This is a genomic window from Seonamhaeicola sp. NFXS20 (assembly GCF_049132085.1).
Taxonomy (GTDB): Bacteria; Bacteroidota; Bacteroidia; order Flavobacteriales; family Flavobacteriaceae; genus Seonamhaeicola.
Genome location: NZ_JAFMPU010000013.1, coordinates 1 through 57,671 on the forward strand (window position 1 = coordinate 1; position 57,671 = coordinate 57,671).

Consider the following 57,671-nt stretch of genomic DNA (forward strand, 5'->3'; position numbering starts at 1 on the left):
AGTTCAGCTAAGCATCTTACAAGAGGCAGAGAGGACTATTACGGATAATAGGTATTGCCTAGAGACCGTTAGAGTTCTCCTCTCTTCTCTTGTTAAATCTAATAATATCAAAGTAAAGGAGACCGTTAGGTAACATTTGAGGGAATGAACTTTCCTGAAATAGGTTGACTAAAAATTAAACCATTAATTATAGTCACTTATGAAACACGAAAAACAACACTGGCGAAAAAAATCCTATCAAAAAGTAAATTTAGAGACTAAACTTTTAGTCGTTGACCAAATCCTTACAGGACACATATCAAACAAACAAGCTTCAAAAAAATACGATGTCCCCAGAACAACTATTTCCTATTGGTTAAGAAAATACAGTACCTTAGTACAACAAAATACAGGTATGAGTAAAAACGATGAAATTAAAAAGTTAAAGGAAAAGATTGAAGAACTTGAGTTCCAAAAAGACTTCCAACAAGACATTATCGCTGATATGGAACTTATTACAGGTGTTGATATGTCAAAAAAGTCATTACCCAAAACATTAGCAAAAGAGATAGAGCAAAAGAAAAAACAGCGTATAAAAGAAAATGGCTCTATGGATGTTTTGGGATATCTAAACAAGCCTTTTACAAAAGACTCAAAACCCAACAAAAACAAGAAGTAGACCATCAGAAGCTAATGAAAATGGTTAAGGACTACCGTAAAAAAGTAGGCTCTAAAACTGGTGGAATTAAGCTACATAAAGAACTAAAACAGGACTTTATAAACGCTGATATTAAAATTGGTAGAGACAAGTTCTATCGCTTCCTTAGGCTAAATAATCTTTTGATTCCTAAAACTAAAAATTACATCACAACGACAAACTCAAACCATATGTACAAAAAATATAAGAACCTTGTAAAAGACCACGTTCCTACTCGACCAGAACAACTTTGGGTTAGCGATATTACTTATATTAAAACAGAAAATGGTCACAACTATCTAGCTTTAGTCACAGACGCCTATTCTAAGCAGATAATGGGATATAAACTCGATAACCATATGAGAACATCGCTTTGTAAAGATGCGCTTGCTATGGCTATTAAAAACAGAAAATATCCTAAGCAAAAGCTTATTCATCATTCCGTATTCTATGATTAAAACAAATTAAATTTAATATTTTTTCACGAAGCAAACTTCATTGTGTCCACGTATGGAGTTTGTCTTCTTATCACTGCAAAAATTCTAGCAATAAGTTTGTTTCGTATAATATTAATAGTACTCATTTTATTTTTGCCTAATTCTAATCGTTTTTCATAGTATATTTTCATTTCTGGATTATGCTGTATGGCATTTATTGCACACATATGTATTAATGCTTTGATTTTTTTATTAGCTAATTGAGAGACCTTACTCCGGCCTTTAATACTGGTCCCAGATTGATAAGGGAATGGTGCAATACCACAATAGGAAGCAAACTTTCTCCAGTTCTCAAACTTTTGAAAATTATCAGTTGCAATTATCATTGTAGTAGCCATTTGTAGACCTATACCTTTTATGGAGAGAGCTAATGTTAGATTATGTTTTAATTTATCATCTTGTTTAATAATTTCGAGAATTTCAGTCTCAATATTTTTTATTTGTTTAGTTATATAATGAATCATTTTTTCTTGTACACAAAAAATAGTTTTAAAATCTTTAATTTTATATATGCTTTTTTGTTCACGTAATGTAGCTTTATAAGAAGCGCGTTGTTTGATTAATTTAGTTTTTAAACTCATTAATGATTTGAGTTTTGTTATTGAATCATCTCTTTTTTTAGAGGGTTTAATTTCATCTTTTAAACGATGTCCATATAAAGCAATACGTTTAGCATCAATGACATCATCTTTACCTCTGGTAATACCCATAGATCGTTTTATATCTAATCCAGAAGCTATTAAGTAATGGCATTTTTTATCATTTAAAAATACAGTTAGTAAATGAGAGTACATACCAGTATGTTCAAATACAAATAAAATTGACATGTGATTGTCTACATTCTGCTTAACCCATTCAAAAAAGCGCACCAAACCTTTCTTCGTATTCTTAAACTGACTAAAAGATTGTGAGTTATGTATACATACATCAATTGTATTTTTACTAACATCAATACCAATAACATTTTTAAAACTCATGATTTTTTATTTAAAAGGTTAATAAACAGTTACTTTAACTAAGACCTTTAATAAGGACAAACTAAAATTCTATATGGTTCTAAGTAACTGAAAAAAAGGACGGAGACTAATACAGAATATAGTTCTAAAAGAACTAGACAGAGGTAAAGTTCACTCCGTTCTTTTTAAATTTAGTTATAAAACAACTATGATGACAATCTAAAGGATAGAGGAATACAGTATTGTAGCAATGTATACACACAAATATTAAAAAGAAAAAAGATAGATATCAGTATGACAGAAGAAAATCATTGTTACGAAAACGCCATGGCTGAACGTGTGAATGGCATCTTAAAAGATGAGTTTTATCTCGATCAAACCTTTGACAACGTGGCACACGCAAAACGAGCTGCAAAAAATGCAATTAATTTATACAACGAAATAAGATTACACTTATCTTTAGATTTCAAAACACCGAATATGGTATATAAATTATCAGCGTAAATTCAATTTTAACCTGTAGCCATATTTCAGGACGAGACATTAAAGAGCAACTTTATGAAAAAAACAAAAAAACTATTGATTTTACTTATTGGACTAATAATTATTTCTTGTTCAAGTGATGACAATAATGAAGATAATTCTAATGAAAGTAGAATTGATGTCACTATAAATGGAACTGATTATACCTTCAATAATATTACTGTTGTAAAGCACTTCGAAGGAACTGAAAATGATGATGAATTTCCTGATTGGTTTGAAGTTCAGGCTAAAATAAATAACGAATCTGATATAATAATTGATTTTGATGTTGAATTAGGTCATACAGGAGATTGGGATGCTGGAACTATTATTGGAGAATTTAATTTGAGAACCAATGATGGTGGAAATGTTTGCGACTATTATGGAGTAAATATTGAACACCCATTAATTAACGTGACTGTAAACAATGAGAATGAATTTATTGCTACTTTTTCTTTTACAAATAATTACGGAGGAAATTGCGGAAACAACTCTATTTTCGGAGATGAAGTGACATATACAAACGGTTCAATTTATATAGATTTATAATTAAAAACTGAATAAATAACGTTGTGTAACAATGGTAACCGTTGCACAAGCCCATAATGTATCCTGAAATTATAATTAGAAACCGTCTTTTAAAGGCGGTTCCTGTTTTTATAGACTTAAAAATTCTGGTGTTTTAAAAGGCTTTAAAAGCATGTTTATAACCTTGCAAAAGGTATTTTTGAGACTAAAATAAAGCGTCTGTGCCCCTGCTCCGCTTTTAGTACGTTTTTCTATGAATTTCATATATTTTTTAAGGTTGTAGGCTATGGCTGAAAGCTGCATGCATTTATTGGCCTGCTCAATTCCAATGGTATTTACTTTTCTTAGGCCCATAAATTGTGTAAGCGTACCAAATACAGGTTCTACGGTGCTCTGCTGCTTTCCTTTCATATAACGCCCTTGGCTGCTTTCTACCCGGGCTATGTTACGTTCATATTCCGAGCGGTAATAGGTAACTGAAAACTTCTTTTCCTTTGCTGTTTTTCCTAGGCATTGTAAGGCTAAGGGACAGCCTTTACATACTAAATACTTTTGTAAAGACGGATTCAAATACTGCTTCTGTATATAACTGACGGGTTCTACTTATAGTGCTATGCCATGGGAGGGGTTCATCGATGTCATAGCCCAAGAAATAGAGAATATCCAATCGCATGCTGCCATGTTGGATCAAATCCCTATCGCTGATCAGGTTCTCTAAATAACCAAGCACAGTTTAAAGAACACCACGAGGTCAATGCTTTTTTGTCCGCTATCCCCATAATATGGGCGCGTAAGTTTATATAGAAATTCTAGGTCTAGAACCTCTTTTAATCGTCTGTAGAAATTGTGCTCCGGTACGCGGTCGCTTAACCGAAACTGTGAGAACAGCTTTTCTTGAAATATTTTTGTGCCTTGCATTATTAAATATACGAAATTTCTGTATATTTAGCAAGACTTGTGCAACAGGTACAACAGCTAAAAAACATAGCTTTTTTTTGCGCTTTAACAAAGTTGATCTTTTATTTATTTTATTTAGTTTTAATCTGAAAATTAATCGGCTAGTTTAACGCTACGTTTCCTAGCTAAAACAGTTACCTGTAAATTGAAAAAAGCCAGCCATACATATAACACATTTGGTTTTTGCCGACACACAGGCCAACGCTCATAAAACCAAAAGAGCTGTTTTTGCCAACGCTCGACCGAAAAATGAGCAGAAAAAATGTAAATTGTCAACCGGAAAATGAATTAAAAATTAAACTAGTGAATGACTGCTAATAGTAACCAAAACCCTGAACAAATAGCTCGTGATAAAATAGATGAAATGCTGCGAGAAGCTGGATGGTTGGTTCAGTCTAAAAAGAAAGTGGATTTATCTGCTGGAAAAGGAGTCGCAGTACGGGAATACCAAACGAATGTTGGACCTGCCGACTATGTTTTGTTTGTTGACCGAAAACCTGTCGGAATTATAGAAGCAAAACGTGAGGACGAAGGACATAGATTGACTGTTGTTGAAGAACAATCGAAAAGTTATGCAGAAGCAAAATTAAAATACTTAAATAACGACCCTTTGCCTTTTGTGTATGAAAGCACAGGAACCATAACACGTTTTACAGATTATCGAGACCCTAAACCAAGAGGTAGAAACGTGTTCAGTTTTCATAAACCTGAAACCATTGCCGAATGGCTTAAAAAAGAGAAAAGTCTTCGGGAAAGATTGTTGTCAATTCCTGCTTTAGATGAAACAGGACTACGACCTGCTCAAATTGTAGCGATTAATAATTTAGAACTTTCTTTTAAAAAGAACAGACCAAAAGCCTTGATTCAAATGGCTACTGGTGCAGGTAAAACGTTTACAGCAGCTACATTCATTTATCGTTTATTAAAGTACGCAGATGCCAAACGTATTTTGTTTTTAGTGGATACCAAAAACCTGGGAGAACAGGCAGAACAGGAGTTTATGACCTTCCAACCCAATGACGATAACCGAAAATTTACAGAACTATACAATGTTCAGCGTTTAACATCCAGTTATATCGCTAACGATAGTCAAGTTTGCATTTCTACCATTCAACGCCTCTACTCTATTTTAAAAGGAGAAGAATTGGACGAAAGTGCTGAATTGGAAAATCCAGAGGAAAATACGTGGCTCAAAAATCAACTCAGCAAAAAGAAAGCAGTTCCTGTAGAATACACACCAAAAGTACCTATTGAACAATTTGACTTTATCGTTATTGACGAGTGCCATCGTTCCATTTACAACCTTTGGAAACAAGTTTTAGACTATTTTGATGCATTTTTGATTGGTTTAACGGCAACACCAGACAAAAGAACTTTTGGTTTTTTTAATGAAAATGTGGTGAGCCAATACACCTATGAAGAATCGGTTACAGATGGCGTAAACGTACCTTATGATGTGTATACCATTGAAACAGAAATCTCTAAAAAAGGTGCCGTTGTAGAATCGGGTTGGTTTATAGACAAACGAGACAAGTTAACCCGAAAAAAACGTTGGGAACAGCTGGATGAAGATGTGAATTATCAGCGTAACGACCTTGATAAAAAAGTTGTCAATCCAAGTCAAATTAGAAACATCATTCGCGAGTATAAACGGGCACTAAAAACGACCATTTATCCCAATCGTGTGGATGAATATGGCGAGTACGAAGTGCCTAAAACATTAGTCTTTGCAAAAACCGATAGTCACGCAGATGATATCATCAAAATTATTCGGGAAGAATTTGACGAAGGCAACGACTTTTGTAAAAAAGTAACCTACAAAATTGAAGAAGACCCAAAATCGGTTCTGAACCGTTTTAGAAATTCCTATTATCCTCGTATTGCGGTTACAGTAGATATGATTGCAACAGGAACAGACGTAAAACCTTTAGAGGTTTTATTGTTTATGCGAGATGTAAAAAGCATCAACTATTTTGAGCAAATGAAAGGTCGTGGAACAAGAACGATTAATAGTGATTCTTTACAACTCGTTACCAAAACAGCTAAGAGCAAAACCCATTTCGTTATTGTAGATGCAGTGGGTGCAACCAAATCTAAAAAAACAGACAGCCGACCTTTAGAGCGCAAACCCTCTGTGCCAATGAAAGATTTGTTAGGGGCAGTAACTATGGGCGTTGCAGACGAAGATTTGTTTTTGTCTTTGGCTAACCGACTCATTCGTTTAGAAAAACAAATCACAGAAAAGGAAAAAGAAAAGTTATTGGAGTATTCTGGCGGTAAAAACCTAAAGCAAATAACCAAAGAATTAATCACCGCCTACGACCAAGATGCGATTGATGAAAAAGCACAATTGGAAATGGATAAAATTCCTGTACAGGACCAAACACCTGCTTTAATTGAAGAAGCCAAACAAAAAGCTCAAGAACAACTGATTTTAGAAGCAAGCAAAACATTTAATGGAGAACTGAACGAATATTTGGAAAACGTACGCAAACAACACGAGCAAATTATTGATAGCATCAACATAGATACGGTTACCAAAAGCGAATGGGAAACTACTTCTATAGATAAAGCAACCGAGATTGTAAAAGATTTTACCGAATATTTAGAAGCCAACAAAGACGAAATTAAGGCTTTGAGTATCTTTTACAACCAACCGTACAACCGCAGAAACATCACCTTTAAAATGCTCAAAGAGGTGATGGAAAAACTGCAATTAGAAAAACCTTTATTAGCACCCCATTACGTTTGGGATGCCTATGTACAGACGCAGAATTCTGCGTCTCAAAGCATTCCAAAAAAGCCCAAAGATGAGCTTACGGCTTTGGTATCTTTAATTAGAAGAGCCTGCGGCATAGACAGCGAACTAAAAGCCTTTGACAAAACCATAGACGAAAACTTTAAAAACTGGATGTTTAAACAAAACGCTGGGCAACACAACCGTTTTACCAAAGAACAAGTAGAATGGTTACGAATGATAAAAGACCACGTAGTGAGCAGCTACCATATAGAAATAGACGATTTAGATTATACCCCTTTTGATGCCCAAGGTGGAAAAGGAAAAATGTACCAACTCTTTGGTAAGCAAATGAATGATATTATTAACGAACTCAATGAAGTGCTAGCAGCGTAGCCAATTTTTGAATTATGAATGAAGAATTACAAATGAGAGAAGATTGGGTTGAGTGTAAACTTGGCGATTTGTTAAAATTAAAAAACGGTTTTGCTTTTAAAAGCTCGAATTACAAAAGCGAAGGAATACCTGTTTTAAGAATTGGAGATATTCAAGATTGGAGTGTAGATGTTGAAAATGCTAAACGCGTTGACGAAAATGAAGAGTATGATTCTTACATTGTAAAGAAAGGAGATATTTTAATTGCAATGTCTGGAGCAACAACTGGTAAGTTTGGAATTTATAATTCAGAAGAAAAAGCTTATCAAAACCAACGAGTTGGAAATTTAATACCACATACAGATAAATACACTTTTAAAAATTATATCTATTTTTTGCTATATTCTTTAAAAAGAGATATCGAAATAGGTGCATACGGTGGAGCTCAACCTAATATATCAGCTACAAAAATTGAAGCATTAAAAACCAAACTTTTTCCTATTCCAATCCAAAAAGCCATCGTCAAAAAAATAGAAGCATTATTTAGCAGTTTAGATAGCGGAATTGCCGACCTAAAAAAAGCACAAGAGCAATTAAAAATTTATAGACAAGCGGTTTTAAAAAAGGCTTTTGAGGGGGAATTGACGAAAGAATGGAGAGAGAAACAAACCGATTTACCTTCTGCTGATGAATTGTTGGAGCAAATAAAAGAAGAACGCCAAAAACATTATGACCAACAATTAGCAGATTGGAAAGAAGCTGTTAAAGTTTGGGAGAAAAACGGAAAAGAAGGAAAGAAACCATCGAAGCCTCAAAAGATAAAAGAGTTTAAAGAAATATCAACTGAAGACTATGAGAAATTACCCAAATTACCTGCTAATTGGAATTGGGAGAAATTTGGAAATGTTTGCTTGAAAATAATGGATGGCACTCATTTTTCACCAAAAAATATTGAAAATGGTGATTACAAATATATTACAGCAAAAAACATAAAGGAGGGCAGAATCGACCTAAAAAATCTTTCTTATGTCACTAAAGAAGACCATAGAGAAATATTTTCCAGGTGTGATGTAAAAAAAGGGGATGTTCTATATATAAAAGATGGTGCAACTACAGGTAGAGCCGCAATTAACACTCTTGAAGAAGAGTTCTCATTATTATCTAGTGTAGGAGTATTTAGAACTTCACAAAATTTAATCCTACCAAAATTTCTTGAACATTATTTGAATGCACAGTCAACTAGAAATAGGATGTTAAGTAATATTGCAGGTGTAGCAATTACGAGACTTACTCTTGTTAAGTTGAATAATTCAAAGTTCATTATTTGTTCGCCTAAAGAACAACATCAAATCGTCCAAGAAATAGAAAGTCGTTTATCGGTTTGTGACAAAGTTGAAAAAGATATAGCAGACAGTTTAGAAAAAGCCCAAGCCCTACGCCAAAGTATTTTGAAGAAAGCATTTGAGGGCAAACTGTTAAGCGAAAAAGAAATTGCAGCTTGTAAGGCTCACCCAGACTATGAGCCGGCTAGTGTTTTGTTGGAGAAGATAAAAACAGAAAAGAGAAAGAAATGAATAAAGTTTCACCAAAAAAGAAGAAAATAGAATGAGTGAAATAAAGATTTTCCAAGCAGACGATAATGAAGTTGAAGTTTCTGTTCAATTTGATAACGAAACTGTTTGGTTGAATAGAAATCAACTTGCTACCTTATTTGATAGAGATATTAAAACTATTGGTAAACATATAACTAATGTTTTTAAAGAAGGAGAATTAAGTAAAGAAGCAACTGTCGCAAAATATGCGACAGTTCAAAAAGAAGGAGATAGAGAAGTTACTAGAGATGTAGAACATTATAACCTAGATGTAATAATATCTGTAGGTTATAGAGTTAAATCTCAAAGAGGAACACAATTTAGAATATGGGCAAATAGTGTTTTAAAAGACTATTTAGTTAAAGGATATAGCATTAACGAAAAACGGTTAGCACAAAAAGAACAAGAAGTACAAATACTAAAAAATGGCATTAACATTTTAAGTAGAGCTATTGAAGAAAAGACAGAAGAAAACGAATGGTTAGCTGTTTTTGCCAAAGGTTTAAGCTTGTTAGATGATTACGACCACGAACAATTAGATGCTAACGGTTTTACTAAAAGAGAAGCTGATTATCCAAGTTTAGAAGACTATCAGAAATTGATCAATCAAATGTTAGAAGAATTTGATAGTGCTGTATTTGGTAAAGAAAAAGATAAAAGCTTTCAAAGCTCTGTGGCTCAAATAGCAAAAGGATTTGGAGAAGATGATTTTTACCCCACATTAGAAGAAAAAGCAACAATGCTTTTATATTTAATCGTGAAAAATCACTCGTTTGTGGATGGCAATAAACGGATAGCAGCAGCCTGTTTTCTGAAGTTTTTACAGCAAAACAATATGCTTTTCAATACAAAAAACCAACCTATAATTAGTAATGATACACTAGCGAGTTTAACCCTTTTTATAGCTTCAAGTAAACCCGAAGAAATGGAAACTGTAAAACGTTTAGTAATTAGCGTATTAAATAGAAATAAATAAAATGACAGATTCAAGCATAATATCAAAAATATGGAACCTTGCCAACGTTCTTCGAGACGATGGTGTAGGCTATGGCGATTATTTAGAACAAATTACCTATTTGCTATTTTTAAAAATGGCAGATGAATTAAACAAACCACCTTACAATAAAGGTTTGGTTTTTCCAAAGCTAAAAGACGTAGAAGGCAACGAGATTGCAGATGCAGAAATTTGTAATTGGGAAACCTTATCTAGCAAACGTGGTGCAGAACTAGAGTCTTTTTACAGCCAGTTATTGCGTACACTGAGTACAGAAAAAGGAACGCTTGGACAAATTTTCACCAAGAGTCAGAATAAAATACAAGACCCAGCCAAACTGTTAAAAGTCATCAATCTAATCGACAAAGAAGATTGGTCAATGATGGGAGCAGATATAAAAGGTAAAATCTACGAAGGCCTTTTAGAGAAAAACGCAGAAGATACCAAAAGTGGCGCTGGACAATATTTTACACCAAGAGCCTTAATAAAAACAATGGTGGCTTGCGTACAACCCAAACCAATGAAAACCATTGTTGATCCAGCCTGTGGAACGGGTGGTTTCTTTTTAGCTGCTTACGATTGGATTGTAGAAAACAACAAACTAGACCGAGAAGAAAAAGAGTTCTTAAAGAACAAAACCTTTCACGGAAATGAGATAGTAGCCAATACAAGAAGGCTATGCCTTATGAATATGTATCTGCACAACATTGGCGAAATAGATGGAGAATCGTTTATCAATCCAAATGATGCCTTAATTGCTGATGATGGACAACGCTACGATTATGTGTTGGCAAATCCACCCTTTGGTAAAAAAAGCAGTATGACCATTACCAATGAAGAAGGAGAAATAGAAAAAGAAGATTTAAGCTATAATCGTCAAGACTTTTGGGAAACAACTTCCAACAAGCAATTAAACTTCTTACAACACATAAAAACACAATTAAAAATAAACGGAGAAGCAGCTGTTGTACTCCCCGACAATGTGTTGTTTGAAGGTGGAGCTGGTGAAGAAGTGAGAAAGCAGTTAATGAAAACAACGGAGTTACACACCATTTTACGTTTACCCACTGGCATATTTTATGCTCAAGGTGTAAAAGCAAATGTTTTGTTTTTTAAGAATAAACCAGCAAGTAAAGACCCTTGGACAAAAGAAATATGGTTTTATGATTACAGAACAAACGTACATCACACACCAAAGAAAAACCCAATGCGTCAAGAACACTTAGCTGAGTTTATTAAATTGTATAATGGTAAGAACATCAGCAAGCGTAAAGAAACTTGGAGCGAAGAAAACCCTGATGGTCGTTGGAAAAAATATACTTATGATGAAATCATAGCAAGAGATAAAACAAGCTTAGATATATTTTGGATAAAAGATAAAAGCTTAACAGACTTAGACAATCTTCCTGACCCTGATATTTTAGCGAATGAAATCATTGAAAACATAGAATCAGGACTGAATAGTTTTAGAGAAATAATGGAAACGATAAACGGAGAATCGGAATAAACCAATGCTCAAAGCCATACACATTTCCAAGTCGCTCAAAAGCCAACCGCTAAAGCCAAAACTTAGCAAAGAGTATGTCTTCTGCCAACGCTAGCAAGTTTGCGGAAAGAAAAGCCAGCGTACAACAAAGAGGCGTAAAGGAACGTGATTCTAAAACACGTTATAGTTCTTCTCTTTTTCTATCTAAAGATATTTATTACAAACTAAAGAAACACGTTGCCCACAATTAAGTAGAAACTAGTAAAAATGAAGAAATCTAAATATTAATGATATTTGAAAATAAAACTTTAAAAAATTTCATTCCTTTTATTGGAACAATATTAATTGTAGTTGGATATTTAAAAATCTCTTTATACTATAAACACTTTAATATTGAAATAATTAACTACCTTGAATTTTCGGAAATATTAACAATTTTTCTTCCAGATATTTTAAAGTATAGTTTTTATGTTTTTTTAGGAATAGGAGCGAATTTTTTAATGGAATCAAAAACTGAAACTGAAAAATATCATAATATTAAAATTGATATAACTAACTCTACTAAATTAAAAGGTAGATTAAAAAACCATTATAAATTGAATAAAGAATTGTTTTGGTTATCAGTTCTAATTTTATTTATATACATAATGAATTTTATTTGGCTTAGAGAAAAATTTTGGGATATTTTAATGGAAACGTTTATTATTCCATCTCTTTTATTATTCAATATTTTATTGCTTGAATTTCGAAACAAATACAAAAGTCTTTACAATAAATATTTTGACCCAACAATAAATAATATAATTCTAATCATATTTATGTTTGGCTTATTTACTCTTTCTTCTGTGAATTCTGAAATTAAAAAGACTGAAAAAAAACAAGAATTGAAAATTGGTTTTACTTATTTAAATGAAAATTTTAATACAAATAAATCTTTAAAATATATTGGACAAACCAGAAATTTCCTTTTCTTATATGATTTGGAAAGGAAAGAATCAAGAATTTTTGAAATAAGTGAATTACGAAATTATAAAATAACGAAATGCCAACAAAATACCGTGGTAAAAAACAAGTAAAAATCTATTAATTTTTGACACTATCCCTTAAAGTGTGTAAACAAAATTTATCGAGGGTTTAACTTTTCTAAAGTTGAACCCTTTTTTCAAATATAGTTAAAAATTGGTTTAAAATAATGCCCCAGTTTCTAATGGGCATCGACCATTTTTTGTGGCCTCTCTAAGGGCTAAAAAAGAGGACTTCATAACGGCTTCGTCTGTTGGGAACGAGCGCTTATTTTTAGTGTATTTCCTGATTTTTCCATTGAGGTTTTCAATAAGGTTGGTGGTGTAAATGATTTTTCTAATCTCCACAGAGAACTCATAAAATACGGTAAGTTCGTCCCAGTTGTTCCTCCTGCTTTTAACGGCATATATATACAAAAACGAGTACTCAGGTGATGTCCTTTTTCAGGTCTGCATTTTCTCCAAAGAAATGCCCCGCATTGAAAAGAAACCCGACTAAAAAGATAACACCGAGAATAATAGGAAAGATAGACCGAATAGTATCAGAAATATCATTAACAGAATCTTCAATACCTCCAATTTGGGCAAAAAGAGCATTTGAAACCAGAAATAATAACAGTGTGAAATAAGTTGCTTTTTTCATATCAAAAAATGAATTTAAAATGGGTTTGATTTTGATACTCAAAAGTTACTACAAGAAGCAATTCAATCGGCTCTACACCAGATATTTGTGAATAAAATATTATTTAAAACTGATTACTATTATATAATAATAAAGTAGCTTAATTTTAATTATGAAATGGAAAAGGTATGTTGATATGTCAAAAATTGAGAAAAAGTCAAAGTACTTAAACCGTTAGCAGGGAGCCTATTTCACCTAAATCCTTTGTTTTAAGTTTAACCTATTTTAGGCGTTAGATCATCCAAAAAGTTAGTAATAATTATAATTCAAATCATTGTTTTTTACAATACCCTTACAAACAACCTTTACTTTACAACAAAAAACATTGCAAATAGCATATCATGTGCTTAGTTACAAAAAATTAATTTCTTTTATCCTTACTTCCTTTTTCAAAGGCAACGAGATTAAACAATTCTCGCATTCTAGAGCGTACCCTATTTCCATAACGTTCTTCCAATTCATCGGCATTTAAATTAGTTGTGGCATGTGTTTTTAGTTTATTTTTCAGGAAAAGATCGTATCGTGAGAGTAAAATTTCGCCCATAACATTACAATCTTTCCCAAAATGCCTACCCGTGGGTTCCACACCCAAATCGTCAAAACAATAAAATTGATGATCGCCATATTGTTCGATAATTCGATACCCTATGTTATTAAATCCAAAGACAATATTTCTAGAAGGAATCACTTCATAGGGGCGAAAATGTGGTACCATATGCTTTAATAGCCGCATAAGGGACGTTTTACCACAACCAACAGGACCGCTTAGCAAGACGCCTTTATTGATATCTATTCTAAACTTTTCACAACTTGATTTGTCTTTGATAAAATAGCAACAAAGCTTGTATAACACCCTATGATCTCCTTTGTAGATTTTAAATTTTTTACCAAAGAGAAGCTTTCCTTTGGCTTCTAAGTAAATCAGCATTTTATCAAAATCATACTGAACATATCCTTTTTTTGATACCCCCAAGCAGAATTCAACGCCGCCTTCTGTAATGATATGTGGATGATCTAGCTTCATAAAGGCTCGTTGTAATTTTTTTCTGAAGTTGTTTTTAAGTTGTCTTGAAAATGAACAACTTCTGAAGTTTTGTCTCCGTTTTTTGTTGTGTTAAAATTCGATTTATCAAAAATTTCCTGTTTGTTATTGTTTTTAAAGTTTTCTATAGTTTGTTTATGTTTGTTTATAGGTATTAACGCTTGTTTAACACTTGTTTGATTTTTAGTATGGCTGTTGTTTACTGCTTGTTCTGTACTTGGTTCAAAATTAAACATCCTGATTTGGCTTCCTTTAAATGGATTATGTGACGGCTTGTACATAAGATATCCCCATGCACCCAATGCTTTAATACACTTATGATAGGTTGCCGTAGATCCTATTTTAGACAAGTACATGACTTCTTGACGATTGATGAAAAATTCTTCTTGAAAATAGTTGTTGTTCCAACACTGAAAAAGGGCTATATAGAGGCTAATATGGGTAGGATTAAGCCTATGATCTTTAGAAAATTGTTCAAATATACCGTTAAGATGTTTGATATAGTTAATCTCTCTCACAATCATAATTTATTGTGAACCCGGTTATTTTCAAGCACACTTACAATATCCTTGTAGTCATAGTATAGAATCCCTCCTACTTTGGTATAAGGTAAGGTTCCATTAATCCTTAGGTTCTGTAATGTTCCTGGTGACACTCCTAAAAGCTTCATGACTTCAGGAGATTTGAGCCACTTTTTGGTAGTCTGCCCTGTGTGATTTTGAAGTAATAATTTAATCTCTTCTAGTAGTTCTAGTTTAAACTCCATGAGATCTTCGGTCGTAATAATTGTTGCTCCCATTTGTAAATGTTTTTTAAAAACAAGACTATTGTACAGGATAAACTTCTTATCTTCCAATAGCCTTGCTTTGATTTGACTTTCGTTTTACAAAATTGTTGGGAATCCTTGGATTTTATTCACAAGTTATACGTAATTACGTAATAATTTTAACATTTTTAAAATTGACAAATTTTTAAGCAATTAACACTTTTTAATAGCAAATTTTACCAAATTGATCAACTGGTTTTTTCTAGTTCTTTAGAAAATCACATAACGTTATCTGTTCGTAATTACGTATAGCTTGTGAAATATTTCTGGTCTAAATAGGTTTGATCCTGTTCCATATAGTGAACAAAATCCCAATTTTAGAACGTAGTAAAAAGTAGCAGTAAACTCTTTAAGGTTTTTCTTAGCTTATGTATGGCTGCAACCTTTTGATTTCTTACGGTACTCGCTGTTACCGATAATTCTTCGGCAATTTCATTAGTACTATAATTATTAAGGGTAAGTTCCATAACCTTCCCCATCTTTTTGGGTAAAGTCTTTATGGCTTTATACAATTGCGCATAGGTTTCAACCGTTGTTACTTGAGACAGAAAATAATCGTCAGCCTCTATTTGTAGCAAATGAGTTGGAGTAGCCTGATTTAAAACTTTAACGTGTTTACTTTTTAGGTAGTCTAAACATCGGTTTTTAACAGCATTATAAAAATACCCTTTAATGGCATTTTGGCTTTTAAATTGAGGGTTCTTTTCCCAAATTTTAATAAAGACTTCTTGTACAATGTCTTTAGACACCTCTATATCTCCTAAATATTTACTAGCAAAAAGGCATAAGGGCGGGTAAAGCGTATTAAACAGCGTTTTATACCCTTCTAAACTTATGGGATGTAGCTTATTTATGGACATAATATGTAATACTAAAGAAACACCTTAAACTACTATGAACACTACACTTAATGGTTTTTAGCATTCACGTCACGTATAACACCTCAAAATTCACTAAATAAAATGAGAAAAAATTGGGCGAAGTACTCTACTTATTGTATCGAAGGTACTGGTCATCTAACTACGATAAGAGAGCCCACGCCCACAGGCGTGAGCAAACTTACTTATCATCTCGTGGTTTTGAAAAGTACCAGTTTTCCAATACAAGATTCAAAGCAATTGCTTCTAATATTTTTCTATATGAAGAATTGCAAAGTTATGTAATTCAACCAAATATACGAAAATAAAACAAACGGTATGATATATCATACCATTTATTTTATGAATAAGTAAGAAATTTAGAAAAAGATAAATAGAAATAGGTGACTGAAAAGGAAAAACTCGGTAAGCATTTGCTAAAATTAAGACAAAAAATACCGAGTAAGGAATATAACAAAGAACATATATCTCAGCAAGAGCTTGCTGACAATAATGGCTTAACCAAGCACTTAATTGGCACGATAGAAAGAGGAGAAGCGAACCCTACTCTAGATAAATTAATTTTTTTAGCTAAAGCACTAAACTTAAAAAAAGTAAACATCTTTGACCTAGAAATTGATGTAGATAATTATATCAAAGAATTAAAAAAGAAATAAACCCTCTGTTTTATAGCTTTATAAAGTCGCTTATATAATATTAACTATTTATACTTCACTAAAAAGAATTAACTTTAGTGTATGACACTATACAAATTCGTTTTAAAATCCTCCAATTCTTTTTTATCCATATCCAATTTATGGTAATCCTTACCAAAAGTATTTTTGACATGCTGTAATCGGTTCAACAATGCTTCCATTATATTTTTATAACGACTGAGTTGTCGTTGCATCGCTTCATAGCAGTTTTGGTAATGTTCTAATGCTTCATCACGGGTTATGGCTTCTGGCATACCAAAATCAAACACCTCTTCCTCCACACCTCCTTGTTCCACTTGTGCTATTTCCTGAAAGAGCGTATCCAGCATTGCTTTAGTAGGCAGCGTTTGTTGTTTTTCTATATTACGGACTATGGCTATCAGCGCATTGATACGTTTTTTAGTATCATCGGCTTTAACTTCGAGATTATCATTTGGGTTAAGATGATTCCACTTAAAGAAGTTTAACATGGTCTCCAGTGTCTCCGAATGTGATTTTGAAACGTCTTTAGAAAATGCCCGAAAACGCTTAGCTACATCTTTCTTAACATTGATTCCCGAAAAGCCATATGTTGAAAATTTCTTCATTTTTGCTGCAAAATTTGACCTGTTTATAATGGGTTTCAAAGGATTTGCTGCAAACCTCTGAAAACCAGCTCAATTAAATATTTTCCAAACACCTAAATATCAATTATTTAAGCGCAAAAATCAAACCGAAACATCGCGCAGCGTGTTACCCTCTTGCTTCTCAAAATTTGTCCCACAGGGACCGAAATTTTCCGAACAACCTGACTAAAAATCAGATTGCTTTTTGTTGAGCTTCCTATTTCTTTAAAGGTATTACTTTGACTAGTAATTGTAAAACGTGGTTTACTGTTAATTAAACCGTTTTATATTCGTTCTGTATGGTTTATAGATAGAAAATTACTCTGAAAGTCTGATTGGGGCTTATGAAAAGAAAAAGACCTCTGAAATTTTCAAGTCAAAGGTCTTTTAAGTTTTGATTTTCTTTTTATCTGCATTCATATACTAAACACATAATCGTAATTAAACAAATACTTAAACTACTTAATAAAGGTTACATTTTAAATGTTATTGTTTAGCATTGTACTTTGAGTGTTTCAACTGTTCTGCTTGGGTTTCTAAATCAAGGTTATTATGATTTAATGTCATCTTGATTTTACTACTTGACTTTATAGTATGCCTTCATCTGCAAAACTGAAGTAATCACCATTTGGAACTAGTATTAAATGGTCTAGCACTTTTATATCAAACAACTTAGCTGCCTTTTGTATTTTTGTTGTCAATTGTTTATCGACTTCACTGGGCAACAATTTTCCTGATGGGTGGTTGTGAACTAATATAATCCCCACAGATAAAGTTTTTATAACCACTGCAAATAATATTCGCATATCTACTATGGTACCCGTAATACTCCCTTTTGACAATTGATAAATCCCTTTTACTTTATTGGAATTATTAAGTAATAACACCTTAAATGATTCATGTAAACCAATCGTATCTTTATCCCATTGCTTGAATATCAACTTAGCTGCATCTGATGAATTTTTAACCCCATCAGCTCTAAATGTGCTGCGTTTTTCTCTGTAAATAATTTTTATTTCATTAACTTTAGTTTTCATTTCTTACTGTTTTAAAGTAAACAATGACAAAGAGAGTGTTTATTAATGAGGGACACTCTCTTCATCTTTTTTAATACCTACCCATTGTTTGATAGCAATAAAATTTCACTGATTACCACTTCGGTTACATAGCGTTTATTTCCCGACTTATCCTCATAACGCCGTGTTGATAGTTTACCAGACACGGCAATTTCTTTACCTTTAGTAACATATTTCTCAATAATACCTGCAGTCTTACCCCAGGCTATAACGGTATGCCAATTGGTATCTGTCTGCTTTTCGCCTTGACTGTTCTTGTAGTTCTCATTGGTTGCCAATGATAATCGGGCTACTTTTTTGCCACTTTCTAAGTTTGTGATTTCTGGCTCGTTTCCTACGTTGCCAATTAACTGTACTTTGTTTTTTAAGGTACTCATAATAATGTGTTTTAATGCTTGACTTTTTAGCAAGCGGGTTAATAATTTCCCTTTTCTGTTTAATATGAATTAAATTTTAAGGGGTGTTTTGTATGATTTCTTGCGTGCACAGCACTAATAGATTAAGGGGGTTTTGTCAAGACTTTTTGAACACAAATCAGGAGTGTCTGCGACGTAGTAAAATCCTTGGATTTTCAAGAACGTAGAACCCTTATTTTTTTCTAAAACTTGCTTGGTCTTGACAAGTTCCATAGCGTGTTAGCAATGCTTTTATAATCTTTTACAAGGGAGCGTACGGAAAGTTTAGCGAGCGTAAGTGGAAGATTTTAAATTAGAAGTGCTTATACGCTACCTGTTTTTCGCTGTACCGAAAAACAATAAATGGCTTTATCTATTATAAACCCCTTAAAATTATCTTAGTCAAAATCTAAATTACTTAGCATTATCTTGTGAAATTTTAAGATGATTTTGCAGATAATGCTATTAAAGAGAATTTGGATTTTGACATTCCGATTACCAGCGAACTCCATTCCCGGTTTTGGCTTTCCAATCTGTTGCTTACCTGCTATGTAGGTTAGTAGCACTTCATTACTGGGGCAAAATCGGGAATGGAGTTCAAGATATTTTACAATGAAGCTCTTTTTCTGAAATGAAGATTTTATAGCCCTGCAGGAAAATGTGCTGAATTTTTTATTTGTAAGTTCTAAATGTGAAAAACCAGTTTTTGATAGGAACTGGAAAACCTACTATGGTTTATACCATATCATAAATTTCATCAAACAGCTTTTTATCCAACCGTTCTTGTTGTCCGAAACTTTTCTTCAAAACATTATGAAGTACTGCATTAAAGGCATTGTAACCCAACCATAGATTTGGTTCTTCATTAAGCAATAAGGCTTCATAATTCAAAGTTTTGATGACCTCACGAGACTTTTTTGAAGGGTCACTATTCATATCACTGCACTCGTATCTGAACAGCTTCGTTCTATCGAGTATGGCTTTTACAAATTCTTGTGTATCGATGATTTTAAAGGCTTTCATCTTTTCAAATTTCTTAGTAATGGTATAGAATTCATTGTCTAGAAATTTATCAAACAGGTTGTTTAACCTCGGCATAATTAGACTCGTGTTATTCTTGCTGTGTTTAATAGAAAACTCGATTTCTGCTTGTGAAACGTGTAAACCATTTGAACATACTTTTCTGTAAAATCCAAAATGTCCTGAGGTCTTTTCACTACCATCATACGAGTTTTTAAAACGAAGCATAGGGAGTATTAAATCCTTATGGTTCTTGACGGTAAACTGGCTTTTATCCTCGATTATAAAATCCATAACAAATGACCTGTCATTTTTATTGATGGTACGCTTATGATAAGTAAGTTCTGCATCTATCAACATCCTTTCTGCCTTTTTGAAAAACAGCTGATTGGGTATATGCCCATAGCTATTGGACACTACATTGACGATTTTCCCATTAGAAATAATGGCATTTTCCAGTCCTCTTCTGGACGCAATTCCTGTTAAACACTTTAATGATGTCATCTCCGATGATATGAAGATGTCGTCCTGTTGTAAATTACTCAAATACATAATAATAAATTTTAGATTAAACAATATTTGAGCGATAACCCAAACGGAAGCTAAAATCTTAGCTCAAAAGGAATCGGAATAAATAGCATGAGAAAAAGTAGTGGCTTTATGCCGAAGTCTTTTGATGGAAGTATTTTACGTGTTTAAATTGCGGGGGGATTGTATAATAAAACCCTAAATTACAACAAGTCCTATCAAAAATTTATAAAAAGAAATAAAAAATTGATTTAATATTAGATGAAGTCAAACCCTATAATTTCTTATTATGAGTACAAAAAATATAAAATGTTGTACCTATGTTGTACCCAAATAAAAAAAGCTCCTCAAAAATGAGAAGCTTTTTACTGTAAATTAACTTTTAAAAAAGTGCGGATGGAGAGACTTCCTCTCCATTTGTTATCACTGTTATTATCAAAATCATATTAAGTTGTGTTCACCTAATTTCACATTAAACTCCAAAAAAACAATCAAAAAACGAATTTTAGTTCGATTTCATATTATGAATATATAAAAACTACTAAATAAAATTTAAAAATTTTTTAATTTCCTCCCTGAGTGGCATCACTCCAATCGTCCGTCCTAAAAGAAGAAACCGGTAAAAGATTTCCACCGTAAAGAGATGCTGTTATCCAATTTCTCCATCCATACCTTACTGCAACGGGATTAGGCACCTTATCACTTGAAACAAAAACGTTCTTTCTTTTTGAAACAATTTCTGCATTTGCTGGATAAAACACCCTATCGTTTCCAGCAATTTCAAAACCAGTAAGTCGATCAAAACTATATAACCCCAAAGCATTATGTTCAAATATCAACTCTATCCCACCTTCTTTCACCTCTAACGTTTTATACACAGGTGATTTACAAGCAACCTGTGAAAAACCATAGGTTTGATTCAATGCATTGAACAGCAACCTATCTGCTATTTCTTTCTTTTGAGGCGGATGTCCAAAATTTTCTCGACCAAGATCCATGGTAATAACTATGCCTGAATTTGGAATATCATCCAAACACTCCAACTGAGCTTCTCTCATAAACGCACTATTTTTTTCACTTTGGAATGCCTCATTATTCTTATAAGAATAAGGGGGCAATTGCACATAGAAGAATGGAAAGTCACCAATATTCCATCGCGCTCTCCAATCATTAATCATTGCAGGAAAGAGCATTTTGTATTTTTCGGGTTGAGTAAAGTTTGATTCGCCTTGATACCATAATGCTCCCTTTATTGTAAAAGGAATTAATGGATTTATCATGGCATTGAACAAAGCAGTCGGAGTTTGATTTGCTCGCTTTGTCGCGTCAACACCTTTTAAATCTACCTGCTGATACATACTCAAAACTTCACTACTCATCCATGCCTCTACTTTACTGCCACCCCAAGAAGCATGTATTAAACCTACTGGACAATCTAAAACTTCCTGAAGCTGACTTCCAAAAAAATAAGCTATAGCACTAAATTCACTAACACTATCTGGTGCTGCAAGTTGCCATTGAGAATATTTCTCTAAATCTTCTTTAGGGAATTTTGCGCCCACCCTTCCTACATCAAATAAACGTAGATTAGAATTTTTAGACTTCGCTATGGCCATAACCGAACCAAAAGTAGGCTGCCCTCTAAACCCTTTCAGCGGTTGTTGCATATTCGACTGCCCTGAACATAGCCAAACCTCCCCAAAAAGTATATCTTCCAATAAAACCGAAGATACTTCGTCAGTTATTCTTATTGTTTGACTTTCCTTACTATTAGTGGTTATGATATCCACTCTCCAACTCCCCTTATCATCTGCCTTTGTCTGAATGCTGGCATCTATCCACGATGCCCTAATATCAAGCTTTTCATTAGGATTAGCCCACCCCCATAAAGCAACCGTTGAACTGCGCTGTAAAACCATTTTGGACGACAGCAAAGCTGGAAGTTTAACTTCGGCATTGATAAACTGAACCAATAATAAATTTATCAGAACCGTTATTATTAAAACTTGTTTTTTTTTCATTGACTATTTTTACTTGAATTGTAGTTAAAAACCCTTTATTATTTATCTTCTTCGGAATTACTGTCTGAAAATATAAATTGGTTTTGATCATCCAAAACCTCGTCTTTACCGAAGTCTTCCGAGAACATGAAAAAGCTTTTCGGCACGTCTACAAGCGCCCCGTTTTCCTGAAGTTTCAACCTCAATTCCTTTATATCAATATCTAAGGGGGACTTGTTTTGGTTTACACATAAATGAGCCACCGTGCCTGCTCCTTGCCCCACAGCCATTAATTGCGGTGTTACCCTAATAGCTGCCAATGCTTCATGCGTGGCATCGATACACCTTCCATTAATTAATAGGTTAGATATCCCCTTTGGCACTAATGAACGCAAAGGCACTCCATAAACAGTACCTTTTTTAAAGAATACGGAATTAGTTTCAACTTTATCCGGACTGTGGATATCAATAGGATACCCTCCTAAAGCAATAGTATCTTCTGGAATAGAAGCACTAATGATATCTTCTTCGGTTATCGTATAATGGCCATCAATTCTTCTTGTTTCACGAACACCAACTTGGGCGGAAGTGTCCATTCTAACACAGTTTTCGAACCCCTCACAATATTTTTTTAAAAAATTAAATATTTCTACGCATTGTTTTCTTCCTATCATTTCTGCTTGAGACAACTCGTAAGGGTCTGTACCATCAAGCCCTTGAATCCTACTCATATTTAAAATAAACACCCCAAGGGTACCGGTTTCGAATAACAGCACAAATTCTCTAGGTACGGAAACCTCACCTCTCTTTCTAGCTTCTTTGAGTTCTGGTATGTATCCTTTTAAACTAATTCTTGGTGCAGTTTCCAATCTTCTCAGCCCTTCCTCCTTTCCATAATCAAACAAACAGCGTTCTGGGTACTTTCGGGCATATTCCTTTACCTTTTTCCTATCTACATTGGCTACTTTTAAATTCATAGTGAGCGGCTGCATCAACCCATCTGTATCCCTTCCCGATTTAAATGTTAATCCAGCCATCTTTGCCAAATCACCATCCCCGGTAGAATCTATAAAGAAATCTGCACGATACTCCACAAGTCCGTTTTTATTGGCCGCAATTATTGACTTAACCTTCCCATCTTCAACAACTACATCAACCAAAATGGTATGGTAAAGTATGGTGCCTCCTGCTTCGGTCACCATGTCTTCTAGCTCAATTTTTAATGCTTCACTATCAAATGGCGTTATAGTGGAACAGTAGGTTATTACATCTTCTATGTGCCCAGGGCTGGCTCCTTTGGCCTTTAAACGTTCAATCAATTCGTCAGGATATCCCAGCACAACTTGTTCGCCTACATTATTATGAAAGGTCATCATAGGCCCTACCCCCATCGCAGTGAGAGTCCCTCCCAAGAAGGCATATTGCTCAATTAACAAAACATTAGACCCTTCTCTTGCGGCGGCTATTGCTGCCATAGACCCAGAAGGACCTCCTCCACAAATAATAATATCAAAACTTTCCTTACTTATATTCTTTTTATCTATCATATTATTTTTTTCAATTTGTTCAAAACTTATTCAAAATATAAACTAAACCAACTTTTTGACCATTCTTGAGTTTAATATCCATTCATAACCAAATACCACAACTAAAACGGTAAGAGCTCCAAGCGGATATCTCCAAAAAAAACCGATTTCAAAAGCAAAACTCAGGTAAGTGACCAAAAAAACCGAACACAATGTTCCCACTAAAATAGTCTTCCAACTGCCTTTCCTCCATAATGCTAACAAGGCAATGCCTAACAACGCTCCATAGGAATACCCAGGAACACCTAAAGCCATATTCAAGAGCCCTTCTTTGCTAAAAGTATTGAATGCAAATGCCACAACGGCAAACAAAGCACCAACCAAGGCTATAGCTATTTTACTAGCTTTTAAGTAATGTTTATCATCCGCTTTCTTCTTAAAGTATTTTTTGTAAAATCCAAAAATAGTGGTTTCGCCCACAGCTGTTAAAGCTGATGTTAAGGTAGATATTCCTGCAGAAAACAAAGCTGCGATGATAATACCCGAGATTCCATCTGGCAACTCATGAATTACAAAATGAGGAAAGACCCTATCTTTATTTTCAGCTATTAAAGCTGTGCTCTCTGCTGATGGCGGATAGATTTGATACCAAGCAAAAATGCCAATACCCACTATGAGCATTAATATAGTTGAAGTAACCGTTAAACCTGAAAAAATAACAGCCTTTTTTGCCGATTTTACGTTCTTACAACTTAATATCCGTTGTGTCACCACTTGATCGACAGCATAAGACCCTAAATGAAAAATTGAAGCCCCAAAAATTCCGACCCATACCGTGAAGTTTTTTGTTGGATCTAAGCTTAAATCAACAATTACTGTTTTGGCATGGGCATCTGCTATTCTCCATGCTTCTGAAAATCCCCCATCGATACCTCCAAAAATAAACACCATTGCTATTATAGCTCCTATAGTAAATACCGTCCATAAAAGAAAATCGGTCCATATGACTGTTGAAATGCCTCCCATAACCGACCAAAACACCGCAAATGCAGACATTATCAATATACTTTCATAAATACTTATACTGGTCCCTAAGATCTCGCTTAACACAATGGCCGTGGCCAACAATTTTACCGCTTGACTCAATATTACAGCAACAAAAAACAACCCCCTGGCCAATTGACTAACATGACTGCCTAAACGTACTTCCATAAACTCATATGGACTGGTTACATTTTCTTCGTAAAACGGTTTTACAAAAAGGTAAGCCATGATAATATTCCCAACAACAAAACCAGGTAGTACTATTAAATACTTGAGGTCTCCACCATCTCCATAAATATACGCTGGTACCGTAACGAATGTAGCAGCACTTGTAGTGGTTGCAATAATTGAAAATGAAACGACCCACCAAGGTATTGTTTTTCCTCCTACGAAGAAATCGTTACTGGACTCGCTCTTCCCTCTGAATATATACCCCCAAAAAGAAGTTATTACAAGTAGTGAAATTATAATTATGATATTAAGTGTAGACAGCATGCTTTAATGTTAAATGGTTTAATAAAGGAATAAGCTTAATTTGGGTTCTCTCTGTTAGAGAAATTCAAATTTCTTTTAAGTTGGTAGTTGGGCCACAAACATTATGTACCCCTTACCGAATTATATTAATTTATTCTTTTACAATTAATTGATTTATGTATTTATTGTCCTCGAATTCGACTTTTAAAACATACAGGCCTTGAGGCAAACCACTCATATCTACAGTTGTAATTTTATCCTGGATTTTTAAATTCTCAAATAATTGTCTCCCTTTAAAATCATAAACTTGTACACCAAAAATATTAGCATTGAAGGACTTTAGGTATAAATGATTTGTTACTGGGTTCGGAAAGACTTTAACGTTTTTCCTCAAAGAAGTTGCCATTGACAGGGTTTTATTGTTTTGAGCTTTAGAACCCGATGGTACCACAGAAACGTTTCTAAATTTAGCTGTGGCTGTTTTAGAGTCGTCAAGAGATGTAACAGAAAGACCTATATATATGTCATTAACCATGGAGATTGTTTGTGAACTAACAAGACTCCAAGTTGTTCCATCATTTGATTGATATCCTTCAAAAACATCACCTGTTCTTTTAAGTTTTAACCAACGGTCTATTGAAGAAGCATCTGATACCTTACTAGTTGAACTATCAGTTAATTCCCTATATTGAAATGCATTTCCACTTTCCGGAGTAGTATAAATTAACACGTTTTTAGAATCATCATCAAGTGTTTCTCTAAACATTAATCCTGTCTTTACATAATCATTTATATCTGGAGAAATAGACTGAATCAAACATACAATTTCTCCATCCCCTGAAAAGGGTTGATACACATACTGAAACTCATCATTATTACCCCAAATATTTATCCCAGAACCTTTTACCGTAAACAAACTACCATTTGTGGTTGCACTTGCATAACCAGAAACACCTACAGCCCCAACATCTGAATTTTCCCAAGGTTCCGGTAAAAAACTAGAGGTTCCTCCTCCTGACTCTTCTGGAAGCATTTCAATTCTTATATTGTCATAATAATAAGTATAGCTAGAATTATTTTCCGGATCAAAAGTAAAAGTAAATTGATCTACGTCAGAATCTAAAATTGATGGATCAGGGGTACTGTTATAATTAAAGGATAATGACTCCCATTCATTTTGAACTGTGGTTGTGATTTTGTAAGTACTATTTCTTCCATTGGGATATGAACCGTACTTTGCTTCGTTTTCAAAATTTAATTGAATATCCGTACCAACAGGAGCATTAGTTCTAACTTCCATTTTTATTTTATAATTGCCTGATTTAAATAAACCTGCATCTTCTATAGCTGTTGGGCTACTAAAAACAAGTTTTGCATATGAGTTTGTACCATCTGCTACAAATTTCCCCACCCCACTGGTCTGATTAATTCCTGAAACATCCGGATTTACAGATCCATTATGGTATCCGCCAATGACTGATTCATAAGATAAAATACTAATACCGTTATAGTTTCTTAAAATTGTATTGTCTTCAACTTGAAATGGGATACCCTCTAATGCAATTTTACTATTGCCATCGTGGACAACTACATACAACCTATATGCTCCTTTCTCAGTAGGTGTATTAAATTCAACTGTGTTGTTACTTGTTTGGGTTATTAATCCTGCTAACTCAGGGAAGCTATTACCAGAAGTTGCGTCTTTTAATTTATATCCTTCTTCAACGATTGCCCATTCATAAGTTAAAGAATCAGAATTTGGATCGTATGCAGTGACATATGCAGAATTTACCGCTCCTTCATATAGCGTGATATCATCATCAGCCTCTAGGCCATTCAGCTTAATATCGGTAATTCTAGGAGCTCTTTCTGCTGGATAACTTCCAGTCCACTTATATTGCATAGCTTCAACAACTTCAGTTGACTCTCCAAGGACATTAAACATACTAAACCAAGACTCCACTTGACCATGATTTTGATGTCCCCAAACAAAAGCATAAGAACCTAAGATTTGCCCAGAAGACTCACCTTCTATGTAATTACTATATCTAGTTCGATAGATATATGCTTTACTAGTACTACTTAATTCAATGGGGGCAAGCCATTCTGTTCGGTTAGTATTTAAGTTTTCCCATGTACCATCAACTCCCCATTCTGTTACAATATATGGTCTTGTCCAACCATTACTGGTTAATTGTGTTTCTAAATTATATAAATTTTTATAAACATTTACTCCTAATATATCTATGGCAGGGGCTCTTGAATTAATCTCGTCGATATCGACATCATGAGCACCAGCCAAAACAGTCATAGTAGGGTGCCAGGGATCTTCATCGTGTATCATTTCAGCTATGTCATTAACAGCATTCCATAATCTATAATTTGTATAACGCGCATCCGCTTCATTCCCTATAGACCACATTAAAACTGCCGGGTGATTTTTGTATTGATTTACCCAATACCTAAAATCTTCCAATTGTTCTTTTACAGCGGTGGTATCATTATAATTAAACCCATGCTCTTCATGTTTAACATACAGCCCCAATGAAACTGTTATACCTAGAGAATCGGCCTTGTTTAATATATCTATTGTGGTTGAATCTGTTTGGTATGTACGAATTGAATTCCCTCCATATACAGGTAGTGAATCAAGAAAATGTCCACTGTATGCAGCGCCTTTTATAAAGTATGGGCTTCCATCTCTTAAAAGCTGAAAATCACCATTACTGAGCGTATCAATAGAAACCTCTACAGCTTGACTAAAAACAGTCAGGTTAATTAATGTCAAAAAAATAGTAGTTAGTACTTTATTCATAATAATTATGGTTTAAGTTTATTTAGTCATTGATTGTAAATTTCCTTAAAACAGAGTAAATAAATCTTTAAAATAAATTCAAATTTCTTTAAAATAGTCGCAATTTATTTTAATGAATAACTTCTCTTATCGATTGATATACAGAAACCAAAGGAAGTTAATATCTTTAATAGGACATGTCTTTTTGAGAAGTAAATCTTAGATTTATGAAATTAACGCAAATCATTTTTCGAACACTATTAATAGAGAGCAACCTAAAAAATCCGTGCTATTTATTGGATAGTATCCAAAAATTTCATGAACCCTTCGGGGTTATTATATGATTCTAATTTCTCTTTGTTTATTTTGCTAAATTCTTTTCTAAAATTTATAAGGGTATTATAATATTTAAGATCAATAGCATCATTAGACATTTGAAGAGGGGTTTTTCTCATGTCATATAGTTGTTCGTTATTTTTGTTTCCATTAAAATAAATGCCATAATAAAAATCAGATGACACCAATCCCATACCTGTAGAAAATTCTATTGGAATGTATTCCCTGTCAAGCTCTATATTGGCATCGAAAAATAAAGGAGAAAGATCTTCTCCTTCTACATCAGTTTTAAGTTCAGTTCCTGCCAAACTAAAGATTGTAGGCAAAAGGTCTAACCCATTAGATATAAGGTTCTTATCATCAACACGCCCTTTAATAGATGGGTGAGAAACAATAAAGGGAACATGACACACTTCGTCATAAAACAGTCCTTTTCCGGCCATTTTATGAGATGCATTAGACTCTCCATGATCACTAGTAAATATAATATACGTATTGTCACCTAACCCACTTGCTTTTAGCCCTTCTAAAAGCACTCCAACCTCACGATCTATTTCTTCCACAAATTTGGTATAAGCAAATCTATGAAGCTTCCAATCAATATCATCGTAGTCACCGCGGAAACGCCCAAAAGAGTTGGCCATACCTGGTTTACCTTTGCTTCCTGAAATAATGCTAGGTTCATTCATTTGGGGCAGATAATTATCAGGAAGAGGTGGCGAATTTTTCAAATAGTAATCAATAGGTTCAAATCCACCTGCTCCTAATTCTCCTTCGGGTATGCGAAGGTTAGTCAAAACTGACTCTCTTAATAAATCTTGCCAACCTCCCCCATCAGTTCGATCGTATATTTTTTCTAAATCAAACTTATTATCTTTTATGTGAGCATAACAAATATCATGTGGATTCATTAGTGAAGCGACCATAAAAAAGGGATAATTTGTATATTGATTTTTGTGTTTTCTTAGCGTTTCAATTGCTTTGGGAACACAATCAATAGCTCTATACTCTTTACTGTTGGCATAAACCTCAAAACCAAGATCCTTAGGTAAGAAGCTATTATTCTGCCATCCAAAATGATCCTTTCCTCCGTAATAAGTTTTATATCCTTTCTGCTGTAGCTGGGTTGCTATTTGGTTTTGTTTAACGAAATCTTTCACGTCAACAGGATTATGCTCAATTCCCTTTGGCACATGAAATCCAAAATACGTAGGCCTTTTCCCCGTGAACATACTTACACGAGAAGGAATACAAACTGGATTAGCTACATATGCTTTATCAAAACGTAATCCATTTGCCATTAATTTATCGATATTTGGAGTTTCAACATATTGATTGCCCATGGCAGAAAAGAAATCCCAATTTAGTTGATCAGAAATAATAAGAAGAATATTCGGTCTGTTCTCGTCTAATTGAGCTTTTTTGATTTTCTCACTATTATCTTGACACGAAATAGTACTTAAAATGCAAAATACTATTACATTAAACTTTCCAAATGTCATTATATCTTATTTTATTTTGTGATTTTAAACTTTGAATTCTCAACAAAATCATTCAACTAAAAATGGAATTACAGCAGAGGCTGCATTACCTTTTTCATCAAACACAAACGCATAAAGTCTATACTCCCCTGTTTGTTTCATTTCAAAACGAATATTTTGTTCATTATTAGTTTCAAAAACCCCATCAATTCCAGTTAAAACCCCTAACGAGTGGTCTTCCTTGCCCATCACAAATCCCTCTTTCACTATTTGCCACTCATAGGTCAAACTTTCCCCTTCAAAATCCATCGCCTTTATGGATGCTCTGTTTTCTTGTCCAATTTTTACTTTAATACTATGGTCTGCTGTTAAACCGTTTAACAACATATCTTCTCCTTTTACTTGAGGTGCCCTATTTGAAGGGAACGTACCACGCCATGAATAATGCATGGCGTGAACCGCTCCCAACGGATGTTTTTTTCTCGTAAAAAGCCCGTACCAAGTAGCCACTTCTCCATGGTTTTGATACCCCCACAAGAACACATAAGACCCTGCACACCCATCATTAGCATTGGCTATAATATGTTTATTGTAAACTTCTCTATAAACCTCAGCCTTTTCCGTACTAGTCTGCTCTAGCAGGCTTCCCCATGAGGTTTTCGGAGGGTTTTCCCATGTTCCCCTTGGGCCCCACTCCGTAATCAAGTATGGTTTTTGCCAACCAACTTCCTTTATTTTTTTATGTGAGTTTATAATGGGCGCATAGGTATTTATTGACAATACATCTAAGGACGGAGCCCGCTCCATTATTTCCTTTATATGATCTGTTTTTGTACCCGCCAAAACAGTAGTTGTCAAGTGATTGGGATCTACTTCATGAATCATATCTGATATTTCACCAACTGCGTCATAAAGCTTAAAGTTTGTAGCTCTGGAATCTGCTTCATTACCAATTGCCCACATTAACAGTGCAGGATGGTCTTTAAACTTAAGAACATCTGCCTTTATGGATTTAAATTGTTCCTCTACCGCGGCATCATCATTATAATCAAAACCATCTGTTTCACGCTTAATCCAGATACCAAGACAAACAGTTATTCCATGTTGCTGTGCAGAATCCAATACAGCTTGGGTATCTTCGTTAATTGAATAGGTTCTTATAGAGTTCCCTCCATAATTTTTTACTTCATCTAAAAAGTTGTTGTAAGCTGCCCCTTTAACAAAGTAAGGCACTCCGTTACGATAAATTCTTGGGTTCCCCCCATCATTCCTCACTTCTACTTTTGCAGGGCCATCGGCAGGTTGATCTTCTTCGGTTATGTCTATTTGCTCTTGGGCTCTATCACTACTGCAAGCGGTTGTTTTTAAAGCACATATTGCAAAAAATAGGTAAAAAAATATTTTCATCATCTTCATTTTAATTTAGTTTGTTGTTCTTTTTATTTTTAGCGTTCCGATACGCACTTTCGTTTGATTGTTCGAAACAAGTAGCTTTACCGAATTATCATATTTACCTGCCTTAAACTTAATGGGCTCTTTATTAAGTTTAACCCACCCCTGTTTTTTGGAAAAATCTATGTTTAGCTCTGTATTATGTGTGTCGTGTTGTACAGCTACTTTTTGAATACCCTTTGAGTTTTCTGGAACCTGCAGATAAACATCGTATAACCCCGTTTCATTTATCCAAGGGTTGAATTGAACATAATCTCCCAATTTCGGGGAGTTGTTAACTAAAAGTTTTCGGGTGCTGCTCTTTTTAATGTCTTCCAAATGAAAACCTCGGTGACTTATGGCTTTAGAATTAGGAGTAATCAATACACTTTCACCTGTCATTCTCAAGGGTTCAATAATTTGTTTTTCATTGTTGATGCTATTACTTAAATACACCGTTTCTTCAAAACGCTTTGTCCCAGATTTAAAAGCTTGATAAGTAACGCGTACACTATCGTTATTTTTTAAATCCAATGCTATATCCTGTTTTTTAATTCCTGCTAATGGAACATTTAATGAAAACTCACCTTGCGAAACCATCTGGTCTTTATCGAACAATTTCACCTGCCATTTAACATCTATCACTGTTGTGGTATCCCTTATATCATCATTATGTATGGTAAGGATTCTTTTACTTGATAGTGGAGACACATAGGGATTCGCACTGGCACTCACATCAGTGCGCTTATCATATTCATAATCAAATACGGCTATAGGTGAATAACTACGTTTCCAAAAATCTATGGGGTTATCCTTCATGCCCTCTATAGGATTTATAATCTTAGAGGTTTCTGGATTGGTCCATGGATCAAGCAACGGCATTAATGCATAATCAGGTCGGTAGCCTACCTTTTTCACATCATGGTCTTCCCAATTTATTCTGAAATGTTTTTCTTTTGGATCTGTGGGTTGTCCGAATAATTTTTGAAGTGTATAAAACGTAAAAATCATTTCGTAGCCCGTTGACCTGTGTCCTCTAAAAATGGAAAGTCCTTTTTGTACTGAACTTACACGATCATAATCCAAGGGCTCATCGTAACAGGCATTATCTTCATAAACATACAGCAGTTTATCCTTCCAAAATTTATCATGACGGTTATAAATATCACTAGTGTAACCATCCAACCCCATTGAATAAGAGCACGCAGCAGTTACTATGTTTTCACTGAGGTAGTAGCGGGGTGATAATTGTGTAGCCGTTAGTGGCCTGGTTTTATCATACTTTAGTGCCTCTTCCTCCCATTCTTCTTGATAAGGCGTTTCGTTGGCCAGAGACCAAAACACAATAGAAGGGTGGTTCCTGTGCTTTTTTATCAAATCACGGATCGCTTTACGTTGATTTTCAATAGTACCAAAAGCACCTTTATGATTGCCGTTGTTTATTGTAGATTCGGCTATCATAAGCATTCCTTTTTCGTCTGCTATTTCGAACTGACGTTTAAGGCTCATGCCCCGGTGGGTTCTTAAGACATTTATGTTTAACTCTTTTGAGATATCCAGCAAGTACGACCAATATTCTGGGTTATATAAAAACAAACCTCCACCAACACCTTCTGTGTAACCATCCTTCCAAGTGGGTTCTAATGACTCTCCTCTAAGTCGCATTTTTATACCATTAAGATAAAAACCCCGTTGTTCAGGATTATTTGATTGAACGGCTTTTACCTGCCTAAAACCAAAACGTTCTTTGTGAACAGAAACACCATTTATGGTTACATTAAAATCGTAAAGGTGCGGGTTATATGGCCACCATAATTTAGGGGATTCCCATATATCCGATAACTTTAAATTTTTCTTTTGGTTGGGTTCCAGTGTTACCAATATTTTAGAATTGAGCTCAAAAACCGTTTTTTCTCCTTTCCAATCCGTCACAAAACCACCGACCTCTATTTGTCTACTGCATTCCGATTGATTCCAAACTTCAATGCTTGCCGTGATTCTTGAGGAGTCGACATCGGTCTGGATGAACAAATCGTTGACATTAACTTCAGGGACTCCTCTCAAAACCACATCTCCAATTATTCCATTGTCTATATTACGCCATCCTCTATCTTTATTATAGTAATCGCAGCGGTCACCTAAAGGGTAATCAATACCTGTTTCTGGATGGTCTTCATTTGGAAAATCCCCCTTAAAAGCATAACTAAAATCCTGTACAACTATCTTAAGTTCATTGTTTTTTGACGGTGCTTTAACAGCTTTGGTTATATCGACTGTGAATGGCAATTTATTCAGATGTGTATAGCTTTTATCTGGGTTCTCTCCCTTAATGAGCTGACCATTTACAAATACCCAACACACAAAATTCACGCTTGAAAAGTCAATTTTTATGCGCTTTCCAGATAAATCATCAGGTAAGTCGAAAGTTGTTTTGTATTCTCCTTTGTGCACATACTGCCAGAAATAAGGGAAATCGAAATCGCCTTTAACCTCCTTTTCTCCCGGATTGGAAACAGCTGAAGACCAGCTCATGGGCACTCTTACTGGCTGTACACTCCACCTATTCAAAGAGTCATTTATGGCCTTTACAATAAAATCATGATTCTGATTGGGTTCTCGCCAACGGCCTTCCGCATCTAATTCATAACCAAAGAAGGGAATTTTTATTGGTCGAAAAGTCCAATTTAAGCCATTAAGAACAATAGTCTCATCTTTTTGATTTTGAAAATCTTTGCAAGAAAACAAGCATGCTAAAACAACTAAGTATAGTATTGATTTCATATCTTTTTATTGCACTAAAAATGGAATACTAGCAACAGAAGCATTTCCTAAATGATCCAACACATATACGATTAGCCGATATTCCCCTTCTTCATTCATTTTAAAATTTATTAATCGTTCATTGTTACTTTCTATTAACCCAGAAATCCCAGGTAACATGGCCTTTGATTTGTCTGAACGACTTAAAACAAAGCCTTCTTTTACGATTTGCCATTCATAATAAAGGCTATCACCGTCAAGATCTAAAGCATCTACACTAGCTATATTAATTACTCCTTTTTTAACCTTAATACTTTGGTCTGCCGTTTTCCCATTGAGAATCATTCCTGAGGAATACACTTCAGGCGATGTGTTATCTGGAGATTCTCCTGTCCAACATTCCTGCATAGTGTAAACGCCATTTAGCGGATTACCATTTTTTGTAAATAACCCGTACCAGGTCTGTACGGCTCCGTGGTGTTGATAACCCCAGACAAAAACATAAGATCCCACACAGCCTTTATTTCTATGATTATAAATATAGTTTTGATAATATTTTTTATAATAATTATTGGCCTTTTCAGTACTAGTGGGCTCCACAAGCCGCCCCCAATCTGTTGATTTCGGATTATCCCAGGTTCCTTTTGGCCCCCATTCAGTTATTAAATATGGCTTTTTCCAGCCTGAAGCTTTAACATTTTTATGAGCAGTTACAATGTCTGCATAGACATTAACCCCAACTACATCAAGAGAAGGAGCCCGTTTAATGATTTCCTTGAAATCATCCACATCTGCTCCAGCCAATATGGTGGACGTGAGGTGCAATGTATCTACTGATTTAATAAATTTTGAAATATCTTCTACAGCATTCCAAACACTTGGTTTGGTATACTCAATATCTAGTTCATTGCCAATACCCCACATTAGAATTGCCGGATGATCTTTGAATTTTAAAATTTGTTCCTTAACAGTTTCAAATTGTTCTCTTACTAGAGCCTCGTCATCATAATCAAAATTGTGATCTCGCTCCTTTTTCAACCCTATACCAAGAACCACTGAAAGCCCCTGTTGATAGGCCATATCCAAAATACTTTGTGTTTTGTCATTCACATGGTATGTACGTATGGAATTACCGCCATATTTACCTACTTGATCGTAAAGATGGTTACTAGCAGCACCTTTCACGTAATATGGCTTACCTCCTCTATATATGTACGGAACACTATCTACATAAACCACTTCATTCTTTGGAATCATAGACGTTGTCCGTTTATCTTTTGAATTGTTTTCTTTTTTATCACAATTCAAAACAGACAAAAGCACCAATAAACTTAACCTTCTAATTGTAGAACTTTTAATCACTAATTTTTTCAAAATATGTGGAATATTTAAATATTTAGATTCAAGAACAATCAATCAAAAATTGCATTGAAAAACATAACAGTTTTGAATCAAGCCAAAGTCATTAAGTAAGCTGCATACTGGTATTTCATGCATACATACAAAATGTACCAGTATGAACCAATACAAATAGATAAAGATTGATTGCTTACTCAAAAAACTAAACTAACTCTTCTTATTGCTGAACTTTATAATCAATTATGATGTTACCTGTAGAACTAGCTGTTACACTTTTAACCAGTAAAAGTCCGTGTTTACCATTAGAGGTTTTAAAGGCTATTATAGTGTTTTCACCTAATCTTGAAAAATTTTCATAAGAGGTCCCACTTTGGTCAAATACTGATATAATATCCTGACCATCCGAAATTTCATAAAACATATCAGTTGTAAGAACGGAATCAGACACCTCCCTAATCTCTGTTTTATTTCTAACAGACCATGTTCCTAAATTATCACTCCCCCAATTTGCTTCGTTATATATAAATTGGGCTGCATTTTCATAAGAAGGAACGAACAAGTTTACCCCAGAAGAACTACTCCGAAAAGTTCCTAAATCAATCTTAGAGCTATTAACTTTAGCATCGAGTACAGAATAAACTGTACTGGTCTCTGCATTTAGAAAAGGACCGACTTCGTTATTACCCTGCATCCCAATTTTAACATCACTATAAGCATTTATTGGTATAATAAATTGATCTCCTTGAATTTTATAATCAAAGGAAAGCGTACCTGAAGAACTTGAAACAATACTTTTTACATGAATCAAACCATATTCGCCTTCTGCAGTTTTAAATGCTATAATTTCGTCTTCTCCCAATCTAGAAAGAGCATTTAAAGAGGGTTCACTAGCATTAAACGCTTCAATAACCAACCTATCATCCATTATATTATTAAAATCATTAATTGACATTAAATCATTTGAGATTCTCCGAAGTTCTGTATTGTTTCTAAAACTCCAAGAGCCTAGGTTGTCTTCACCCCAATTTGCTTCGTTATATATAAATTGAGCTGCATTTTCATAAGAAGAAGCAAACAAATTTATACCCGAAGTTCCACTTCTGAAAGTTCCCAAATCAATTCCTGAACTCATCAATTTAGCATTAGACACAGTATATACCGTTCCAGTTTTTAAATCAATAAATTGACCAGTATCTGTATTTCCTTGCATCCCTAAAGTTACATCTGCAAACGCTGTCATAACTTTAGGATAAGCAAGACCTTTAATAAAAAGTGTAAAGTTATCTTCCTTAAATTTATCTTCTATATCTGTAACCTTATAAGTAAAGGTAATGTCCTTACCTCCATCTTCTGGCTGAATTTCATATCTAAAAGAATATGTTGCAATAAAGGGATTATCAAAATCAACCTTAGTTATTTCGGTTATTTCTTCATTGTTTAATATGGTCTCTATTTTCTTTAGTTCATCTTCAGATGTTACTTGAATATCAAACTCCAACACATCCCCGATGTTTAAAGTATCTGGTAAAATCTCTGGAAACTCCAATTCGATTACAGCAGGTTCCAACACCACTTTAACAGCATAATCAGCAGTTGATGTAAACCCTTTTTTATCTTCTACTACCAAAACATAATTAAGGGTTTTTCCTAAATCATCATTTGTTGGCGTATAGTTAAAAGTATAATCTGCTGTTTTACTGTTATTACTAGGAGTAAAAACAGATCCTTCAATAGATTGATAATTTACTTTTGTTTCTATTTTACTAACACCATCTTTAGCAAACGCTTTCGCAGAAAACGATATTGGTTTATTTGGGAATGCTATATTGGGCGCATCCTCTGGTAGAGTGATGTATAAATCTGGATTAATACCTGTATCTAATAATAGGGTTTCCTCATCGCAGGATAATGCGAAAATAACAGTCAATAATAGGATTATTAAATTATTTATTTTTTTCATTTCTTTTAAGTTTAGTTTAGTAACCTGGATTTTGATCTCCTGCCAACAAATCGTTCACTATAATTTCTTGTTCAGGTATAGGGAATAAATTGTGCTTTTCCTGTACAGTTATGCTAGGATCTTGAGTCTCCACGGCCTCTTTTAGTTTCCCCCAACGTAACAAATCGAATCTTCTTTGTCCTTCAAAAGCAAACTCCTTTCTCCTTTCTAATTCTAAACTATCTTGAAACTGTTCTTTCGTTAATCCTGCAGCTAAATCAGCAAGAGACTCTACATTAACGGGAAACCCAAAAGCCCTACGCCTTACTTTATTAAACGCTGAGTAAGCTTCAATTGTTGGTCCCTCTTCTGCATTAATAGCCTCTGCATACATTAAAAGTATATCTGCATACCTTAAGATGTAATAATTATTACCTCCATCTTGAACACTAACCGCATCTGGATCTTGATACTTGTTTACGTAATAAGGAAATTGTATGGAAGATGGAGCACTGGGCACATATAATACATTAACATCCCTTCTCTCGTCCCCTTCATTATAAATTTGAAAGTGATTTTCTGTTACTGGATTATCACCATAACCAGCAAACTCTCCCGGCTCTGGCGGCAATACTTGAGCTGGCGGTTTAAAAAAACCTTGAAATGAAGAACTTACTGAGTTGATTGCATCACCTGTGCTTGTAAACTGAATTTCAAATATAGATTCTTTTATGTTCTCGTTAGCAATATCGAAAACATCAACATAATTTGCCCATAAAGAGTAAATCCCCAAATCCATGACATCTCCAGCCGTGTTTTTGGCATCGACATATTGCTTATTAGTTAAATAAACCTTAGCCAACAACCCTAGAGCAGCCCCTTTCGTTGCACGACCATAGTTTTCCGTACCATATTGAACGGGCAAATTTAATTCTGCAAATTTTAAATCTTCCTCTATGAGTTCATAAACAATATCTGTTGAACTTCTAGCTACATTAAGCCCTTCTAATGATTCAGTTGGCTCTGTAACCAAAGGCACCGCACCATAAAGTCTTACTAAGTTAAAATACATTAAGGCTCTTACAAAATGAGCTTCACCTAAAAACCTGTTTTTATTATCTTCACTAATATTCATTTCCGCTATCCGTTTTATAACGATGTTAGCTCTATTGATATTTACATAATGTACCTTCCAAAAACGTAAAATAAGATCAGAAGAGGCATCAAACTGAAACTTATCCATCTGTAGTTTGTTTGTATTACTTGTATTTCTTCCGAAGCCCCATTCGGCATCATCTGTTCCTTGAGACTGAATTGCTTCCATAAACTGATTATATATATCTGCCGTTTGTAAGGAGGAATACACTGCATTTACCGCCGCTTCAGCATCTTCTTCTGTTTGAAAAAGGTTATCGGCAGTATTAACGCCATCTGGAACTACTTCTAAGTCAGAGCAAGAAAGTATACCTAAAAGTATTATTATATTACATATTATTTTTTTCATGACTTTTTAAATTTAAAAGGTTACATTAAGGCCTAAAGAGAACATCTTTGAGTTGGGGTAAGCACCAGAATCAAACCCTTGTCTAATATTATCAGAACCATATCTACTTACCTCTGGGTCTAGGCCACTATAATCTGTAATGGTCAAAAAATTCTGTGCATTCGCATAAATGCGAAGGTTCTGAACGCCTAATTCCGAAACTAGGGTTTCAGGAAAGTTATAGGCTAGTTGAATGTTCTTCATTCTTAGATAAGAACCATCCTCAACATATCGATCAAATGGCCTGTTTACCGGCCTTGTTGTGGTTGCTCTTGGGATATTGGTATTGGTATTATCTACAGTCCACCTATCCAACACTGTTGTTCTTTGATTTTGTAATCCTGTTAGGTTTTCTAGGGTAACCACGTTTAAGTTATACAAATCATTTCCATAGACATATTGAAATAATACAGACAATTCAAAACCTTTGTAAGAGAATGTATTATTTATCCCTCCAAAGAACTCAGGCTGAGCATTACCGATAATTTGCTGATCCTCCTCATTGATAATTCCATTATTATCAAAATCTACAAATCTGACATCTCCTGGTTTTGCGGTTGGTTGTGCGGAACCGATAATTTCTTCAGGTGACTGAAACAATCCATCTGAAACGTATCCATAGAAAGTACCTAAACTTTCGTCAACTTTTAAAATAGTATTGCTTCCTGACGGAATAATTTCATCTTCCCCTCCTAAATTAATTATTTTGTTTTTATTAAATGTGATATTAAAATTAAAGTCCCATTTAAAAACATCATCAATAATGGCGGCATCAACAGTAAACTCTAATCCCTTATTCTCAATTGAGCCAATATTTTTAAGCCCAGATTGAAACCCTGAAGTATTAGGGATTGTCACATTAAGCAACAAATCATCTGTGATTTTATAATAGGCATCTGCAAGAAACGTTAAGCGATTATCAAAAAAACCAAACTCTAAACCAAAATCGTACTGATCGGTTGTTTCCCATTTTAAATCATTGTTAGGAACTTGTGTAGGAGTTATTCCATTTACAATCATATCTCCTATTACGTAACGGGTTCCTCCCCAAAGATCCAATGACGGGTTATTACCAATACCATCTTGATTTCCAGTAATACCATAACTCGCTCTAATTTTAAGGTTAGAAAACACATTTAAATCTCTAACAAAATCCTCTTCAATTGCTTTCCATGCTAAAGCCGCTGAAGGAAAAAACCCATACCTGTTATTAGCTCCAAACCTAGATGATCCGTCTACTCGAGTAGTAAGTGTCAATAAATACTTATCATTCAAACCATAATTGATTCTTCCAATATAACTATGAATAGTCCAGTTTGCAGAAGCTGAACTTGGAAGCTCTGCCGCTTCTGGATTTCCTAACCCTAAAGCGTAAGTAGTAGTAACATCATTTAAAAACCCCGTAGCTGAGGCACCAGTTGACTCAAAACGAGAGGATTGTTGTGTAAAACCAAATAGAGCATCTAAAGAATGATTGTGAAATTTCACCTTATAATTTATTGTATTCTCATTTAACCATGTCAAGCTCATAGAATTATACACGGAGGCATCTCCTCCAACTAAAGAACCTGTGTATAAACTTTGTGGAATATAGGTGTCATTTTTCTGAAAAGAAGCATCGATACCCCAAGTCGTTTTTACGGTTAAACCTTTGGCTAATTCTGCACTAACATAAACATTACCTAGTGTTCTGAAGTTTTTATTTAGGTTTTTGTACTCGTACAATAAACCAACTGGGTTGTTAAATCCGATACCTAAATTATTAAATTGAGTAAAAGACCCGTCGGGTTGCTTTATAGGTAAATTAGGTGCCGTGGTCAACATTGAACTTAGAGCACCACTATTTACTCGATTAGCTTCCACATAGCTTCCTGTTAAACTCCCCCCTACTTTTATAAAATCATTTATATTGGAATCTATATTTGATCTCAAAGAATACCGTTCAATATCTGATGATTTCACAATTCCCTCTTGATTAAAGTAGTCAAATGAAAGCAAATAATTCGTTCCTTCCTTTCCCCCTGTTGCCGAAACATTAAAATTCCTAACTGGGGCTATATTATTAAGCATGGCTTCTTGCCAGTCTGTAGAAACAGGATTTAATGAGGGATCATAAAGCACCCCCCCTCCTTCAGCCAAACTAGCTTCATTCGCTAAAGTTTCATATTGTTTAGCGTTCAACAAATCATACCGGTTAGTTTCTTTTTGAAACCCATAATACAAAGACAAGCTAACACTTCCTTTGCCACTTTTTCCTCTTTTTGTAGTAATTAATACGACTCCATTTCCACCTCTGGACCCATAAATAGAAGTAGCCGAAGCATCTTTCAAAATTTCTATCGAGGCTATATCAGTAGGATTAATCGTATTTAATGGATTTAATGATGCTGCACTCGAACTACTTCCGGAGGATATAGGAACCCCATCCACTACAAATAGAGGCTCATTACTTCCATTAATGGAATTCCCACCTCTAATCCTAATAGAAGAAGCTGCTCCAGGCGCTCCAGAACTTTGCACAGTAAAAACCCCTGCTGAACGACCTTGTAATGCTTGATCTGCACTTCGCAAAGGCAAGTTTTCCAATTCATCTCCTTTTATAGAAGATACAGAACCTGTTAAATCCTTTCGTTTTTGTGTACCATAACCTATCAGTACCACCTCATCAAGCTGAGATGTATCGGTCTCCATAACTACATTAATAGCTGTTTCGTTATCTATTACAATTTCAAGTTTCTTAAAACCAAGGTAACTGAAAATTAAAATAGGTTTTTGCTGTTCTACCTTTAATGAAAATTTTCCATCAAAATCAGTGACAGCACCTATACTTGTACCTTTCACTAAAACTGACACGCCAGTTAGAGGCATTTGATCCTCTCTAGACGTAACTACACCCGAAATTGTGGCTGATTGCCCATAAGATACTCCATAGGAAAAAAGCAGGAGAATAATCAAATAAGCTAAATAGTTCTTTTGTTTAATCATCTTATAATTATGTTTAGTTAAAAATGGATGGTAAAGTCCATGGTCAAAACTATTCAAAAATCGAATTAAGAATCTTTAAAATAGTGCCATAAATCTTTAAAATAACATCAAAATCACTTAACACCCCTAATATATACAAGCAAAAACCATTTTTTTAGTATATTTAAATTCTAAACCTATTCTCCCAACCAACTTTACCAATGAGATTTTTCTCCTATACCACCATCCTATATCTATTTTTGTGCTTTACATCTTTATTGGTTGCTCAAAATATTGAACTAAAAACAGTTTTGACAGATAAAGATGGATTACCTCAAAATAAGGTTAAACATCTAATTTACGACCAGTATAAATATATTTGGTTAGGTACCCAGAATGGCATCAGCAAATTCAATGGTTACTCTTTTAAGAATTATCCTGAAATTTTGGGCAAGGAGGTTACCGCTATGTTCCTAGATCCAAAAAACAACCTTTGGATTGGAACGCGAGAAGGGCTATATCTTCTAAACAGGGTATCAGATAAACTATCGTTTGTATCTTCCGATTATATTAGAGACATTACATCATATAACAACCAAATCTATTTCATCACTCCAGACCAGCTATTCTCAATAAATAGTAATAACCAAATTGTTCAAATACAATTACCGGACACCCTTAATGATTTTAGAAAGCTAGCTTTCTACAACAACCATCTATTTATAGGTTTTGGAAAAAATAACGGACTTAAAAGGTTCGAGCTAACATCAACAACTGCTAAGCACACAAACGATATCTTAAATCAATCGATAATTTACTGTTTAAAAATTATCGATAAAAATTTATGGGTTGGAACCTCTACAGGCAGCTTGTACAAATTTGACGGTAACAATCTAAAAACAATTGAACTCAATAATTCCCACCCCATACAGGACATTTCTCCTGTAAAAGACAATATTTGGGTAGGAACAGATGGAAACGGTATTTTTTCTATCAAGGGCGATGCTCTAAACAAACATTATTTTGATTTGTCAAATGAAAAAATTGAAATAGGGAGCAATAACGTACATAGCATTTTAACCACCAACGAAAATGATATTTGGGTTGGCACGAACGATTCTGGTGTTTCATATTTTTCAACATTAAAGAATCAATTTACTAACCTCTCTGAAAAATACGAATCGACATTTGTGCACCTCAACAAACCTTCAACAACTTGTTTCGAGGACAACGAAAAAAACTTATACTTTGGAACCAATTATGGCCTGACCAAAATCAGCCCTGACACTAAAAAAAGTACTTCTATTAACCTTACCGAGTCTTTATCTCAAATTGGAGGTTCAAAAATCCTCTCCATTTTTAAATCTAGCACCTCTAATATCTGGATAGGTACTTTTGATGGGGGGCTAGGAAGGTTTAACAGTGCATTAAAACCTATCAAAACTTATTATCCTTTTTCAAAAGGCTCTAAAAATCAGCAAGCAATTAATTTCATATCTAATTACTCTGAAAATGAAATTCTAATTAATTCTATGTTTAAAGGACTGGGTATCTTAAACATAACTAAAGGAACCATAGAAAAGATTCCTTTAATCTCTTCAGATACGATTCTGAATTACCAAAACCAAACCATTAGAAAATTTGACAATAACATATACACCTATGTATTTGACAGAGACGTTTGCCTGTTTAATAGGCAAAAGAATATTCTTAGTCCTCTTTTTAACCCTCCTGCCCAAATAAACGACTTGTATAGAAACTATGATGGCTCTTTTTGGCTAGCCACAAGAGGTTCTGGATTATACCTAGTTAACCCAACAGGTAAAATTTTAAAGCATCTTGATACAGATGATGGACTATCATCTAATTTCCTGCTTCGAATTGAGAAAGACAATTTTGACAACCTTTGGATTTCCAGCATTTCAGGACTTAATAAGCTAGACAACAATAACAACATCTATTCTTACAGTAGTAAAGACGGTCTACCTTCTAGAGAATTTAAACCATTTGCCTCCCTTAAATTACATAATGGAAACATCGTTTTCGGTACTTTACAAGGTTTCATTCTCGTCGACCCTAAATACCATGACATATCCCCAGATCAATCTAAGGCTATAATCTCGGATATTAAATTTCAAAACCAAAGTATAAAAAATTTGGGGAGTAATAAGTTTTTACAAGAACCTATTGAAAATACTTCCAGAATCGAACTACCGTTCACGAGAAACTCTTTTTCCATACACTTCTTTAACGACGACTACAGTTTGCCTAAATCCAGCAAATATAAATATCGTTTACTCGGCCTAGAAAGTGATTGGATAAGCATTGAGGACAACACCCAAACCTCATACACAAATTTAAGCCCTGGAACATATAAATTTGAAATATTGCCTGCAAGCAACAATAGCTACAACGTTAACCAAACCCCAACTGAACTATATATTGACATTCTTTCACCATGGTACTGGTCAAAATATACAATTCCTTTGTACATTTTACTTTTATTGCTTGCTTTTTATTTTACTTATAGGATTATAGTATACAAAGCCCACGTCAATAAAGAGCGGGCTCTTGCTGAATATAAATTAAGCTCAATGAAGGCTTTGAATGAAGAAAAGATAAGCTTTTTCACCAATATTTCACATGACATCAAAACGCCTCTGTCTTTAATTACTGCGCCATTAGATATATTACTAAATGATTCTGAAGCTACCCCGGCAAACAAGCAAAATTTAAATTTAATTAAAAAAAACACAGACAGACTCCTTCAATTAATTAGTAATATTTTAGACTTCAGAACTCTAGACACAAATCACAAATTAAGACTTGGAATTTCAAAAGTAAACGTAGAAAGCCTTCTTGATGAATTAAACGATGCTTTTAGCACAACCTGTGAAAAAAGGGGCATTAAACTAAAAATAATCAACAACTGCGAAACCCCTGTTTACATTGATAGCAATAAAGTAAAACGAATTTTATGGAACCTAACTTCAAACGCTATAGATTATTGCCCTAAAAACTCAAGTATAAAAATACATTGCTCCTTAACTAGTAGCTCTAAACTCAAAATATCTGTTCAAGATAGTGGCAAAGGATTAAACGAGGAAGAACTAGAACATCTTTTCGACCCTTACTTTAAAGGCCAAGCGTTAAAATCCAATTCATACCAAGGAACAGGTCTTGGTTTAAGTATAGTAAAAAGACTGATTGATGCTCATCAAGGGAATATAAAAATTGACTCAAAAATCAATCAAGGTAGCACATTTACTATAACAATTCCATGCAAAAAGGAAAACTATAAAAAAGAAGAAATTACTAATCGAAAAAAGAAAAAAGAAAATTTCTCCACCACCCCAACAAATACTAATTCTAACGTAAAATCAAAATATAAACTCCCTGTTTTATTTATTGTAGAAGACAATATTGAGCTTAATGGTTTTCTTTCAAATTTTCTTAATCCACATTTTAAGATACACTCATTTTTTAATGGATCAGACGCTTTAAAGGCTTCAAAAAAGAAAACACCAGACTTAATTATTAGTGACGTTTTAATGCCTGAAATGGATGGTTACAACTTGTGCAAAGCTATTAAAAGCAATTTTTTAACCTCACACATACCTGTTATTTTACTTACCGCCAATAGTTCTTTGGAACATCAAGTGGAGGGTATGCAACAAGGAGCCGATCAGTATTTAACAAAACCATTTAAACCAGAGTTCCTTCTAGCCTCTGTTAATTCCATATTAGAAAACAGGAATAAACTAAGAGAAAAATATCAACAAGCAAGTACTGCTATAAAAGAAAACAACAGTTTAACTCAAAAAGACAAAGATTTTCTTGATAGTTTACAAAAATTCGCCAAAGAAAATATGTCTACAGAAAAAACCTCTATAGACTTAATGTGTAAAAACCTGAACTGTAGTAAATCTGTATTAACCAGAAAAACGAAAGCCTTAACCGGACTTACTCCAATGGCTTTTTTAAACACTTACAAGCTGAACATAGCTTACGATTTAATTCTGAATGAGGGGTTAAATGTGAGTGAAGCAGCTTTCAAGGTTGGATATTCAGACCCAAATTACTTTACCTTGTGTTTTAAAAAACAGTTTGGCAAAAACCCTTCCGAACTTATTTCTTGAACTATAAAATCGTATAATTTAAATTTACTTTACGTGAAGGAATTCTTCAATTTATTTTTTCATTTTCAAGCCATTTCTTTAAGATATGTATCAATCTTTTTGTTGGAGTAAATTGGTAAACGAAATACTAATATTATTTTATAGGTTTAATTAGAAAAAATAAATTTTTTATTAAAAGCTTATTTTTTAGATTTTGTATATTTTCACAAGCTTTTTACCCTAGTAAATATATGTGAGTTTGACTAGTAGCTATTTTAGTATGGTCAATAATTTTGAAACGGTTTCTTATGGATTCTAACCTTGATTCTAAATCCCCATATCTTCGCTTATTTTCTTATCAAACACCCTTGCATAAATTTGGGACGTAGACAGATGACTATTCCCTAATACTTTGGACACAGTATCTATCGGCACTCCATTACTTAAGGTTACAGTTGTAGCAAACGTATGTCTGGCCATGTGAAACGTAAGGTTTTTTAGTTACTCCAGAAGCATCCGCCACCTCCTTTAAATAACTGTTCAATTTTTGATTGGACATTTTAGGAAACAGATTCCTTTCTTTTCGCTTTGGGTGGTAATGATATCTTTTTATAATAGATAAGGCTGGCCCAATCAAAGGTAGCTTAAAAGTGTTTTGTGTCTTAAGTCTTTTTGTGCTTATCCAATGCTTTCCATCAATACCCATAACGAGATTATCCTCGCTAAGATTCATCACATCGCAATAAGCGATACCAGTATAACAGCTAAACACAAATAAATCCTTTACAATCCGCAATCGTTCTATTGGAGTGTAATAATCTTGAATATTTTCAAGTTCTTCCAATGTCAAGTATTCACGTTCTTTTCTTTCCATTTTAATCCTGAACTTTTGAAATGGATTTTTATCAAACCACTCATTATGAACGGCCATCTACTTAAAATTGATTTGGACACACCTAACGCTTCAATTATCTCTGTGACACTATCTCTAACATAACTCTACATCTTTAACTTTAAAATATTTACCTGAAAACTCTCGATTTTTTTCTCATGATTCTTAATTTTTAAAAATCTGCTAAGATAGTCCTTGAACTTTATGTCCACTGCAATGTAGTAGAGTATCATATAATAAAACCCTAAATTACAACAAGTCCTATCAAAAATTTATGAAAAGAAATAAAAAATTGATTTAATATTAGATGAAGTCAAACCCTATAATTTCTTATTATGAGTACAAAAAATATAAAATGTTGTACCTATGTTGTACCCAAATAAAAAAAGCTCCTCAAAAATGAGAAGCTTTTTACTGTAAATTAACTTTTAAAAAAGTGCGGGTGGGGAGACTCGAACTCCCACACCTCGCGGCACCAGATCCTAAGTCTGGCGTGTCTACCAATTCCACCACACCCGCTTTTTAAAATTTTAAGAACTTTTATTTGGTTAAATACTAAGTCTAGTGAATTCTAAAAACTAACACTCAAATATTTTACTAATTCAAGCTCTAGTATTGGATAATAACTTGCATATTAAAAGATCGTAAATAAAAAATAATGCTTTGACTTAAATATAAAACAAATTGCATCAAATGCAATTAAGAGGAAGAAAAACAAGAATATTCTGTACCTATTCTGTACCCATATAAATAAAAAAGGCTCTCGATTTCTCGAAAGCCCTGTCTTTTCTAGTAGCGGGAACTGGACTCGAACCAGTGACCTTCGGGTTATGAGCCCGACGAGCTACCTACTGCTCTATCCCGCGATATTGGACTGCAAATATACAACCCTTTTTAGATTTTACAAGCGTTTATACCGAAAAAATTATTACTCTATACTAGTTACCTGTAATTGAGACAATTCAAATTAAAAAAAACAAAAAGTGACTTTAAATTAATAAAGCCACTTTTTTATAAAACGTTACTTAATATTATTCTTTTTCTATATCTAAAACAGCTGTAGCTGTTGGATTTATTGTTTTAATTCCTGGAGGGTTTTTACCAGAAACACTAATATATTCTTGATTTAAATTATTATCACTTACCATAATAGTGGTTAACTTTGTTAAACTCATAAACTCTATTGGTAAATCGCCTGTAAGGTTATTTGATGATAATAACAACTCTTCTAAATTAGTTAATTGAGCTATTTCTACAGGAATTTCTCCTTCAAATTGATTATCCATTAAACTCAACTTTTCTAATTTTGATAACGCATAAATATCATTTGGTATGGTTCCTGTTAAAAAGTTACTTCCTAGTAAAAGTTCTTTTAGATTGGTTAAGCTCATAAGTGAACTAGGTATTTCTCCTGATAATTTATTACTGTATAACTTTAATGATTCTAGCTTCTTAAGGCTTCCTAATTCTGATGGAATTTCACCTTCTAGAGCATTCATAAATAATTCTAAAGATACTAGCTCTTTTAAATTACCTAATGACGTAGGAATTGTACCAGATACTTTATTAAAACCTAAGTTTAATTTTCTTAAACTATTAAGGTTTCCTATTTCTTGAGGTAACGCTCCTTGAAGGTTATTAAATGGTAAGTTTATTTCAACTATATGGTTTTCTTCTACTGTTACTCCATACCATGAACTAATAGCTTCATTTAAATTCCACTTGGTATTCCATTGGTCTCCATTTGTTGAATTATACAAGGCTATAAGGGCATCCTTCTCTGTAGAAGAAATATTAGCGAATGAATAAGCACTTGTTAATAAACAAATTGCTATTAGTTTTAAAATTTTCATATTGAACAGATTAGGGATTAATTCTAGAACGAATTTAGTTTAAAATCGGACTAAAAACCATTTTAATCGATAAAATACATTAAATTTTAACAAATTATAATAAATATGATGTATTTCATCTATAAAACAGAATATATAAACTAATTAAAAACTAGTATTTAATATTTCTCCGCTAATTTTTAAAAGTGTTAATTCTGCTAATTTAGCCGAATATTTAGCCTGATTTTTAGTTAATTCGGCATTTAAAAGGTTTATTTGTGCTTGTCTAAACTCAATAGAAGTAGCTTGCCCCAGCTTAAATTTTTCTTGAGTTCTATCAAAATTATTTTGAGAGGTTTCTATATTGGTTTCTTGTAAACGGTAAATATTAAGTTTATTTTGATAATCATCCCAAGCGTTATTAAAATCACGCTCTAAAGTAATTAGTAATTCTTCTTTTTGAGTGTTTTGAATTTCTAGATTTATTTTTGCATTCTTAACATTAGTTATTGTGCTACCTCCATCAAATAAATTCCAAGTTAAATTTAACCCTCCTGAAACACCAGAACTGGTATTTTGTAATGTAAATGCTAATGGACTATTATTTGTAGATTCGTTCCATCCGTAACTACCTGTTAAACCTATACTTGGTAGATATGCCGATTTTCCTGACTTAACCACTAATTTATTTATTTCAATATTTTTATTTAATTGCAATAAACTATTGTTGTACTGTTTTGCTTTTTCTAAAAGTGCTTCTTTATTTAGTAACTCTTTAAATGTTATCTTAGTATCTATACTAAAATTGGTTGTTAAACTATTGCCTAATACAAGATTTAAATCTCTTTTAAAATTAATAAGTGCTTGTTTAGCATTCATGACGTTAATGCTATCGTTATTAATATCAACCTCTGCATTTAATACTTCTAATTTTGTAGATTGTCCATAATTAAATTGATATTGAGCTCTAATTAAACGTTCCTTAGAAATTTCTAAAGTTTGCTGTATAGCTTGAGTATTTTCTTCTTGTTCTGCTACACTATAGTAAACCGAAAAAAGTTGCAAAATGGTATTTTCTATGGTTTCACGGGCTTGTAATTCGGTTAAATCTTTTGTTTCTTTTAATTGTTTATAATTGTATGCTCTTCCAAAACCATCAAATAAAGTGTAATTTAAATTTATTGAAGCGTTGTAACTACGTGTTTCTGCTCCGTTAGCTATTCTTGTTTCTCCACTAGCTAATTCGCCTTCAGAATCCTGTTTAGTAATTGAGGCTCCTGCATTTCCTGTTACTGTAGGTAAATAACCAGAATTTAAAATACTGGCATTGTTTTTAGCAATTTCAACGTTACTTTTTGCTACTTTAATACCATAGTTATGTTCTAGAGCTAAACTTACGGCTTTCTCTGGTGTTATTATTTCTTGTGCAACTAAGGAGGTAGAAATAAACAGTAAACTTAATAGACTAATTTTAATTTTCATGTTCTTCTTTTTGCTCTATAATGGCTCGTTCTACTTCTTCTTTGGTTACTTTCTTACCTGTTGCCAACCATTTTACGTTTTGTTTAATGCTATTACTAAATGATAAAAATAGCGGTAAAACTAATAAAGTTAAAATGGTGGCATACCCAATACCAAATGATATTGAAATTGCCATGGGTTTTAAAAATTGTGCTTGCCTGCTTTTTTCTAAAAGCAAAGGAGCTAATCCTGCCATGGTTGTTAATGAAGTTAAGAAAATTGCTCTAAAACGTGATTTTCCAGCTTCTGATAAGGCTTCGTTAAATTTCATACCTTCCCTTAGGTTATTATTAAATTTACCTATAAGTACCAAACCATCGTTTACCATAATTCCTATTAAGGCAATGATTCCTAAAAGCGATAAAACATTTACTTGAAAACCTAAAATCCAGTGCCCCCAAGCCACCGCCGTTAAACTAAATGGTATTAATAATAACAGTAGCAATGGTTGTGAATAACTTCTGAATGTAAAAGCTATAGTTATATAAATTAGTAATAAAATTATAGGACCAGCTATTTTTAAAGAACTTACTAACTTACTAGCTTCTCTATTTTGCCCTTCATAAGAGGCGTTTATGGTTGGGTATTTAGACTGTAGCTCTGGAATAAAGTTTGTTTTAATATCATCAATAATATCGGTAGCACTAGTCCCTGGATCTTTTAAATCTGCATACACCTGTATTTCTCTCATACCTTCAAGATGATTTATTGCTACCTCGCCACGAGCAATAGTATAATTAGCAATATCTTTTAGTGTTACACGCTCTCCAGTTGGTGTAACAATACGCATTTGATCTAGATTATTAATAGAACTTCGGTTGTCTCTATCATAACGTACCCAAACCTTTATTTCGTCTTGTCCTCGTTGAAAACGCTGTGCTTGATTACCAAAAAAACCAGAGCGCACCTGGGCCATGACAGTTTGTAAATCTAAACCTAACAAATAAGCGCTTTCTTTAAGTTCTAAACGAATTTCTTTTATACCTGCAGGATCGTTATCGCCAATATCTTTTAAAAGCGGATTAGACTTTAAATATGCTTTAAGTGCTTCTTTTGAAGCTTTTAACTCTTCAATATTATTACTTAACAACGACACCGAAACTGGGTTTCCTCCAAAATTACCACCAGATCCATAAATTAAACGTTCTGTTCCAATAACAGGTCCTACCAACTCTTCTAACCTATTGGTTACTAAAAACGATTTTATTTCGTCTGGACGTTCTTCTCCAGGTAACAAATTGATTCTTAAGGTGGCACTAGAGCTACTTGTTAAATTTACTATAGTGTTTTCAAAAAGTTGCTTTCCTGTTCCTTTTAAATATTTTTCGGTTAATTCTTCATTTACAATAAATGATTTTTCTTCAATCATTGAAATAATAGAATCGGTTATTTTCTCATTGGTTCCAGTAGGCATAACCAATTCTACCGTTACAGCATCACTAGCTATTCTTGGGAACAGTGTAACACCAATAACGCTTCCACCAAGAGCCCCCAGCGTTAAAATTAATAGAGTTAAAAATATACCAAGTGAAAATAGTTTAAATTGAAGCACAAAATTTAAAACTGGAGTATATAAACGTACCCGCAAATAAGTCATGATTCTATCTCCTAACTTATTAATACTCCGCATTACAGAAAAAAACTGCTTTATTTTTGAAGGGTTTTCTGTTTTAACTGGAGGTTTTAATGCTTTTGAGTGTGCTAAATGTGCAGGCAAAATAATTAATGCTTCTATTAATGATACTACCAAAGTTAGTATAACAACTACCGAAACTTCGGCAAAATTCTCTCCTATTCTACTATCTAAAAAGAAGAAAAGTGAAAATGCTAAAAGTGTAGTAATTATTGCCGAAACTACGGGAGGAATCACTTCCATTGTACCATCAATAGCAGCTTGAATGGGTTTTTTACCTTTTTCGTAATGTTGGTAAATGTTTTCTGCAATTACTATACCATCATCAACTAAAATACCAATGACAATAATCATTCCAAAAAGCGATAATACATTAATGGTAACATCAAACTGAGCCGCAAAAATAAACATCCCTAAAAACGATATAGGCAACCCAAAGGCTACCCACAAAGCTAATCTTGTGTTTAGAAATAATGATAAAAACAACAACACTAACAAAACACCCTGTAAGGCATTGCTTAGCAATAACATGGTACGTTGCTTTAATGGTATAGACCTATCACTTACCACATCAATTTTTACGTTGTCATACTTTTGATTGTATTCTTCAATATACTCATTAACTTTAGCTGCAGATGAAATTAAATCTTCGTTATTGGTACTGGTTATTGAAATATTTACTGCTAAATCCTGATTAAAATAGGTGGCATTAGGTGTTTCTGAAAAACGATCTCTTATAATAGCTACATCTTTTAAACGCACTATTTTACCATCAGAAGAAGCTTTTACAACAATATTTGATAATTCTCTACCATAATATTGCTTATTATTAGCTCTTATTAAAAATTCTTCGGCTTCTGTTTTTACATTTCCTCCGGTAACTAAAATATTGGCATTACTTACAGCATTTGCTACTTCGGTAAACGTTAGGTTATAGGCAAGTAACTGCGTTTCATTTACTGCTATTTCTATTTCTTCATCAGGAAAACCAGATATTTCAATTTGAGAAATACCGTCAATAGCCCTTAAATCTGTTTCAACCTGTCTTGCTAGCTGCTTTAATGTTGCAAGAGGAATGTCTGTACCACTTATAGCGAATGAAATAGTTTCTCTTACCGCTTCTTGTTTTGAAACTACTAAAGGTTCCATTCCTGTTGGAAATGAAGGTACTCTATCTACAGCATTTTTTACTTCTAGCAGCATAAAATCAATGTTTTCACCTTTTTCAATTTCAACAGTAATGGTTCCGCTGTTTTCTTTTGAAACTGATGTAACACGATCTATTCCTTTTAAGCCTTTTAAATTATCTTCTATTTGAAGCACAATACCCTCTTCTATTTCTAAAGGTGAGGCTCCGGGGTAGGTAATAGCAATGTTTATTATTTTAGAATCTGATAGCGGAAAAAATGATGATTTTAAGGCTAATGCTCCTATTATTCCGAATACAAAAAATGCAATAATAAATATGTTTACTGCTACATGATACCTTATAAAATATTCAATTACCTTTCTCATTCTTGAACTGTATCTGTTGAGTTATTAGCCGGTTTTACACGCATACCAACATAAGCTCCAGGTACCGGTTTTTTAAGAACCACCGTTTTATCTGGAATACCTTTTATAACTACTTTATATTCAGAAAAATATACTGGAGTTACATCTATTACCTCTAAGACATTGTCTTTTACTACAAAAACTCGATTGCCTTCTAGTAATAAATTTCTATCCATTTCATAAGCATCTGCTTCTTCTTTTGCATCTAATTGAGCCTCTAGGTACATGCCTTCTTTAAGCGCATCATCTTTTACTTCAATAAAAGCTGTTATGGTTTGGGTTGTGGCATCAATACTTCCGTTTATTCTAGACACTTTACCTTTATAAGTTTCGGTGTTATCTAAATTATTTAACACTACATCTTCACCAACTTTTAAAAGCGTACCGTAAGTTTTACTTAACGCTACTTCCATTTCATAAACCGATGGATTTATAAACTCACCTAGTTTTTGCCCACTTCTAATTAATGATCCTTCTGTAACTAAAGCTTCGGTTAAAATTCCAGAAAATGGTGCAGTAATATTATATTTTGATAAACGCTGTTCTAAATTTTTTACATTGTAATAACTGGTTACAATACCTCTTCCTGTAATGAAGTAATTTTCTTTATCAGAAGACATTTCAGGAAGTTTAGGTGTAGTTTTACTTAAATCAAAACCACTTAAATAGTCCTGCCATTTTTGAAAAACATCAGGAAAATCTAAACGTAAATCTGGCATTATGGCTGCAATGCTATTGTACAATTCACTTTTTGCCGATTGAACACTAGCGTAATACTCTGACGCATCTATAGGAATTAAAACTTCGCCTTTATGATATTTTTGTCCTGGTTTAAAAAGTTTTTTACCTGTTTTAAAAATGCCTTGTACTTCGGCATAAATTTCAACCCGTTGTTTGGCTACCAAAACACCATTTGCAGGAACAACAATTTTAACATTGGTATTATAAACAGTATCTGTAATAACTGTTTTAACAATTTTTTCTCTTACAGGTTTTGGTTTGTTTTTACTGTCTATTATTTTTTTTGCTCCTAAAATAGAAGCTACAATTAAAACAACTCCTATTACAGCTAGTATAGTTTTTCGCATTGATTAGTAGTTTAAGCGTGTATGACAGCAAAACTACCTCATAGTTTAATTTAAAAGTCTTAAAAAAAACTTAAAAAACTAGTTACTTAACACATCTATTTCTTCTTGAAGTGTTTCCCACTTTTGCATAAGATCTTCTAAATTGGCTTTCTTTTGTTGATAATTATCGAAAAAATTAGGTTTTGCAGTTACCTCTTCATAGTTTATTTCAAGTTCTAAATCTATAGCTTTAATATCTTTTTCTAACTGATTTATTTTTGCTTCAACATTACTTAGCTTGTTGTTTAAAGACTTTAATTTCTTCTGCTCTTCATAAGATTGTTGCTTTTTCTTTTTAGGTGCTTCTTTTACTACGGTTCTTTTTTCAACTTCCCGTAGATTTTCAACTTTTCGTTGTTCTAAATAGTAATCAATATCTCCTAGATATTCCTTTATCTTATGGTCTTTAAACTCATAAACTTTATTTGTTAAACCTTGTAAAAAATCACGATCATGAGATACCAAAATTAGGGTACCTTCGTATCGTTTTAGAGCTTCTTTGAGTACATTTTTAGATTTAATATCTAAGTGATTAGTTGGCTCATCCATTATCAATACGTTAAATGGCTGCAACATTAATTTAGCCAAGGCTAAACGATTACGTTCGCCACCAGAAAGTACTCTAACATACTTTTCTACCTCTTCTCCCCTAAATAAAAAAGAGCCTAAAATGTCTCTAACTTTACTTCGGTTAGTTTCATTAGCGGCATCAATCATAGTATCTAATACGGTTTTGTTGCCGTCTAAATACTCTGCTTGGTTTTGGGCAAAATAACCCAGTTGCACATTGTGACCCAATTTTAATACGCCATCATACTTAATATCTCCAACAATAATTTTAGCTAAAGTAGATTTACCTTGTCCGTTTTGACCAACAAAGGCTGTTTTACTATCGCGTTCAATTAGTAAATTGATGTTTTTAAGCACCTCTTTTTCTCCATAATTTTTAGAAACAGATTCAGCTTCAACAACTACTTTTCCGGGTGTAACAGAAACAGGAAAGTTAAGTGTCATTACACTGTTATCATCTTCATCAACCTCTATGCGTTCAATTTTATCTAGCTTTTTTATAAGCGATTGCGCCATAGTTGCTTTTGATGCTTTAGCCCGAAACTTTTCAATAAGTTTTTCTGTATGTTCTATTTGTTTTTGTTGATTTTTTTGTGATGCTAATTGTTGTGTTCTTAACTCTTCACGCAGTACTAGATATTTAGAATAAGGTTTAGGATAGTCGTAAATTCGCCCTAAAGAAATCTCAATAGTTCTGTTTGTTACGTTATCTAAAAACATTTTATCATGAGATACTATAACTACAGCTCCTGAGTAATTTTTTAAAAAACTTTCTAACCAAATAATGGACTCTATATCTAAGTGGTTTGTAGGCTCATCTAAAAGCAGTATATCATTATTTTGAAGTAATAATTTAGCCAATTCAATACGCATACGCCACCCACCAGAAAACGTATCGGTTAACTTATTAAATTCCTCTCTTTGAAACCCTAGCCCTTGTAAAATCTTTTCAGTATCACCTTGATAATTGTAACCGCCTAAAATTTCGTATTGATGCTGTAACTCATTAATATCTACCATTAACTGATGGTAGCCATCACTTTCATAATCTGTACGTTCTGCTAATTGGGTATTTATAGCTTCCATTTTGGCCTCTAACGTCTTAATCTCTGTAAAAGCTTCATAAGCTTCTTCTAATACGGTTCTACCAAGAACAAAATCTATATCCTGTTTTAAAAAGCCTATTTTTAATGCTTTATCTGCTGCTATTTGCCCAGAATCTGGTTCTAATTCTTTTGATAAAATTTTTAACATGGTAGACTTACCAGCTCCGTTTTTACCAATAAGCCCCACTCTATCACCGTTTCCCAGCTCAAACGTAATGTCTTCAAAAAGAAATTCTCCTTGAAATGAAATTGATAAATTATGAATGTTAAGCATAGAAATGTGACTTTAGTTACAAATTTTTAAACAAATACAATTACTTTTGTTTTCTCAAAACGCAAGCAAAAATACACTAAAATAAATGTTTAAAAAAGGAACTAAGCTTTATAGCATCATTACAGGCTGTTGTCCTAAATGTCATCAGGAATCAATGTACAGTACTAAAAATCCTTATATATTATCTGATACTTTAAAAGTGAACGAGCGTTGCTCTAAATGCAACACTAAATACCGAATAGAACCTTCATTTTTTTACGGTGCTATGTACGTAAGTTATGCGGTTGGTATTGCTTTTGCGGTGGCTGCTTTTGTTATTAGTAATCTTATTTTTAAAGCTAGTTTAAAGGTTACTTTTATTTCTATTGTTGGTACTTTAATAGTGTTTATGCCAATAATAATGCGTCTTTCTAGAAATATTTGGATTAACTTTTTTATGTCTTATGATGAAAATTTAGTTAAGAAAAAAACTCAAGACAGCTAAATTGTAAACCTATTAATATCTATTTCACTTTCTAAAGGTGTTCCTTTTTCTATAAAATCATATAGTTGTTTGGCAACATAAGGACCAATCATTACTCCTCTTGTGCCTAAGCCATTTAACACAAATAAATTATTAAATTTAGGATGTTTACCTACCAAAGGTCTTCTATCTTTAACGGTTGGTCTTACTCCTGCAACCTGACCAACAACCTTAAACGAACATTTTATTAGTTTTCTTAGCTTTTCTAAAAGCACTGTTTTGGCTTTTAATGATATTTTATTAGTTAAATCTTTCCATTCATAAGTAGCCCCTACAATGTATAAATCATCTCCTAACGGAATTAAAAATGCGGCAGATTTTAAAACAAAATTGATTTTTAATTCTGGCGCATGTATTATTAGTAACTCACCTTTTGCCGGCACCAAAGGTAATTTATTAAAAAACGGATTTTGCTTAACCCCAAAACCTTCAGCGAATACTACTTGCTTAGCTTCAATGTTTTTGAACTTAATTTTTTCTGATTCCATTTTCAGTTCATCAAAATTAAAGTCCTCCTCAAAATATAAATTATCTTTTTTTAAGTATTTTTTGTAAGACTCTATTAAGGTTTTAACGTCAATTCTACCAGTTTTAAACACTTCTCCAAAGCCAAAAGGAGCGTAAATGTTTGTATTTTCATTTTTTATAATGGTATCTGATAGGTACTCTTCTAGAATTGGTTTATCTGAAGCTTCAAACCAGTTATTTTGTTCTTCGGTTGATGCAAACTTACGGTATACGGGTAGTTTATAATCTAGTTTAATATTTAAAAACTGTTCTA

General features: G+C 33.6%; 40 protein-coding genes, 2 tRNA genes and 3 pseudogenes (1 of these 45 running past the window's edge). 12 read left to right on the top strand and 33 right to left on the bottom strand.

Annotated elements, in window-relative coordinates; translation table 11 throughout:
* Nucleotides 1–199 precede the first annotated feature (199 nt).
* Nucleotides 200–658 carry a transposase gene (locus J1D01_RS15030; protein WP_421151414.1) on the top strand — a complete coding sequence of 153 codons (459 nt, stop codon included), beginning with the start codon at nt 200–202 and terminating at the stop codon, nt 656–658.
* Nucleotides 659–867: 209 nt separating this feature from the next.
* Nucleotides 868–1,134, top strand: a complete 267-nt coding sequence (locus tag J1D01_RS15035; RefSeq protein ID WP_421151415.1) for a DDE-type integrase/transposase/recombinase — start codon at nt 868–870, stop codon at nt 1,132–1,134.
* Nucleotides 1,135–1,157: 23 nt separating this feature from the next.
* Here the strand turns inward: J1D01_RS15035 and J1D01_RS15040 are convergent, their stop codons facing one another.
* Entirely contained in the window at nt 1,158–2,150 is a 993-nt protein-coding gene (locus J1D01_RS15040; protein WP_421151416.1) for an IS110 family transposase, read from the bottom strand.
* A gap of 267 nt (nt 2,151–2,417) precedes the next feature.
* On the opposite strand from J1D01_RS15040, the gene J1D01_RS15045 reads away from it, so the two are divergent.
* Nucleotides 2,418–2,633 carry an integrase core domain-containing protein gene (locus J1D01_RS15045; RefSeq protein ID WP_421151483.1) on the top strand — a complete coding sequence of 72 codons (216 nt, stop codon included), beginning with the start codon at nt 2,418–2,420 and terminating at the stop codon, nt 2,631–2,633.
* Nucleotides 2,634–2,708: 75 nt separating this feature from the next.
* On the top strand, nt 2,709–3,200 hold the full coding sequence (locus J1D01_RS15050) for a hypothetical protein (protein ID WP_421151417.1): 492 nt from the start codon (nt 2,709–2,711) through the stop codon (nt 3,198–3,200).
* A 108-nt stretch (nt 3,201–3,308) separates the two neighbouring features.
* On the opposite strand, the pseudogene J1D01_RS15055 reads toward J1D01_RS15050, so the two are convergent.
* Nucleotides 3,309–4,097: pseudogene (locus J1D01_RS15055) on the bottom strand (transposase).
* 346 nt (nt 4,098–4,443) lie between these two features.
* On the opposite strand from J1D01_RS15055, the gene J1D01_RS15060 reads away from it, so the two are divergent.
* The 5 genes from J1D01_RS15060 (at nt 4,444) to J1D01_RS15080 (ending at nt 12,396) form a co-directional block, all read left to right on the top strand.
* Nucleotides 4,444–7,269 (top strand): DEAD/DEAH box helicase family protein, encoded by a 2,826-nt coding sequence (locus J1D01_RS15060; protein WP_421151418.1) that lies wholly within the window; start codon nt 4,444–4,446, stop codon nt 7,267–7,269.
* 14 nt (nt 7,270–7,283) lie between these two features.
* Complete coding sequence (locus tag J1D01_RS15065; RefSeq protein ID WP_421151419.1) at nt 7,284–8,822, top strand: restriction endonuclease subunit S; 1,539 nt, start codon at nt 7,284–7,286, stop codon at nt 8,820–8,822.
* A gap of 31 nt (nt 8,823–8,853) precedes the next feature.
* Entirely contained in the window at nt 8,854–9,816 is a 963-nt protein-coding gene (rhuM, locus tag J1D01_RS15070; RefSeq protein ID WP_421151420.1) for a RhuM family protein, read from the top strand.
* A gap of 1 nt (nt 9,817) precedes the next feature.
* Nucleotides 9,818–11,341, top strand: a complete 1,524-nt coding sequence (locus tag J1D01_RS15075) for an N-6 DNA methylase (protein WP_421151421.1) — start codon at nt 9,818–9,820, stop codon at nt 11,339–11,341.
* Between the two features lie 266 nt (nt 11,342–11,607).
* Nucleotides 11,608–12,396, top strand: coding sequence for a hypothetical protein (locus tag J1D01_RS15080; protein ID WP_421151422.1), 789 nt, complete (start codon nt 11,608–11,610; stop codon nt 12,394–12,396).
* Between the two features lie 67 nt (nt 12,397–12,463).
* Here J1D01_RS15080 and J1D01_RS15085 read toward each other — a convergent pair.
* From J1D01_RS15085 to J1D01_RS15110, 6 genes and pseudogenes are all read right to left on the bottom strand, one after another.
* A pseudogene (locus J1D01_RS15085) lies at nt 12,464–12,756 on the bottom strand (transposase); the annotation flags it as partial.
* A gap of 16 nt (nt 12,757–12,772) precedes the next feature.
* Nucleotides 12,773–12,985 (bottom strand): annotated as a pseudogene (locus J1D01_RS15090) (hypothetical protein); the annotation flags it as partial.
* A gap of 400 nt (nt 12,986–13,385) precedes the next feature.
* Nucleotides 13,386–14,048 (bottom strand): ATPase, encoded by a 663-nt coding sequence (locus J1D01_RS15095; protein ID WP_421151423.1) that lies wholly within the window; start codon nt 14,046–14,048, stop codon nt 13,386–13,388.
* Nucleotides 14,045–14,590 (bottom strand): hypothetical protein, encoded by a 546-nt coding sequence (locus J1D01_RS15100; RefSeq protein ID WP_421151424.1) that lies wholly within the window; start codon nt 14,588–14,590, stop codon nt 14,045–14,047. The genes J1D01_RS15095 and J1D01_RS15100 overlap by 4 nt, the downstream gene beginning before the upstream one ends.
* Nucleotides 14,587–14,865, bottom strand: a complete 279-nt coding sequence (locus tag J1D01_RS15105) for a helix-turn-helix domain-containing protein (RefSeq protein WP_421151484.1) — start codon at nt 14,863–14,865, stop codon at nt 14,587–14,589. Before J1D01_RS15105 ends, J1D01_RS15100 begins: the two co-directional genes overlap by 4 nt.
* A 344-nt stretch (nt 14,866–15,209) precedes the next feature.
* Nucleotides 15,210–15,752, bottom strand: coding sequence for an RNA polymerase sigma-70 factor (locus tag J1D01_RS15110; protein ID WP_421151425.1), 543 nt, complete (start codon nt 15,750–15,752; stop codon nt 15,210–15,212).
* Nucleotides 15,753–16,153: 401 nt separating this feature from the next.
* On the opposite strand from J1D01_RS15110, the gene J1D01_RS15115 reads away from it, so the two are divergent.
* Nucleotides 16,154–16,426, top strand: coding sequence for a helix-turn-helix domain-containing protein (locus tag J1D01_RS15115; protein WP_421151426.1), 273 nt, complete (start codon nt 16,154–16,156; stop codon nt 16,424–16,426).
* 74 nt (nt 16,427–16,500) lie between these two features.
* Here the strand turns inward: J1D01_RS15115 and J1D01_RS15120 are convergent, their stop codons facing one another.
* From J1D01_RS15120 to J1D01_RS15190, 15 genes are all read right to left on the bottom strand, one after another.
* A complete protein-coding gene (locus J1D01_RS15120; protein ID WP_421151427.1) occupies nt 16,501–17,052 on the bottom strand; it encodes a BfmA/BtgA family mobilization protein in 552 nt (183 codons plus the stop codon).
* A gap of 605 nt (nt 17,053–17,657) precedes the next feature.
* The gene (locus J1D01_RS15125) at nt 17,658–18,107 is read right to left on the bottom strand and encodes a JAB domain-containing protein (RefSeq protein ID WP_421151428.1); all 450 of its coding nucleotides are present in this window, start codon (nt 18,105–18,107) and stop codon (nt 17,658–17,660) included.
* A 77-nt stretch (nt 18,108–18,184) separates the two neighbouring features.
* On the bottom strand, nt 18,185–18,523 hold the full coding sequence (locus J1D01_RS15130) for a single-stranded DNA-binding protein (protein WP_421151429.1): 339 nt from the start codon (nt 18,521–18,523) through the stop codon (nt 18,185–18,187).
* Nucleotides 18,524–19,276: 753 nt separating this feature from the next.
* On the bottom strand, nt 19,277–20,113 hold the full coding sequence (locus tag J1D01_RS15135) for a DUF932 domain-containing protein (RefSeq protein ID WP_421151430.1): 837 nt from the start codon (nt 20,111–20,113) through the stop codon (nt 19,277–19,279).
* A gap of 539 nt (nt 20,114–20,652) precedes the next feature.
* Nucleotides 20,653–22,110, bottom strand: coding sequence for a sialate O-acetylesterase (locus tag J1D01_RS15140; protein WP_421151431.1), 1,458 nt, complete (start codon nt 22,108–22,110; stop codon nt 20,653–20,655).
* Between the two features lie 38 nt (nt 22,111–22,148).
* Nucleotides 22,149–23,636 (bottom strand): FAD-dependent oxidoreductase, encoded by a 1,488-nt coding sequence (locus tag J1D01_RS15145; RefSeq protein WP_421151432.1) that lies wholly within the window; start codon nt 23,634–23,636, stop codon nt 22,149–22,151.
* Between the two features lie 42 nt (nt 23,637–23,678).
* Complete coding sequence (locus J1D01_RS15150) at nt 23,679–25,154, bottom strand: sodium:solute symporter family transporter (protein ID WP_421151433.1); 1,476 nt, start codon at nt 25,152–25,154, stop codon at nt 23,679–23,681.
* 130 nt (nt 25,155–25,284) lie between these two features.
* Nucleotides 25,285–27,948: a T9SS type A sorting domain-containing protein gene (locus J1D01_RS15155; RefSeq protein ID WP_421151434.1), complete on the bottom strand. Its 2,664-nt coding sequence runs from the start codon at nt 27,946–27,948 to the stop codon at nt 25,285–25,287.
* Nucleotides 27,949–28,220: 272 nt separating this feature from the next.
* Nucleotides 28,221–29,765 (bottom strand): sulfatase, encoded by a 1,545-nt coding sequence (locus J1D01_RS15160; protein WP_421151435.1) that lies wholly within the window; start codon nt 29,763–29,765, stop codon nt 28,221–28,223.
* A 48-nt stretch (nt 29,766–29,813) separates the two neighbouring features.
* Nucleotides 29,814–31,154 (bottom strand): glycoside hydrolase family 2 TIM barrel-domain containing protein, encoded by a 1,341-nt coding sequence (locus tag J1D01_RS15165; RefSeq protein WP_421151436.1) that lies wholly within the window; start codon nt 31,152–31,154, stop codon nt 29,814–29,816.
* A 12-nt stretch (nt 31,155–31,166) separates the two neighbouring features.
* Nucleotides 31,167–33,956, bottom strand: coding sequence for a glycoside hydrolase family 2 protein (locus J1D01_RS15170; protein ID WP_421151437.1), 2,790 nt, complete (start codon nt 33,954–33,956; stop codon nt 31,167–31,169).
* 6 nt (nt 33,957–33,962) lie between these two features.
* A complete protein-coding gene (locus J1D01_RS15175; RefSeq protein ID WP_421151438.1) occupies nt 33,963–35,351 on the bottom strand; it encodes a glycoside hydrolase family 2 TIM barrel-domain containing protein in 1,389 nt (462 codons plus the stop codon).
* Between the two features lie 160 nt (nt 35,352–35,511).
* The gene (locus J1D01_RS15180; protein ID WP_421151439.1) at nt 35,512–37,254 is read right to left on the bottom strand and encodes a hypothetical protein; all 1,743 of its coding nucleotides are present in this window, start codon (nt 37,252–37,254) and stop codon (nt 35,512–35,514) included.
* A gap of 16 nt (nt 37,255–37,270) precedes the next feature.
* Nucleotides 37,271–38,737, bottom strand: a complete 1,467-nt coding sequence (locus tag J1D01_RS15185; protein ID WP_421151440.1) for a RagB/SusD family nutrient uptake outer membrane protein — start codon at nt 38,735–38,737, stop codon at nt 37,271–37,273.
* Between the two features lie 12 nt (nt 38,738–38,749).
* Nucleotides 38,750–41,761: a SusC/RagA family TonB-linked outer membrane protein gene (locus J1D01_RS15190; RefSeq protein WP_421151441.1), complete on the bottom strand. Its 3,012-nt coding sequence runs from the start codon at nt 41,759–41,761 to the stop codon at nt 38,750–38,752.
* Between the two features lie 200 nt (nt 41,762–41,961).
* Between J1D01_RS15190 and J1D01_RS15195 the strand changes: the two genes are divergently transcribed.
* Nucleotides 41,962–45,879 carry an ATP-binding protein gene (locus J1D01_RS15195; RefSeq protein WP_421151442.1) on the top strand — a complete coding sequence of 1,306 codons (3,918 nt, stop codon included), beginning with the start codon at nt 41,962–41,964 and terminating at the stop codon, nt 45,877–45,879.
* Between the two features lie 306 nt (nt 45,880–46,185).
* On the opposite strand, the gene J1D01_RS15200 is transcribed toward J1D01_RS15195, so the two are convergent.
* The 9 genes from J1D01_RS15200 to J1D01_RS15240 all read right to left on the bottom strand — a co-directional run bounded on the left by J1D01_RS15200 (nt 46,186) and on the right by J1D01_RS15240 (nt 56,367).
* Nucleotides 46,186–46,338, bottom strand: a complete 153-nt coding sequence (locus J1D01_RS15200; protein ID WP_421151443.1) for a hypothetical protein — start codon at nt 46,336–46,338, stop codon at nt 46,186–46,188.
* Nucleotides 46,298–46,732 (bottom strand): hypothetical protein, encoded by a 435-nt coding sequence (locus J1D01_RS15205; RefSeq protein ID WP_421151444.1) that lies wholly within the window; start codon nt 46,730–46,732, stop codon nt 46,298–46,300. Before J1D01_RS15205 ends, J1D01_RS15200 begins: the two co-directional genes overlap by 41 nt.
* A 455-nt stretch (nt 46,733–47,187) precedes the next feature.
* Nucleotides 47,188–47,269: transfer RNA gene (locus J1D01_RS15210), tRNA-Leu, on the bottom strand.
* A 274-nt stretch (nt 47,270–47,543) separates the two neighbouring features.
* Nucleotides 47,544–47,616, bottom strand: a tRNA-Met gene (locus J1D01_RS15215).
* A gap of 165 nt (nt 47,617–47,781) precedes the next feature.
* The gene (locus J1D01_RS15220) at nt 47,782–48,603 is read right to left on the bottom strand and encodes a Two component regulator three Y domain protein (protein ID WP_421151445.1); all 822 of its coding nucleotides are present in this window, start codon (nt 48,601–48,603) and stop codon (nt 47,782–47,784) included.
* Between the two features lie 144 nt (nt 48,604–48,747).
* Nucleotides 48,748–50,064: a TolC family protein gene (locus tag J1D01_RS15225; RefSeq protein ID WP_421151446.1), complete on the bottom strand. Its 1,317-nt coding sequence runs from the start codon at nt 50,062–50,064 to the stop codon at nt 48,748–48,750.
* The gene (locus tag J1D01_RS15230) at nt 50,054–53,251 is read right to left on the bottom strand and encodes an efflux RND transporter permease subunit (RefSeq protein WP_421151447.1); all 3,198 of its coding nucleotides are present in this window, start codon (nt 53,249–53,251) and stop codon (nt 50,054–50,056) included. Before J1D01_RS15230 ends, J1D01_RS15225 begins: the two co-directional genes overlap by 11 nt.
* Complete coding sequence (locus tag J1D01_RS15235) at nt 53,248–54,378, bottom strand: efflux RND transporter periplasmic adaptor subunit (protein WP_372937447.1); 1,131 nt, start codon at nt 54,376–54,378, stop codon at nt 53,248–53,250. Before J1D01_RS15235 ends, J1D01_RS15230 begins: the two co-directional genes overlap by 4 nt.
* Before the next feature lie 78 nt (nt 54,379–54,456).
* Nucleotides 54,457–56,367: an ABC-F family ATP-binding cassette domain-containing protein gene (locus J1D01_RS15240; protein WP_421151448.1), complete on the bottom strand. Its 1,911-nt coding sequence runs from the start codon at nt 56,365–56,367 to the stop codon at nt 54,457–54,459.
* Nucleotides 56,368–56,452: 85 nt separating this feature from the next.
* Between J1D01_RS15240 and J1D01_RS15245 the strand changes: the two genes are divergently transcribed.
* Nucleotides 56,453–56,851 carry a DUF983 domain-containing protein gene (locus tag J1D01_RS15245; RefSeq protein ID WP_372937445.1) on the top strand — a complete coding sequence of 133 codons (399 nt, stop codon included), beginning with the start codon at nt 56,453–56,455 and terminating at the stop codon, nt 56,849–56,851.
* Here the strand turns inward: J1D01_RS15245 and J1D01_RS15250 are convergent.
* Nucleotides 56,848–57,671 carry the 3' portion of an NAD(P)/FAD-dependent oxidoreductase gene (locus tag J1D01_RS15250; protein ID WP_421151449.1) on the bottom strand. Its footprint extends 241 nt past the window's final position, so only the last 824 of its 1,065 coding nucleotides appear in the window; the start codon falls outside the window, past its right edge; it ends in the stop codon at nt 56,848–56,850. The two genes, J1D01_RS15245 and J1D01_RS15250, sit on opposite strands and share 4 nt — an antisense overlap.

Coding starts and splice junctions, on each gene's coding strand:
- J1D01_RS15105 (WP_421151484.1), bottom strand. CDS start 14,865: ATGGGAGCAACAATTATTACGACCGAAGATCTCATGGAGTTTAAACTA.
- J1D01_RS15130 (WP_421151429.1), bottom strand. CDS start 18,523: ATGAGTACCTTAAAAAACAAAGTACAGTTAATTGGCAACGTAGGAAAC.
- J1D01_RS15135 (WP_421151430.1), bottom strand. CDS start 20,113: ATGTATTTGAGTAATTTACAACAGGACGACATCTTCATATCATCGGAG.
- J1D01_RS15240 (WP_421151448.1), bottom strand. CDS start 56,367: ATGCTTAACATTCATAATTTATCAATTTCATTTCAAGGAGAATTTCTT.
- J1D01_RS15200 (WP_421151443.1), bottom strand. CDS start 46,338: ATGGCCAGACATACGTTTGCTACAACTGTAACCTTAAGTAATGGAGTG.
- J1D01_RS15140 (WP_421151431.1), bottom strand. CDS start 22,110: ATGAAAAAAAAACAAGTTTTAATAATAACGGTTCTGATAAATTTATTA.
- J1D01_RS15245 (WP_372937445.1), top strand. CDS start 56,453: ATGTTTAAAAAAGGAACTAAGCTTTATAGCATCATTACAGGCTGTTGT.
- J1D01_RS15065 (WP_421151419.1), top strand. CDS start 7,284: ATGAATGAAGAATTACAAATGAGAGAAGATTGGGTTGAGTGTAAACTT.
- J1D01_RS15150 (WP_421151433.1), bottom strand. CDS start 25,154: ATGCTGTCTACACTTAATATCATAATTATAATTTCACTACTTGTAATA.
- J1D01_RS15120 (WP_421151427.1), bottom strand. CDS start 17,052: ATGAAGAAATTTTCAACATATGGCTTTTCGGGAATCAATGTTAAGAAA.
- J1D01_RS15205 (WP_421151444.1), bottom strand. CDS start 46,732: ATGGAAAGAAAAGAACGTGAATACTTGACATTGGAAGAACTTGAAAAT.
- J1D01_RS15110 (WP_421151425.1), bottom strand. CDS start 15,752: ATGTCCATAAATAAGCTACATCCCATAAGTTTAGAAGGGTATAAAACG.
- J1D01_RS15160 (WP_421151435.1), bottom strand. CDS start 29,765: ATGACATTTGGAAAGTTTAATGTAATAGTATTTTGCATTTTAAGTACT.
- J1D01_RS15155 (WP_421151434.1), bottom strand. CDS start 27,948: ATGAATAAAGTACTAACTACTATTTTTTTGACATTAATTAACCTGACT.
- J1D01_RS15125 (WP_421151428.1), bottom strand. CDS start 18,107: ATGAAAACTAAAGTTAATGAAATAAAAATTATTTACAGAGAAAAACGC.
- J1D01_RS15225 (WP_421151446.1), bottom strand. CDS start 50,064: ATGAAAATTAAAATTAGTCTATTAAGTTTACTGTTTATTTCTACCTCC.
- J1D01_RS15100 (WP_421151424.1), bottom strand. CDS start 14,590: ATGATTGTGAGAGAGATTAACTATATCAAACATCTTAACGGTATATTT.
- J1D01_RS15075 (WP_421151421.1), top strand. CDS start 9,818: ATGACAGATTCAAGCATAATATCAAAAATATGGAACCTTGCCAACGTT.
- J1D01_RS15195 (WP_421151442.1), top strand. CDS start 41,962: ATGAGATTTTTCTCCTATACCACCATCCTATATCTATTTTTGTGCTTT.
- J1D01_RS15095 (WP_421151423.1), bottom strand. CDS start 14,048: ATGAAGCTAGATCATCCACATATCATTACAGAAGGCGGCGTTGAATTC.
- J1D01_RS15040 (WP_421151416.1), bottom strand. CDS start 2,150: ATGAGTTTTAAAAATGTTATTGGTATTGATGTTAGTAAAAATACAATT.
- J1D01_RS15080 (WP_421151422.1), top strand. CDS start 11,608: ATGATATTTGAAAATAAAACTTTAAAAAATTTCATTCCTTTTATTGGA.
- J1D01_RS15230 (WP_421151447.1), bottom strand. CDS start 53,251: ATGAGAAAGGTAATTGAATATTTTATAAGGTATCATGTAGCAGTAAAC.
- J1D01_RS15145 (WP_421151432.1), bottom strand. CDS start 23,636: ATGATAGATAAAAAGAATATAAGTAAGGAAAGTTTTGATATTATTATT.
- J1D01_RS15060 (WP_421151418.1), top strand. CDS start 4,444: ATGACTGCTAATAGTAACCAAAACCCTGAACAAATAGCTCGTGATAAA.
- J1D01_RS15170 (WP_421151437.1), bottom strand. CDS start 33,956: ATGAAATCAATACTATACTTAGTTGTTTTAGCATGCTTGTTTTCTTGC.
- J1D01_RS15165 (WP_421151436.1), bottom strand. CDS start 31,154: ATGATGAAAATATTTTTTTACCTATTTTTTGCAATATGTGCTTTAAAA.
- J1D01_RS15035 (WP_421151415.1), top strand. CDS start 868: ATGTACAAAAAATATAAGAACCTTGTAAAAGACCACGTTCCTACTCGA.
- J1D01_RS15180 (WP_421151439.1), bottom strand. CDS start 37,254: ATGAAAAAAATAAATAATTTAATAATCCTATTATTGACTGTTATTTTC.
- J1D01_RS15220 (WP_421151445.1), bottom strand. CDS start 48,603: ATGAAAATTTTAAAACTAATAGCAATTTGTTTATTAACAAGTGCTTAT.
- J1D01_RS15185 (WP_421151440.1), bottom strand. CDS start 38,737: ATGAAAAAAATAATATGTAATATAATAATACTTTTAGGTATACTTTCT.
- J1D01_RS15030 (WP_421151414.1), top strand. CDS start 200: ATGAAACACGAAAAACAACACTGGCGAAAAAAATCCTATCAAAAAGTA.
- rhuM (WP_421151420.1), top strand. CDS start 8,854: ATGAGTGAAATAAAGATTTTCCAAGCAGACGATAATGAAGTTGAAGTT.
- J1D01_RS15235 (WP_372937447.1), bottom strand. CDS start 54,378: ATGCGAAAAACTATACTAGCTGTAATAGGAGTTGTTTTAATTGTAGCT.
- J1D01_RS15190 (WP_421151441.1), bottom strand. CDS start 41,761: ATGATTAAACAAAAGAACTATTTAGCTTATTTGATTATTCTCCTGCTT.